Source organism: Peptoniphilus timonensis JC401, from assembly GCF_000312025.1.
GTDB lineage: Bacteria > Bacillota > Clostridia > Tissierellales > Peptoniphilaceae > Peptoniphilus_A > Peptoniphilus_A timonensis.
Genome location: NZ_HE978593.1, coordinates 537668 through 582150 on the forward strand (window position 1 = coordinate 537668; position 44483 = coordinate 582150).

Sequence of the window (44483 nt, forward strand, 5' to 3'; positions counted from 1 at the left end):
AAAGAAAATTGCTATGTCTCCTCTACTTGGATATTCTCTAGAATCAATATTAAAGAATCCTCGTTCATAAGCTTTTTTAAGAGCGCTTTCATCTAAGTAACCTCTATCAAGAGCTAGACAAACAGCATCTTCAGACCAAGATTTTACACCATTGGCTTTTGCAGTCTTTGCATATTTTTCTTTAGCATCTTTTAATTCCTTATCACTTGGATTTAAAACTTGTTTTATAAGTTGCAATAGTTCTTCAAGTGATACAGAATCTCCTGGTTTAAATTCTCCATCTGGATGTCCGCTTATTATATTTTTATCGCTTAATGTATCAATTGCATTGTAAGCCCAAGAATATTTATTATTCTTTTTTACATCTTTAAATTCTTTTGCAAAAGTTGCACTTGGAGCTAACATTAAAGTAGCAAGACCAAGAGCAGCTGCTCTTTTTAAATTATTAGATTTCATAATAAAACCTCCATTTTTTATAGCTTCTTTTACTTATTATAACACAAATAAAAATCTGTTGAGTTTTTAATTGTTAAAATATTATTAAATTAACATTGAAAAGTTTTAATAAAATGATTAATTTGAATATTTTACTCTTATATTTGGTATAATTAATTTAAAGGTTACATACATTAATGTAAAAATTTTATAAAGGAGTGATAATATGCGTTACTTGCCAGTGAGCCTTGACACTGAAGATAAAAAAATCCTCATTCTCGGCGGTGGTTACCTTGCTTTTTCTGCCTTAAAATCTGTAATAGATACTGAAGCTGAAATATACATGATAGCTGATTCTTTCACAAAAAATATTTTGCAAAAAGCTGAAGATTCACAGGGTAAAATTAAGATAAAGGAACATGAAATCGATAAAGATTTTATGTTTATGGGTTATGATTATGTCTTAATAGCAACTGAAGATTTCGAAATTAATGAAGCCTTAGAAAAAAGAGCAAACTCAAGAAATATGATTTATCAAAGGTTTGATATTCTATCAAAATCTTTAATGTCAATAAATAAATCAGTTGAACGTGGTCCTCTAACTTTTTCTCTAAACAGTTCCAGATTAAATCCAACTGTAACTGACATAATTTTTGAAGACTTAGAAAAATTTACAGAAAAATATAATCTTGAAAAATTAAATATTTTAAATGAGATTAGATCTGAATTGGTTCGCAAAAATTCTCAAAATATAGATGAAATTATCAGAAGGCTTTATGAAAGTGAAACAATTAATCTTTCTACTTTCTTAGAAGAGATGCCTGAATACAAAATTGAAGATTTAAAATCTTCAGAGGATTTAATTAAGCATATTGAAAATGGCGATGAAATTAAAGCTGAAAAAGAAAGTACAATGGAAGAAGATCAAATTATTAAAAAGAATTTGGATGAAGCAAAAGATATGTCAAGAGATAATGATTTAGACAAATCTAATTTAAATTTGGAAAGTTTTAACAATTTAGATAAATTTGAAAAGTGAAAGTTTTGACAGCATTTAGTTTTAGAAAGGAAGTATAAAATGATAGGTTATGTAGGAAGTATGCCCGGAAAAGTATTTAAAGAAAAAGAATTTACTCTTGTAAAGAAGGTTTTAGAATCAGGAGAAATTATTGAAAATCACAACCATCCTGGTTTTACTGTTCTAGTAACTATTGTTAAAGGTGAAATAAAAGTAATCTTAAATGATACTGAAGACAGAGATTTCAAACCTGGCAAAGTTTTAAAATTCGATGGAGACAATTATATTTCCATTGAAGCTGTAAAAGCGAGTGAATTTTTTGTTACATTAATAAAGAAGAGTGAGTAGTTTGAAGATAAACATTTCAAAAGATGCCTTAGATTTTTTAGAAAAGAAATCTGAAAAAGACATTTTTATAGATAAAGTAAGTAGTAAACAATGTTGTGCTAGTGGTCTTCCCGAATCAGAAGTTTATCTTGGATCTTCAAAAAGACGAGATAAAGATTACAATATTTTTGATTATTTAAATTATAAAATTTATATAGATAAAGAACTTATCTTTATTGACAATATTTGCAACATTGTACTTGAGAAATATGCTTTTACAAAAACTTTAAGAGCAGATTTTCTCGATTATAAGAAATTAATATAAAAAATAATAACTGAAGAAAGTCTAAAAAACTTTTTCATAAAAAAATCTCATGAAATTAATCATGAGATTTTTTATGTGCTTAAATATAAGTTTTACATTTGTCTAAGTTTTTTTAGAATAATTTTTTGTTCTACACTAGCAACTAATCTTCTTGTGTATTCAACAGTATCTGGATTAACTGACATTGATGTAATGCCACATTCAACTAAGAATTCAGCAAGTTCTGGATATTGACTTGGTCCTTGACCACAAATTGAGCAAGTTATTCCCTTTTTATTTGCTGCATCAATAATTGTCTTTAGAGCAATTTTTACTGCATCGTTTCTTTCATCAAAATATCCCATGTTATTTAGGATTCCAGAGTCTCTATCTGCACCCATTACAAGTTGAGTTAAGTCATTTGATCCAATAGAGAAACCATCAACTAATTCTGCAAATTCTTCAGCTTGAAGTACAACTGCTGGAACTTCTGCCATAATCCAAATCTTAAAGTTTTTAGATTGTACAAGACCTTCTTCAGCCATAATTCCCTTAACAACTTTAAGTTCTTCAGGAGTTCTAACAAATGGAAGCATTACAATTACATTTGTTAGGCCATACTCTTCTCTTACTTTTCTTATAGCTCTACATTCTAGTCTAAATCCTTCTTCATATTCAGGAGAAATATACCTTGAAACGCCTCTCCAACCAATCATTGGATTTGCTTCGATTGGTTCAACTTCATCTCCACCTTTTAAGCCTCTAAATTCATTTGTTCTAAAATCACTTGTTCTCACAACAAGGTTTTTAGGATAAATCGCTTGTGCAACTTTGGAGATACCTTCAGCAAGTTTTTCTATCATCATATCTCCTTGACCTGTTTTTACAAGATACATAGGGTGAGCACCAATCATATTTGTGAATATGAATTCAGTTCTCATAAGACCTATTCCATCCATTGGTAGGTTTTTATATTTTTCAATTAGTTCTGGCTCACCAAGATTCATATAAATCTTCGTAGCTGTTGTAGGCGCAAAAAGATTTCTAAGTTCGTCAAGATTAGCAATACTTGATACATTTCCTTGACTTTCAGTTTTCTTTTCTTCTTTTTCTTTAAGAACTTCACCTTCGTAAACAATACCTCTTACTGCATCAACTGTTACAGTATCACCAGTTTTAAGTGATGTTGTTGCATTTTTAGCCCCAACTATACATGGTATTTGTAATTCTCTAGATACAATAGCAGCGTGGCAAGTTCTTCCACCTTCGTCAGTTACAACACCAGCACATTTTCTCATAGCTGGAACCATGTCTGGGTTTGTCATTGCAGTTACTAGAACATCGCCTTCTTCAACAAGGTTTATTTCAGAAATATCCTTTATAAGTTTAACCTTACCTCTACCAATTCCTGGAGAAGCTGGAAGTCCCTTACAAATTGTTACTAGTTTTTCTTCTTTTTCTTCACTTCCACCAAGTGTTGTAATTGGTCTTGATTGTAGGAAATAAAATTCCTTTGTATCTGTGTCAAAACCCCATTCAGTATCTTGAACAGAGCCATAAAGTTTTTCAACTTTAAGTCCTCTTTCGATTAATGTATCAAGTTCCTTTGCTGAAAGAGCTTCTTCTGTAACTGCATCTGAACCTAAAATATCTTTTACACTTACAGTTCTAGTTCCAACACCATTTTCGTTTTTAATTACCATGTATTCTTTTTCAGCGATTATTTTTTTCTATAACTTTCTTAGTTTTTTATCAATAATATATTCATCAGGAGTAACAATTCCAGATACAACAGCTTCACCAAGTCCATAAGATGCATTTATCATCATTTCGTCTTGGCTGTTATTTATTGGATTTGCAGTAAACATTACACCAGATTTTTCAGAATTTACCATTTTTTGAATTACAACTGATAATGCAACATCAAAGTGATCATAATTTTGTTTTTCTCTGTAATAAATTGCTCTTGATGTCCAAAGTGATGCGAAACAATCTCTTATATGATTTAATAATTCTTCTTCACCACTAATGTGTAAGTAAGTATCTTGTTGTCCTGCAAATGATGCATCTGGTAAATCTTCAGCAGTGGCAGAGGATCTTACTGCAACTTCAGGATCTTTTACGCCAATATTTTCAGAAAATTCTCTATAAGCTCTTAAAATTTCTTCCTCAAGTTCTGGATCAAAATCTTTTTCCTTGATTTTCTTTTGGATTTCTTTTGAAGCATTAGTTAAGTCATCAACATTTTCTACGTCAACAGCTTCCATTAAAAATTTTACAACTTCATCTAATTCTGCGTATTTAATAAATTTAGTGTAAGCTTCTGCTGTTACGCAAAATCCTGGAGGCACTGGTAGACCAAAACTAGTTAGTTCTCCTAGATTTGCACCCTTTCCTCCAACTATTCCTACATCCTTTTTACCAATTTCATCAAACCATTTAATATAATTATACTTAGACATAAGTTCCTCCTTATTTGATAAAAATATTATAACACATTTATTATATATGTCACACTATTTTTTTAAAGATTTTCTAAGTTCATCAATTGACATTGTTGAAACATGTTCTCTATCCACGTGAAGTTTATCTACAAGATCATATATCTCTTCCATACTTTGTGCTTCTATTTCAACATAAGGCTTTGGATAAGTAAATTTATCCCAAGTATCAATATCAATTATAAAATTCTTATAAGAATATTTTCTTCTATTTTTATAACCAGTGTGATAAATATCATATCCCAAACACTTTAGAATATTAATTAAATCTTCTTCACTACTTATTTCAGTTGTGTGCTCTATATTGTCTCTAACTTTAAAATCAGAAATATTTTCCTTAAATGTAAAATATTTTTTCTCACCTTCAAGTGACTTAGTTATCCTAATTCTTAAATAACCTTTCTTTTTATATATTTTATGAGCAGTAGAATTTACTGTAATATTTGTCTGATCTTCTTCCTTAATAAAAACTCCACCAAGTTTTAATAATTTATTTTCAAAATCTTCTATATCAATATCAAGAAGCTTAACTTCAATTTCTCTTTCCATTAGTCCTCCTCAAGTTTCTTTAACTTAAAATTCAAAAAATCACTTGCTACAAAATGATAATCAACGCCCATCAAATCACCTTCAAAGGAATATTTGTGACCCTTACCGTGAAGATGGCCGTATACGCACTTTTCTACCTTGTAATCTGCAAGAGTTTGTGAAAATTCATTTACTCCCAAATCCTGATTAAAGGGTGGATAATGTATCATTGCTATTATTTTTTTATTAACACATGTATCTAAAGAATTTTTTAATCTTTGAACTTCTCTTAAATAAATTTTTTCATCGTCTTCTGAAAATTCAAAGGAATCTCGTGATGCCCAGCCTCTTGTACCACAAATTGAATAGTCTTTATATTCGAAAGAATTGTTGTGAAGAAAATGTATGCTCTTAAAATCTAAATTATTCATCTTGTTTAAAGAAGACCACCAATAATCGTGATTACCCTTGGAAATTATCTTTATTCCTGGGAGTTCATCTATCCTTTTTAAATCAAAAGCAGCAGTCCCAAGTTTAAGGGCCCAAGAAATATCTCCTGGCAATAGAACAAGATCATCTTCTTTAACTACTTCCCTCCAATTTTCAATTATTTTTTCTTCGTGATTTTCCCAATTATCACCAAAAATATTCATGGGTTTCTCTTCTGTATAATCGAAGTGAAGATCTCCAATTGCGAATATCATAAACACCTCAAAGTTTTATTAATTTATATGTCATATTATTTTTATCTAAAATATCTTTTTCTCTATTTGAACTTGCAAATATTAGAACTTGTTCTTCATCTTGCAAAATTTCCAATGTGTTTTTAAGTCTATCATCGTCATAAGAATCAAAATGACTATCAAGCACAATCGGAATTTTTTTATCGGTTATTATTTTTGAAACGGCCAATCTAAAAGCAAGATAAATTTGATCTAGTGTTCCAATACTTAAACTTTCCAAATCAATATAATCACTTATGCTTTTATCATAAACCCTAATAGCTAAACTGTCATCTATTAATATCTCACTGTACTTATTGTCTGTAATTAAGCTTAGATAATTTGAAATTTCATTTTTCAAAATAGGAAGGGTACTTCTTCTTTTGGATTTCATAAAATTTTCAATTTTTTCTATTGAAATCTCCAGTAATTTCTTTCTATAATCAAGTTCTTTTAGTTTTCTATTTAATTCAAAAGTTTTCTCTTCCAAAATTCTTAATTTTTCTAATGAACCTTCTAATGTTCTTAGACTTCCTTCTAGATTAGAAATTTCTCTTTTTGTTGTAGAAATATCTTTTGATATCTCTTCAATTGAACTCTTCTTATAAATCTCACCACTTAGGCTTTCTTTTTCAAGTTCATCTATTCTATATCTGTATTCACTTGATCTATCGTCACTCTTATTTCTTTTATCATGAAAAACTTCTTTTAAATCTTTTATATTTTTTACCTTATATTTTTCAAAGATTATTTCAAGTTCTCTCTCATAATCAATTATTTTCTTCTTAATTTCTTCTATTTCATAGAAATTTTTTTCTTTAAGCTGGTCATTGTACTCATTTTTGGATTTATTTTTTAAGTTTTCTTCTACCTTTAAATCCAAAATTTTTCCAAGCTCTCTTGAATCTTTTGCATTGTATTTTAATAGAATATCTTTGATCTCTTTATCAAACTCTTTTTTTATAAAAGTTTTATCTCTTGATTTCTTTTTAAAATCATTGAGCTTTCTATTTAATCTCTCTAATAGGTCCTTATTTTCCCTAAATTTTACAAACCTAAAATAAGAATAAGTAAAAAATAAGACAGAAAAAATGGAAATAAAATATTTTTTATAATGGATTGATGCAATTATAATTCCAATAGCTATAATAAAGCTTGAAATAAATTTTATGAGATACTTCATTATCTCTATATTAAGACTTTTTATATCCCTGGAAATAATTTCTATTTCTTTTGAAAAATTATTTTCATTTAATACAAAAAGTTCCCTGTTTATCTCCTTATATCTGTTATAATCATTTTCCAAATCTTTGTCTACTTCAAACTTTTCTCCTTCTAATGATATCAAATCATCAAGTTTACTAGAATAAATTCCCAAAGATTTATTTAACTCAATAGCTTCTTCAAGATCTGTTAAATTGTATTTATTTTCATTAGAATTATTATTTTCAATTTCATTTAATTCTTTTCTTAAATTCTCTAATTCGAAAATTTTTCTACCTCGAAGCTTATCTTCTAAGTCCTTTAACTTTTCCTTTGCTTTTTTATATTCATCAGTAGACTTATTATAAGAATCTTTTAGGCTTAAATAGTTTATTTTCTCAAGAGAAATTTTATCTAATTCTTCTGTGATTCTTCCAATTTCAGAAGTCTTTCTTCTTTTGTTTCCCAGTTTATAGAGATCATCATTCATTTTGTCGACGACTTTATTTAAATCAATATTTTCATCTTCCGAAACAGAAAAATTATCTATTCTATTTTTTAACTCTTCTCCAGCTTCATTTTCTATTTGGCTTAATCTTTGAGAAATAAAAAAAGAAGACTTATAAATTTTTCTATTTATATCAAAAAAAAGTATGCCAGGTTGAGGAATTCTAGAATTTAAATAATTTTTATCGTCAAAGGAAAAGTCTTCACCAGTTTCAATATTCACTATAGAAATTTCGTCTTTATCAAAATCTCGGCTTATTCTATATTCCTTATCTTCATCTTTAAGTATAATATAGCCCTTATATAAATTAGATCCCCAAGGTCTTGATTTCTCAAAAAGGTCATCTCTTATCTTTCTTGCCAAAGAGTCTTTGCTAAATCCATAAAAAATACCATCTATAAAATTAACAATAGTGGATTTTTCCCGTTTCATTTTCACCAAAAATTAAATTTATTCCTCTGTGGAGCTCAATTGTTTTATTTTCAAACTTAGCAAAATTTAAAAGTCCTAATTCTTTAAATATCATAATATTGCTCCAAAATATACTTTTTTGACAATTCTCTAGCATCACTTTCTATTTGGCTATTTGAAAAATTCCCTAAAAGATCTAATATAAATTCATCTTTGATCTTAATTTCAGAATCATCTTCACTAATATTATTTATAATTTCAAAATAGAAAGCAGATAAATTTTCTCTTAAAAAATTTTCTAAATCCAGTGAGTGCTTATTATTTCCAGATAAATTTATTCTGTATAAATTATTCTTTTCAATTTTCTCTTGTATTAGTGATAAAATTTCAGAAAATCTCATTTCATTAGTAACTTTTATCTCTAAACTAATAAATTCTCTCTTAGAAAAACTTTTAAATTCAATAATCTTTTTATTATCATCTAAAAATATGATTCCTCTTTTTCCTTTGTCTTTAAAAGATAGTGGAATTAAAGATCCTGAATAATAAGTGTTTTCTAATACTTTTTCTCTTTTATGAATATGACCAAGTGCCACATAATTAAATTTTTTAAGGAATTTTATATCTAAAGGCAAATATCTTTCGTCTTTCAAATCTGAATGAAATAATCCTATATTTATAAATTTTTCATCTAAATCTAATTCTTTAAAATCTCTTTTAAAAGAATAATTATCATAAGATATACCGTATATTCTTGTATTTAGTTCACTAAGTTCAAAATAGTCTAGTTCATTTTTGAAAATATATAAATTATCTGGTAAATCTACTTTTAAAAATAGATTATCTCCTGAAAGATAATCATGATTTCCAAAGGCAAGAAAAACTTTTGCTCTTACACATTTAATTAAGTCCAAAAATCTATTCAAATCTTTCAAATTAAAAAATTCTCTTTCGAATAAATCTCCAGCAATCAAAATAATATCTGCGTCAACTTCATTTGAAAAATCAAAAAGTTCGCCCAAGGCTCTCCATCCATCTTCCAACAGCTTATTTGAAATTTCAAGTGGAAGACTTCCCTTATAAAATTTTTTTAAATGCAAATCACCAGTGTGAATTATTTTCATCTTATCACCAAAATAATTATATCACAGTTTAAACTCAAAAAAAGAGTCTCCATATTTGGAAACTCTTTTATAAATATTAGATTATTAATTTTTGGATTTTCTTAAATTCGTCTGTTCCAGCTATTCCTGCTAGATCAAATAATATTGTTTCAGTATTGGAAATAACAGCTCCCACTTCTCTTAAAAGTTCAACGCCATTTTTAGAATTTTTTTCAGTTCTTGATCCCAATGCATCTTCAGCAACAAAAACATCATATCCCGCTTCAACAAGGGATCTAACAGTTTGAAAAACACAAATATGAGTTTCCATACCACAAAGTACAACTTGTTTCTTAGCTAATCTTTCGAATTCTTTTTTTATATCTTCATCTCCATAGGAATTAAAAGTAAGTTTAGGAAATTCTTCCTTATCCCTTAATGGAGCTTTTACTTCTTCATTTGTATAACCAAGACCCTTAGGATATTGGACCGTATAAATTGCTTCTGCATCAATTATGTTTGCTAAATTAGCTAGTACAGTAGAGTTTTTTATAATTTCATCTCTATTATACATAGCTTTTAACAATTTATCCTGAATATCTACAAATACAAAAACAACATCATCTCTATTTAAGTGAAAATTCTTCATTCTTCCTCCTAAATTTCTTCAACCTCTACGCTACTCATTAATTTCTTTATAGCACTCATTTCAATTTTATCTTTATCAACAAAATTTTCCCATACTCCACATGAGATTGCAAGTTTTATTGAAGTTATAAAATCATAGTCTCTATCTATTGCTATTGCTAGCCCTGCTAGAGATAAACTTGTATCAAATTTTTCAGTTAAGATCTTTTTTTCAAGCTTGTCCTTGTTTATATATGCTCTATAATTTTTATCTTCTGTTGAAATTATTGTAGCTCTTTTACTATTTACAAAAACTATTTTAGTTCCAGCTTCAATAAATTTCTTATTATATTCAATTACTTCACCAGTGTAGTTTATTTTTTTATTTTTTTCTATGTCCTTTTTATCAAACATCAAAATATATGGCTTAGTATTTTCTACCTCTTCAAGATTTGTTGGATTAACTGCAACTTTTATATTGTTTTTGTAACATATTTTTACAAGTTTCTCATAAATATTTTCATCAAGACCCTTTAAATCAATTTGGGGAATTACAGCAATCTTTTTATTAAATAAAGACCTTTCGAAGGAATTTAAAATATATGATCTGTCTTCCATAGTTATCCTTGGGTCTTCAGTCCTATAAATTGTATTCTGATTTTCAGATTTTATTAAAACTTCTTCGACATTTTCATCTTTTAAGCTAGTAAAATTAACATCAATAGCTAACTGACTCAAGGCAAGAGCAATTTCCTTTCCCCTATTATTCCCCTTCAACATAAAAACTTCAGAATCTACTCCAATTTTTTTTGAGAATAAAGACATATAAATTCCATGTCCGCTAGGATAAATTTGAGATTTTTCTATGATGTTCTCAGAATCACTTTTTAAATTAAATTCTCTTACAATCTTTGGGTTAAAGTCACAAAATAGTATCATTTTTTCACCTACTTGCTTGGATTTTATCCATAATCTCTTCTTTCATCAATTTAATTCTTTCTTCCGCATCTATTTTACTATCGGATACAGCATAGGCATATATTTTTAATTTTGGTTCTGTCCCTGAAGGTCTAAGTGCAAACCAATTCTGTTCATCAAAGTAGAATTTTAAAAGATCTTGAGGTTTTTCTGAGTTATTTATAAAATCTTCTTTTCTTATTAAATCTCCTATTTTTTCAAAAGAATCAATTTGTCTAAAATTATCCATAATTTTTTTCATTATTGATTTTCCGTCTTTACCTTCAAAGTAAACTGAATCAAGATATTCTTCATAATAACCATATTTTTATATATTTCTTCTAAATAATCTTTTAATTTTAAATTTCTTTTTTTAAGATATCCAGCTAGTTCAGCTATAATCATTGAAGTCCCAACAGCATCTTTATCCCTTATATTATTTCCAATAACATAGCCAATTGATTCTTCATAGCCAAAGACAAAGTCTTTTTCATGATTTTCATCCCAAATATTAGGCATATTACAAATATTTTTAAAACCTGTTAGTGTTTCAAAAACATCAACACCATAATCTTTTGCTATTTTTTTATTAAATCTGCAGTAACAACTGTTTTTACAATAGCTGGATTATCAAATTTTTTGTGAGCTTCTCTTTCTAAAATAAAATTCCCCAAAATAAATCCCATCTGATTTCCTGTAATTCTTAAAACTTCATCATTCATTTCAAGAACTGCAACTCTATCAGAATCAGGGTCTGTTGCAATAATTATATCCGCATCTTCTTTTTTTGCTAGTTTGATTGCTTTGTCAAAAGCCCTTATATCTTCTGGATTTGGATTTGTAACATTTTTAAAATCTCCATCAGGATTTTCTTGCTCAGCTACTACAAAAACATTTTTAAATCCACGCATATCTAATATATTTCTTACGTATTTATTTCCACAACCGCTCAAAGGTGTGTACACAATTTTTATGTCCTTATCTATATCATCAGTTAAAGAAATTTTTAAAATATCCTTGTAGAAAGACTTAATTACACCTTCTCCAAGAAATTTTATATTTTTATAATTAGATAATTTTTTTAATGTATTAAAATCAAAATCCAAGATATTAATTTCTTGAGATCTTCTTTCTATTTCATCTGCAATATCTGCTAAAATTTGAGAGCCTTTTTCCCAGTAAAGTTTAAAACCATTGTAATTTTTTGGATTATGCGAAGCTGTAATCATTATTCCTGAAATAGTTTTTAAATATCTAATTGAGTAAGCTAAAAGTGGAGTTGGACAAATTCCTGGAAATAAATAAACCTTAATTCCATTTTCAGCTAAAATTTTTGCAGTTAAAATGGAAAATTCGTAGGATTCATGTCTTATGTCACGACCAATAACTACACCCTTATTTGCCGCATCTTCTCCAAGATTTTTTATAAAATTAGCTAGAGCAAGAGCAGTCTTAGAAACAGTCAAATAATTCATTCTATTTGTGCCTGGTCCAAGAATACCACGAAGACCTGCTGTCCCAAATTCTAAATTTTTATAAAAACTATCTTCAATTTCTTCTTCATTGTCTTTCATTTTTTCAAGTTCTATTTTTAATTTTTCATTAACATTTTCGCTTTCCAGCCATTCATTATAGATATCTTTATACATACTTACTCCTTTTTTATATTTGAAAATTCTCCATCTATTAGGGAAACTAATTCTTTAGGATTTAATTTTATTTGCATACCAACTTTTCCGCCACTTATATAAAAAAAGTTAAGATCCTCTGCCGAAGAATCAATATATGTTTTGAATTCTTTCTTCATTCCAACAGGTGAACATCCTCCATGAACATATCCTGTCAAAGGTAAAAGTTTTTTTGAGGAATCATTTCAATTTTTTTTGAATTAGATGCCCTTGCAGCTTTTTTTAAATCTAATTCACTAGATACAGGTACAACAAAAACGAAATTTTCGCCCTCTTTAGATTCTGTCACTAAGGTCTTAAAAACTTTGTCTTTATTTTCGCCTAGCTTTTCTGCTACATCTGTTCCAGATATACCATCCTTAGTTGAATATTCGATAATTTCAAAATCTATATTTTCACTTTCAAGTATTCTCATTGCATTTGTCTTTTTCATAAAATCACCTTTTCATCTATATTAATTTTACAACAAAAAAATCTTTTCTTCATCTTTTTAAAAATATATTTTATTTTATTAATTTTTTAAAAATCACATAAAAAAAGGCTGGAAATTTCCAGCCTAATTATCTTAAAAACCAATATTTTTTAAATCTTTTTCAATATTCAATTTAATCCTTTGATTATTAAAAATATTATCATCTATTGCTAATACAGATCTTACGCCCATAAGAGAATTTGAAATAAATACTTCATCAAAATCCTTAATTTCAGTATTAGATATTACTTTTTCACATATCTTGTAATTATTTATTAAATAATCTCTCATAGTACCCTTTAATAATCCAGAAGAAAGTGTTGGAGTAAAAATCTCATCATCTTTAACAAAAAATATATTTGCAAAGGAAGTTTCTGCCACTTCCTCTCTCTCATTCAAAAATAAAGCAGAATCAAAACCCTTAGATATAGCCCACCTGTGTTCTAAAATATTTTCATAATAAGAAAGACTTTTGTGATATATCATTTTCGAAGTTGTATTTCTTCTGACAGGTGAAATTTTTAATTTAAAAAGCTTATCTTCATTTCTATAATTATCTTCTCTAGAAGATAGAATAAAATTTTTATCAGAAACTATTATTTTAAGAGCAAAATTATCTTCATCCGCATTTTTTATATAAGAAATAATTTTTTCTTCATCTATCTCTTTTGTAATTCCAAAAAAATCCAAACTATTCTTTAGTCTTTTTAAATGAGCGTCAAGAAAAAGTGCTTTTCTATCAACAACTTTAATTGTCTCAAAAGCTCCCTTCCCAAAAGAGAAACCATCATCAAATTCTATTTTCATTAAAATCCTCTACATATTTTGCTATCTTTTCATAAGTCTCATAAGAAATAGTTTGTGCAGCATCACTTTTTGCTTCATCTGGATTTGGATGGACTTCAATCATAATACCATCAAGTCCAAGAGCAAGAGTTGCTCTAACCATAGGTTCAATTAATTCTCTTTTACCAGTTCCATGACTTGGATCGACAATTACAGGATAGCCAGTTTTTTCTTTAATCATATAAGCTCCAGCTAGATCAAGAGTATTTCTCATTTCTGTTTCAAAAGTTCTTATGCCTCTTTCACAAAATATTATATTTTTATTACCTTCAACTTCAATATATTTTGCTGCCATTTCCCATTCTTTTAAAGTTGCAGAAAATCCTCTCTTTAAAATTACTGGTTTATTTGTTTTGCCAACTTTTTTTAGTAAGGCATAGTTATACATATTTCTTGATCCAATTTGAAAAACATCTATATAATCTTTAATTAATTCAACATGATCTTCACTTAAAACTTCAGTGACGATAGGTAGATTTGTTTCCTCTGATGCTTCCTTTAAATATTTAACTGCATCAAATCCTATACCTTGAAAATCGAAGGGACTCGTCCTAGGTTTAAAGGCACCACCCCTTAATATATCCAGGCCTATTTTTTTAAGATCCTTTGCTTCATTTACTATATGTTCTCTTGATTCAATTGAACATGGACCCGCAATTAAAATAGGATTACCATCACCAAGATTAATATTTCTAATTTTTACGATTTTATTCTTACTTAATTTTTCTATCATTTTAATTTTTGCTTCCTTCAATATATATTTCGTCGAAATTGTTATAGTAAGATTGAAGTGCAAGAAGTGAACCCTTTGCTTTTAAAACAATTTCATCAAATTCTTCCTCTTCATTCGATAAAAGTATAATTGCTCCTCCAACTCCTATACTAGCTTTATCTTTTTCAATTAAAGCTGTTCTTATAACAATGTTAAAATCCATAGTGGAATTATTTGATATATATCCAATAGTTCCTGAATAAACACCTCTAGGATAAGTTTCTAGCTCATCAATTATTTCAAGAGTTCTCTTCTTAGGGGCCCCTGTCATAGAACCACCAGGAAAAGTTTTTTCAAGAACATCTATTATATCGACATCATCTCTAATTTTACCTGAAACTGTAGTTACAAGTTGATGCAAAGTTTTATAAGTTTCTACATCCATTAATTTTGGAACATTAACTGAACCAATTTCACAAAATTTTCCAAGATCATTTCTTAAAAGGTCTACTATCATTAAGTTCTCTGATTTTGTTTTTTCTTCACTTCTAAGTTCTTAAATTAGCTTTCTATCCTCTTCTTCAGACTCTCCTCTTTTAATGGTACCCTTAATTGGTTTCGTTGAGACAATTTTATTTTTATCAACTTTTAAAAATCTTTCCATAGATGAAGATGCTATTTTTAAATCTTCAAAAGGTAGAAAGGCACTGTACTGTCCAGGACTTTTCTCTCTGAGTTCCATATAATACTTCTTTCCATCTAATTTGTCAAAGATATCTAATCTATTTGTAAGACAAACTTCATAAGTTTCTCCTGCACAAATTAATTCTTTTATCTTTTTTATATCATCTATATAAGTTTTTTGTCTTTTTCAAATTTTAATCTTGGAAAATCTTTTTTTGTTTTTTCTTTTATATTATCTTCAAAATCTTCATCTATAATTTTTTTATATTTTCTATCCAATCTATATCGTCTTTGTAAGATAAAATATAAACTTTCATTTCCATGTGATCATAAACTATTGCTCTATCACAATATTTTAAATAGGAGTCAGGATATGGATAAGAGTGTTTATTTTTCACTTTTTCTGTATCTTTTTTTAGTTCATATCCAAAATATCCAATGTAACCCAGCTGAAAATCAAAGGGTAATTCTTCATTATAAGTCCACTTTATTCTATTATTCTTTAAAAAATTAAAAATATCTTCATTATAAGTTTCTTTTTTATTTTGTGATAAATAAATTTTTTCAACAATTTTATCATCGACATTATATTTTAGAATATGCCCTCTTTTTTCACTTTGAAGTCCAAAAATTGAAAACCTAGATAGCCCTTCTTCAATTTTACTGCTATCAAGCCAAATAGTTTTATCATCATATGCGTATAATTTTTCATATAAGACTGATGTATCAAGATTTTTATCAATTATTTCAAAATAAAGTTTATTTTCCTCATAAAAATCCCTGGTAATATTTATAAAATTTTGAATTAATTTTTCTCCATATTCACTAGCTATAGATTCTGGATGAAATTGTAAGCCATATATTGGTTTCTTCTTATGAGAAATACCCATTACAATTCCATCCTTTGTTCTTGCATCAATAGAAATATTGGGAAGTTCCTTATTTTCACATGTTAAAGAATGATATCTTGTAACTTTAAAATTATTTTCAATTCCTAAAAAAAGATTTTTTCCATTGTGAACTACTTCACTTTGTCTTCCATGCATTGGTTCTTCAGCTCTAAGCACTTTTCCACCATTATAAAAATAAATTCCTTGATGACCGAGACAAATCCCAAGAATTGGTTTGTCCAGTTTTTCTATTACTTCCTTGCAAACACCAAAATCTTTTTCCTTATCTGGACTTCCAGGTCCCGGAGAAATAATAACATTATCAAATTCTAAGTCTAAAATTTCTTCAAAAGTCAACTCATCATTTTTTATTACAATAGGTTCTACTCCACTAACTTTTCCTATGAGTTGAAAAAGATTGTAAGTATAAGAATCGTAATTATCTATTAATAGTGATCTCATTTCTGCTCCTTTAAATAATTTTTTAAGTATATAATCGCCTTTTCGTATCCAGAAATTCCGTAACCTTCAAAGGACTTTATGGCAAATTTTCTAATAAAATTAACCTGTCTAAAATCTTCACGCTCTGAAAGTTTTGATATATGAACCTCTACCGTAGGTATATTAACGGCTTTTAAAGCATCAAGTATTGCAACACTTGTGTGTGTATAGGCTGCAGGATTTATAACTATACCATCAAAATTGCTATAAGCATTTTGAATTATATCAACAATATCTCCTTCATGATTTGATTGAAATTCTTCTAATTCTATATTTTCTTTACTTGCAAGTTTATCAATTCTTTCTAATAGAGTTTCATAATTTTCACTGCCATAAATATTAACTTCTCTAATTCCAAGCATATTTATATTTGGACCATTAATCACTAAAATTTTCATAATTTTCAACTTCCTTAAAAATTAACTCTAGATTTTTATCTTTACCTTCTATAACCTTTATTCTAATATTTGATAGATCTTCATAAATTTTATGTCTTTCACAATATAATCTTTTTAAATTGTCTAAATTTTTTGAAAGTGGTCTTCCTTCTGTTTCTAAATTTTTCAAATCTCTGTCAAGATAAACAACTATAGAATTTTGTAGAATTAAATCTCTATTTTCTTCTCTTAAAATTGTTCCTCCACCTGTAGCAATTACTAGACCTGTTTCTTTACTAATTTTAGAAAGGATTTTAGATTCTAAATCTCTAAAATATTTTTCATCATTTTTTTCAAATATTTCAGGAATTTTTTTATTTTCACATTCTTCTATAAGTTGATCTGTGTCCAAAAATTTTCTATTTAACTTTTCAGCCAAGGCTTTAGCCATTGTAGTTTTACCACTTGAAGGCATACCAATAAATACTATATTTGTCATGTCAAACTTTAATTTATTGTAAATTTTATCAATTAAATTTTCATCTAACTTTTCATCTAAGAAAAACTCTGCGGCATAAAAGGCTTGAGCAACTAACATCAAAAGACCTGACATAGTTTTAATCTTTAATTTTTTTGCATCTAAAATTAATTTTGTATTAAGAGGGTTGTAAATTAAATCTATTACTCCTTCAAGTTTATTAAAATTTTCTAAATTAATTTTTGATTCCATATTATTGGGATACATTCCTATAGGAGTTGCATTTATTATTAAATTATAATCATAAAATTTTTCGATATTATTGTAATTATTTTCTCCAGACCTACTAATAACTACAAAATCTTTTACATGCTTATCAAGAAGAAGTTTTTGTAGCATCTTACTGGCACCACCACTACCTAATATTAAAACCTTCTTACTTTTTAAATTTATGCCAAATTTATTTATACTATAGTTAAATCCAAGATAATCTGTATTGTAACCTATAAGCTTTCCATTCCTATTAACAACGGTATTTACAGCTCCAATTTCTTTTGCTAGATTATCTACTTCATCTAAATATTTCATTGAAATTTCTTTATAAGGAATAGTGACATTTATACCTTTAAAATTTCTATGCTTAAAAAAGCTCCCAAGTTCATTTTCATCTATATTGCGTAAATAATAGTCATATCTTGATAAAAAATCGTGTATTTCTTTAGATTTGCTGTGAGATAAACTTTTTCCAATTAAACCATATTTAAAATTTTCATCTTTTTATTTTTGAAGTTAGTTTTTTACTCTCTTTAAAAATTTCACTGTAAATAGGTTCAACTATGTTTTTAAATTCTGGATTAATTGCTTTTTCTAATTTCTCAATGATAAATTTTTCGCGATTCTTATCTTCTATATTTAAATTATTTTTTAACTTATAGCTACCTACTTCTTTTACAATTTCCATCCTATTCTCTAATAGAGATATAATCTTAGAATCTATTTCATCCAAAATTTTTCTATCTTCCCTAAGATCTCTCATCTTTCACCTTCCATTACTAAATCAAGGATAGCTATTGCTGTTATCATTTCAATAGCAACAAGGGCCCTTGGTACTATTGTAGGATCGTGTCTTCCTACAATTTTTAATTTTTCGTTTGTCCCTTTTTTAAGAGATACTGTGTCTTGAATTTTACCAATGGAACTTGTTGGCTTAATTGCCGTTCTAAATACAATTGGCATAGAAGTTGAAAGTCCTCCTATTATTCCCCCGTGATTATTTGACTTTGTTTTTATAAGACCATCTTCATAATAATATTCATCATTATGATCACTTCCTAGCATATTTGAAGATTCAAATCCGCTTCCAAATTCTATTCCTTTTATCCCTGGAACCGAAAAAACTGCATGAGAAATAACAGATTCAATTGAGTCAAAAAATGGTTCTCCAATTCCAACTGGCATATTTAAAATGTAGCTTTCTACAATTCCACCAATAGAATTTTCTTCCTTTTTAACTTTTAAGATTTCTTCTTTCATTTTTTCTCTTACATCTTCATCTATCACTGGAAAAAGTTGATTTTTAAAATTAGAAAAATTTTCTTCTTTTATATCTTCTAACTTTAAATCAAAATCCTCTATTCCACCTAGTTTTTTAATTCTAGAAAAAATTTTTATTCCTCTCTTATCAAGCAGGTCTTCTGCAATTGAGCCTGCTATTACAATAGGTGCAGTCATTCTTCCAGAAAACTGTCCACCGCCCCTTATATCGTTGTTGGAAGAAAATTTAACGTAAGCAGGATAATCAGCATGTGATGGTCTGGGAAGATCTCTTAAATTTTCATAATCCTCACTTTTTTGATCTTTATTTTCTATAATACATGTTAAGGGTGCTCCACAAGTAATATTGTTAACTTCCCCACTAACAATTTTAAAAGAATCTAATTCATTCCTTGATGTAGAAAACTCATTTTTCCCAGGTCTTCTTCTGTCTAAATTTTTTTCTATTAATTCTCTATTTATTTTATAACCAGCTTTTATTCCATCAATTACAATTCCAATTTCTTTAGAATGTGATTGACCAAATAAAGTTACTTTAAAATTTTTTCCAAAACTATAGGACATGACAAACACCTCCAAGAGATTCAAAATCTTCATAAAAATTTTTATAAGATTTTTTTACACACTCACTATCTAAAATTGTAATAGGGCCATCTGCAAAAGTAGCGGCAATAGCAGCTGACATGGCAATCCTGTGATCATTATAAGAATGAATTTCACAACTTTTAAAACTTCTAACTCCTTTGAAAGAAAAAGAATCTTCATAAACTTGGCTTTCTACTCCCAAATTTCTTAGCATATCAAGTGTAGATTTTACTCTGTCACTTTCTTTTAACTTTAATCTCTTAGTATTTATTATATTAATTTCTTTAGCATAAAGAGCTGATAATATTGCCAATATTGGAATTGAATCAGGAATATCTTTTGCATCAATCGTAATTTTATCCTTCGCATCTTTGGTCTTTACAAATTTATAATCTTCTTTTGAGATATTTTCTAAACCCAGTTCACAAAAATATTTCAGAGATTTTTTATCAGCTTGAATTGAATTTTTATTTAGTCCAAGCACTTCTACTCCTGCTGTCAAAAAGAATAAGGCATTACTCCAGTCTTTCACTACAATATAATTTTGACTATATAATTTTCCAGAACATTTAAAAGAATTATTTACTTTTTCTATTTTTGCTCCAAATTTTTCCATTACATCAATAGTCATTTGAATATATGATTTTGATTCAATGTCCGTAGTAAGTTCAATATTATAATCTGAATCAGAACTTGCTGAAGCCAGCATAAGACCAGATATAAATTGAGAACTTATATTTGCAGTAAGCTTAAAGTTAAAATCTCTTAATTTACCTTTTAAAAATATTTTTTCATTTTTTTCTTCTATAGAGACTCCATGTTTTGGAAATAAATCAAAATAAACTTCATTCGTTCTTGAAATCAAGCTTCCTCTTCTTATTATTTCAGCATTAATGCCCAAGCCTGCAACTATTGGCAAAATAAACCTCAAACTTGTTCCACTTTCACCTACATCTATAGAAACATTTTTATTAAACTTCTCTGGGGCTTTAATGTAAAATTTACTATCTTTTTTTTGACTGAAACACCTAAAGACTTTATACAATTTAAGGAACTTTCAATGTCTTTAGACAAATCCTCAATTTCTAAAATAGATTCTCCTTCTGACAAGGCAGCACAAAAAATTGCTCTATGAGCATAAGATTTTGAACTTATTCCTAAAATTTGACCACTTAATTTTTTATTTTCAATAACTCTATTCATCATCTTTCCCTAATTCAATTAATTTTCTGAGTTCATTAAAATCCATCTTTTTATTAATAACTTCACCAATTTTTACAGGAATTATAACATTTATAAGATTGTTTTTTATTTTCTTATCGTGCTTTAAAATTTCTAATATTTCCTCCGTGTCAAAGTCATAATGAGTAGGCAATTTGTGATTTTCATAAGCACTAATTAAATCTTTATAAAAATTATCTTTAGTAAGACCCAATTTATAAGAAGCTCTTGCCATATATATAGTTCCTATGCCAATACTTTCACCATGATTTAATTTATAATTTGAAAGAGATTCAATACCGTGACCAATGGTGTGACCTAAGTTTAACTTTTGCCTTTTTCCCTTATCTCTCTCATCATCTTTTACAAATTCAAGTTTTATATTTAGTGATTTATAAATAACTTTTTCGTAGTCTAAATCTTTTGAAGATTTTAAATAATCAAAAAAATCTTTATCTTTTAGAACCGAATATTTAAAAATTTCCGCAAGCCCATTATTTATATTTCTCTCATCAAGGCTTTCTAAAAAACTGTAATCTATATGAACAAATTTTGGAAAATAAAATGATCCTATTTGATTTTTTAAGTTCATAAAATTTATTCCATTTTTCCCACCAACAGATGAATCTATCATTGATAATAAAGTTGTTGGAACAGAAATAAAATCAATTCCTCTTAAATATGTTGATGCAACAAAGCCTGATATATCTCCAACAACTCCGCCTCCAAAGGCTACAATCAAGTCACCTCTATTAAAATTATTTTCCAGTAAAAATTTATTTATATTTATATAATTTTCCATAGACTTAGATTTTTCGCCAGCTGGAAATTTATAAATAAAATAATTTAAGCCATTCATAATCTTTTTTAATCTTTTTTCATAAAGATTATAGACATTTTCATCAGTTATGACTAAAAACTTTGCTTCCTCATTTTTAAATAAATAATCTCTTAACTTTTTATCTTCTTTATATTCAATATCTATTTTATAATTATTTTCTTTAACTAGAATTTCCATAAAACACCTCTTAGTACCTATCATCTATCATAAAGCAAAGATACTTATAAATAAAGAAGGACTTATATTTATTTCCCATTATAAAAATTTTTTAATCTTAAACAAATCAAAAATCAACATAAAAATAAGAGTAGGAAAAATCCTCACTCTTATTTTTTCTTTATTAAAAGTACAAATAATAAAAATATTACTCCTATTAATACAATGGCACCGCCAGGTTTTAATCCAAAATAAAAGGACATAATTAATCCAATCATTGTAAAAATAAATCCAAAAGAAGATGCTAAAATTGTAGTTTTTAGATATCCCAGTTTAAATTGCATTGCACATGCCACTGGCACAACCATTAATGATGATATTATTAAGATCCCAACAGTTCTTGCTGAAACAGAAATTGTAACAGCTATAAGAATCATAAAAATTAAATTTATCCTATCAACATTTACACCAGATAATCTTGCTGATGATTCATCAAAGGATATATACATGAGTTCTGTAAATAAATAAGAAAATAAAATAAATACAAGAACTGCAACAACAAGTATTAAATAAAAATCCAATTCCGGTATTGCTATAATAGATCCAAATAAATATTCTTCAAAATTTGCACTTGTTTTTACAAAACCAGAAAAAAGTGATGCCAGTCCAATTCCTGTGCTCATTAATATGGCAGAGGAAATTTCTTGATACCCTGGAAATTTAGTCCTGACATATTCAAGAAAAATCGACCCAATAACACATAGAATGAGTGCCCCAATAACTGGTGATGTGGAAGTAATAAGTCCAAGCATCACACCTGCAAGAGAGACGTGAGATAGGGCATCTCCAATTACTGATATTTTTTATTTACAACAACTACTCCCATGCAAGGAATTATTATGGACAAAAATGCTCCAACTATAAGGGCCTTAATCATATATGAATATTGAAAAATTTCCATTACTTCACTTCCCTTATTTTTTTATCTTTTATTTCATAAACTTTATTTACATTGTTTTCAATTTCTTCAAGATTATGAGTTATCATCAAAATTGTTATATTATGTTCATTATTTATGTGACCTAGAAGCTGGAATAAAGATTCCTTAGATTCCTTGTCAACTCCTGTCATTGGTTCATCAAGAATGAGAAATTCAGGTGTTGCAACTAGGGTTTTTGCAATTAAAATCCTCTGTCTCTGTCCTCCTGAAAGTTCTGTGTATAACCTATCTTTGTATTTACTCATGCCAACTAAATTTAGGGCATTGTCAATTTTCTCTATTTGATAATCTTTTAATTTTCTAAATCCTCTATTACTTGGATAAAGAGCAAGAGACAACAATTCCTTTACTGTTATTGGAAATTCTAGGCTTGATGGCATGGAAAGTTGTGGTACATAGCCAACATTTTTAATTCCATTTTCTGTATAAAAAGAAACAGTGCCATAAAGAGGCTTTAGTTGATTTAAAATAAGTTTAACTAAAGTCGACTTTCCAGCACCATTAGAGCCAATAAGGGCGATGTAGTCGCCCCTAAAGACATCAAAATTTATATCATCTAAGATTAATTCATCGCTGTATTTAAAACTTAGATTTTTAATTTCTAATAATTTTTCCTTCACTATTTTAAAGCACCTACTAAATTTTCTAGATTTTTTTCCATGATGCTAAAATAATCTTCATTATTTTTAATTTGCTCTTCGCTTAGACCTTCAATTGGTGATAGCACTTTTACATGGCATCCTGTTTCCTCTGCGATAATTTTTGAAACTTTTGGATCAATTAATTCTTCTGTAAAAATAGTTGTAATTTTATTCTCTTTGATATATTTAATTATTTCAGCCATTTTTTTTGCATCTGGTTCAGTTTCTGCATTTACGCCTTTAATACCAATTTGAGTTAAAGAATAATCGTTACATAAATATCCATAAGCTTCATGACTAACTACAATTGTCTTATTTGGCAAATTATTTAAGTTATCTATATATTTTGCATCAAGTTCATCTAACATTTTAGCATATTTTTGATAATTTGACTCATAATAATCTGCATTTTCTTTGTCAAGTTCTGCTAAAGCGTCCTTTATATTTTCCATTTCAATTTTTGCGTTCTTTGGTGAAATCCACACATGAGGATCCATTTGTCCATGATGGTGAGCTTCATGATCATGCTCTTCTTCATGATTGTGATTTTCTACTACTTCCTCGTGGTTTTGGTTGTGGTTTTCTACTGCTTCCTCGTGATTGTGGTTGTGATCATGTTCTTCATCTTCATGATTATGATTTGATTTTATAAGTTCCACTCCCTTAGATGCTTCAACAACTCTTAAGTCTTTGTTTGATAAAGAATCTATTACTTTATCAGTCCAGGATTCCAAACCTGCACCATTATATATAAATAAATCAGCATTTTCCAAATTCTTAATTGCATTTGAATCTGGTTCCCAACCATGAGGTTCTGTACCCTGTGGCATAATCATTTCTACGTCAATTTTATCTCCTGCGATTTTTTTTGTAAAATCATACATGGGATAAACAGAAGCGTAAACCTTTAAATCACTTTCAGTATTTATTTCCTCTTTAGCATCTTCTGTATCAACTCCCTTTGAACAAGCTGATAATAAAACAATTCCAACTAATAAAAATAAAATCTTTTTTATATTTTTCATATTTCCTCCTAAACAATAATGATTTCTATTTGTTATTATAACAGAAATTTATATTTATGAAAGTAATTTTTTAAATTAAATAAATTTTGATATAATTGTTTATTGAAAGCAGGTGAAAATTTGAAAAGTTATGAAGAAATTTTAAGAAATAATAATTTAAAAGTTACTAAAGGAAGAATTGCTCTATTAGAACTTTTAAATGAATCCAATGTTCCCATGAACACAGAAGAAATTTTTGATTTAACAGATAAGGATACTATACCCAGCTTTACTTCCCTATACAGGATGTTAAATGAGCTATGTGACAAGGGAATTATAAGAAAAAATTTATATTCTAATGGACTCTTTTATTATGAATACGCTCAAACTGAACACAGACATTACATTGTTTGTAGTAAATGTGGAAAAGTATCTCCAATTAAAGAATGTCCAATATCTGACTTTGAAAAAATTGCTGAAGATGAAACTGGCTACAAAGTTGTTGGACATATTGTAGAGTTGAGAGGAATTTGTCCTGAGTGTCAAAATAAATAATTCCACTTTATGGAATAGTCTTCGTATTGCAAAATAATTCTTTACTTTTTATTTTTTAGAGTTATAATTAAATTAGTGAAATAATATTCAAGTTATTTTACTATCCTTTACTTATATTTCAAAAATAAAAGAGACTTACTGTACACCCCGCAGTAAGTCTCTTTTATTTTTTATTTCTTTTTAATATTTTTATTAAATTAAAGTTGTAACAAAACCACCAATTAATATTAATGGTATTCCATAGAAAGTAAATTGTGGAATACAAGTATCTTTTATGTGGTCATGTTGACCGTCAACAGAAAGTCCAGATGTTGGTCCAAGAGTTGTATCAGATGCTGGTGATCCTGCATCTCCACATACTGCTGCAATTGTAACAAGTAAAATTGTAGCTGGAACTGAATATCCAAGGCTCACTGCAATAGGAACATAGATAGCTGAAATAATTGGAACTGTACCAAATGATGTACCTATACCGAGTGTAATCATTAGACCAAGAAGAATCATAACATAAGAAGCTACAAGTTTTGAACCTCCAAGTAAAGATGTTGCAAATTGTACTAAATCATCAACTGCTCCTGTTTTTATAAGCACATTGGCGTAACCAGCTGCAATTAACATTACAAAAGCTATGAATCCCATCATACTAATACCACCATCTAACATTTTTTGTATGTCTTCCCATTTTATAACTCTAGTAACTACAATGAAGATAAGACCTACCAATGCACCTAGTGGAAGTGAATCTGTAAATATTTGTACTAAAACGGTTATTAGTCCTGATGAAAGAACTAAAATGTGTTTCTTTTCCAATTTGTCTGGAATATCTTTTACTTTTGAATCTTCTACATCTTTTTGTGAATAGTCTCTGTCTCTTGAGAAGAAGATCATTCCTCCTACAAGACCAATAAACATTATTGCTGCAACCATCCAGTTTGTTGTTATAACATCTTTTCTAACAATTGAAAGTCCTGATCTGTTAAAAGAATCTACTATAAGACCTTGAAATATTGCACCATATCCAACAGGTATTGCTATATATGGCGCCTTTAGACCAAAACCAAAGGAAACAGAAAGCATTTTCCTGTTCATTTTCATTTTATTCATATGTGAAAGTAGTGGCGGTATCAAAATTGGTATAAAGGCAATGTGAATTGGAATTATAGTTTCCGCTGCCATTGCAATTAAAATTATAATAACACAAAGAAGAATCTTGTTTTCTTTTACAAGTGATCCAATCTTTTTTGCCATTATATCTGCTGCACCAGTTTCTTGCATACAAAAAGCTAATGAACCAAGAAGTATATAACTAAGGGCTGTTTCGGCATTATTACCCATTCCTCCAATTAACAGCTCCATAGTATCTGAAATTCCTGCTCCCGAAATCAGTCCTGCACATATTGCTGAAATCATCAGCGAAAAAAATACAGGTACTTTCGCTAAACATAAAGCTGCCAAAATAATTACTGACAGCACAACTGCGTTTGAAAATATCATTTTCTCTTCCTTTCTTTTTAATTAATTCTTTACTCTACTATTCTATTCTAATCTAAAATAAAAAATAAAAAAAGACTTTTCTAAAAATAGAAAAATCTTTTTCCTTATCTATTATTAATTCTTAATACTTGTATAAATAACAAATTGTTAATAATTACGCCATTTCATCATTGTTATCACTAGACTCTTCATTAGCATTATCTAATGAAATCCTTTCTTTTTCTTCATATTTTTTTAAGATATCCATAAATTCTTCGCCTGATATCGTCTCTTGACGCAGTAAATATTCAGAAATAGCATGAAGTGCTTTTATATTTTCACGTAATATTTTTCTAGCTTCATTGTGTGCTTCATCAATAATTTTTTGAACAGTCTCATCAATTTCATATTGTGTTTGAGGTGAACATTGTAAAGAAGTATCTCCTCCAAGATATGCATTAGTCATAGATTCAAGAGCAACAAAACCAAATTCATCTGTCATGCCAAATCTTGTAACCATAGCTTTTGCAATTTTTGTCGCCTTTTCAATATCGTTAGAAGCACCACTTGTTCTAATATTAAATATTAATTCTTCCGCAGATCTTCCACCTGTTAAAGTTACTATACTATTCAAAGCATCTTCCTTTGACATAAGGAATTCTTCTTCTTCATCTACTTGCATAGTATAACCTAAAGCTCCAGAAGTTCTTGGAATAATAGTGATTTTATGAACTGGTGCAGAATCTTTTTGCTTAGCGGCTACTAGAGCATGACCTACTTCGTGATAGGCTATAATTCTCTTTTCACGAGGAGATATAACTGCATTTTTCTTTTCATAGCCTGCAAGAACAACTTCAACAGACTCTTCTAAATCTCTCTCACTCATTTTATCTCTACCTTCACGAACTGCTCTCAAGGCACCTTCGTTAACCATATTAGCAAGGTCCGCTCCACTAGCTCCTGCAGTTGCTCTGGCAATTTTTTCATAATCAATATTTTCTTCTTTTTTGATATTTTTTACATGAACTTTTAATATTTCAACTCTTCCCTTTAAATCAGGAAGTTCTACAGGAATTCTTCTATCAAATCTTCCTGGTCTTAATAAAGCTGGATCAAGAGAATCAGGTCTATTAGTTGCAGCTAAAATTACCACTCCAACCTTTGCATCAAATCCATCCATTTCAGAAAGCAGTTGATTTAAAGTTTGTTCTCTTTCATCATTACCAGAAAAACCTGCTCCATCTCTTTTTTTACCAATTGTATCAATTTCATCAATAAATATAATACAAGGGGCTTTTTCAACTGCTTGTTTAAATAAATCTCTAACTTTAGCAGCACCAAGACCAACAAACATCTCTACAAAAGCTGAGCCAGAAATAGAAAAGAATGGGACCCCTGCTTCACTAGCTACAGCTTTTGCTAGCAATGTTTTACCTGTTCCTGGAGGTCCTACTAATAGAGCCCCTTTAGGAAGTTTTGCTCCTATCTCAGTGTATTTTTTTGGATTGTGTAAAAAATCCACTAATTCAGATAAAGCCTCTTTTGCTTCATCTTGACCAGCAACATTTTCAAATTTAATTCCATCAGTGGATTCAACATAAATTTTTGCTCCACTTTTACCAAAATTCATTGGACCTACATCGCCCATTTTTTTAAATATAAATTTTGATAGGAATAACCAAAATGCTATAAAAATTGCAAAAGTTGCAACAGTAGATATTATAAATGAAAGTACTGGATTCATCTCAGCTTTATAAACTTGTGCAGATTTTACATTATTATTAACAAGTCTATCAACTAAATTAGGGTCATACATCCTATTTGTTTCATATTTTATTTTCTTTCCATCTTTTTCAACTTCAAAGGCAATTGTTCTATCTCTAACTTCTGCCTTTTTTACTTCATTCCTCTTTACCATATTTACAAAGGAAACATAATCTATTTCTTTTATCTCTGAATCTTTATTTAATCTTGGTACAAGAAATATGGCAACTACATAAAATATTATTATCGCCAAGATTACATAAAGAATTGTGGGAATGAATTTATTAAAATTATTTTTTTATTCGACAAAAATTTTCCCCCTTAATAGATGAGTAAAGAAAAAATTTGGGACCAAGTCCCAAAAATTAATCTAATCTTCTTCTATTTTCCATAGCTGTTTGAATAGTTATTTCATCATAAAACTCTAAATCTCCACCCACTGGAAGACCGTAACCTATTCTCGAAACTAGGATATCATAATCCTCTAGAATATTTTTTATATATCTAGCAGTTGCATCTCCATCAACTGTTGGATTAGTTGCTATAATTACTTCTTTTATATTACCCTTTTCGATTCTTTTAATTAGTTCTTTAACTGTTACATCTTCTGGAGTTTTACCCTTTAGAGGAGAAATTACTCCATGAAGAACGTGGTACTTTCCACGAAAACTAAGAGATCTTTCCATTGCATCCACATCTTTTGGACTTTCAACAACGCAAATAATTGAATCATCTCTATTTTTGTTTGAACAAATTTCACAAGGATCACTGTCAGCGTAATTCATACAAATTGAACATTCAACAGTATTATTCTTTGCAGAAATAAGAGCTTCTGCTAAATCCTTAACTTCTTTATCCTCAAGACCAATAATATAATACGCAAGCCTTTGAGCAGTTTTAGAACCAATACCAGGTAGGCGATTTAATCTCTTGATTAAGTCTTCTATAGGTCCTATTTCTTTATTCATATTATAGCCCCGGTATATTAAGACCGCCCGTAAATTTACCCATTTGTGAACTCATTTTACTTTCAGCACTTCTCATAGCTTCATTAACTGCAGCAACAATTAGATCTTCAAGCATTTCCACATCATCAGGATCAACTGCATCTTTATCTAATTTAATAGAAATAAGTTCTTTATTTCCATTTACAGTAGCGCACACTGCTCCACCACCTGAAGTTGCAGAAATTTCCTCATTTGCTAAATTTTCTTGCATTTCTTCCATTTGTTTTTGAAGCTTTTCAATTTGCTTCATCATATTATTTCTTCCGCCTCCACCAGGGAAGCCATTAAATCCACCTCTAGCCATTTTTCCTCCTAAATATCTTCTATATTATTTTTCCCAAAAATTTCTTCTAACTTGTCTACTCCGTCTTTTTTTAATTTCATCCTTACGTCTATATTTGTATTATAAACATTATTAATTAAATCTCTTAATATATTTTTGTTATTAGGCATTACGCAGTAATCATAATACAAGCTATCTTTTTCATCAAATACTAGCTCTAAAATATTGTCATGGAATTTTTCAGGTCTAGCATGCTCAACAAAACCGGCATAACCTTTAGCCCCTCTAGATTCAAGTTCTCTTATTATCTTTGCCCAATCAGATTTAATTCTTTCAAGAGAAATATCTTTATTAGACTTATTTCTTTTTTCACTAGTATTATTTTCATCATTAATTATAGCAGATTGCCTTGATTTTTCAATTGAACTAGTTTTAGTATTTTTAGTATTAGATAGATTATTTTTTATTGACTCATAATTTAAATTATCTTGATTTAAGTTATCATTAGATGTGTTTAAATTTTCATTATTATTTCTATTTTTATTGTATCCCTCAAAATCCCTATTATCTTCATAAGAATTATTTAAATTATTGTCAATAGGATTATAATTAGAATTTTTTACAAGATTATTTCCAGAAAATCTTATATTATTTATTTTTTCTTCTAATAATTTAATTCTATTTTCTAAATTTTCTCCTGACCTTCTCTTGCAAATTTTTATTGCATTCATTTCAAATACAACTCTTTTATTATCTGAATACTTTATTTCAAGAGAAAGATCTTTTAATAGTTCAATTATAGACAATAAATCTTCAAGTTCTACTTTCCCAGCAAGTTCATTGAACTCCTTCATATAAGTTGTATAAACTATTTTTTTGGGATTTTTTAAAGTTTTAACCAAAAGAATATCTCTAAAGTGACTTAATATTTGAGAAGAAAGTGTATTAAAGTCCACTCCTTCTTTATAAATTTCATCTATTGTTAAAAGAGACTCGCTTATGTTTTTTTCTATAAGAGCTTTTGAAAATAAAAATAATAAATCCGAAGATGATATTCCCAGTACTTCCATGGCATCTTCTAATTTTATATGATCTTTATTTTTTGTTAAAAGCTGGTCAAGAACTGAAAGAGCATCTCTCATTGCACCATCTGCAGTTTTAGCAACTAATGTAAAAACTTCATCATCACAAGATTCTCCCTCTAATTCAGTAATTCTTTTTAAATTTTCTACTATATCATCTATGGAAATTCTCTTAAAATTAAATTTTTGAGATCTAGATAATATTGTAGCTGGTATTTTTTCAATCTCCGTCGTTGCTAAAATAAATATTAAATGTCTCGGTGGCTCTCCTAAAATCTTAAGAAGAGCGTTGAAGGCTCCTTTAGAAAGCATGTGAACTTCATCTATAATATAAACCTTGTATTTAAGAGACTGAGGAGGATATATTACTTTATCCTTCAATTCTCTAATATCGTCTACTCCATTGTTACTTGCTGCATCCATTTCAACAACATCTAAAACTGATTCACTTAAAATTTTTTTACAGTTTTCGCACTCGTTACATGGATTTCCATCTACTGGATTAAGACAATTTACCGCTCTTGATAAGATTTTTGCGGCAGAAGTCTTGCCAGTGCCCCTAGTTCCTTGAAATATATAAGCGTGACTAATTTCATTATTTCTAACTTGATTTTTTAAAGAAGCTACTACTGCTTCTTGTCCGTATAATTCATCAAAGGTCTTCGACCTGTATTTTCTATATAATGCTTTGTACATTCTCTCACCTTGTAATAATTATACATGAAATTTTACTATTATAAATTATTTTTAAATATTTATAATTGATTTTATTTTTATTCCAAAAATATTTAACAACATCTTCACATAGTTTTCACATGGCAAGTATAGTATATAGACAAATCAAAGAAACAAAATGTTTCAAATTAGGAGGATTTATTAAAATGAAAAATTTAAAGAAATTAGCAAGTGTTGGAATGATCTCTGTATTAATGTTAGGCATGGTAGCTTGCCAAGGCGCTAACAACAAAGCAGAAGAAGCTGCAAACGCTAAAAACAACGCTGTAGAAGAACAAGCTGAAGCTAACAAAGCTCAAGTAGAAGCTAACGCTAAAGAAGCTGAAGCTGAAGTAGAAGCTGAAGAAGAACAAGCTAAAGAAGAAATCAACGCTGAAAAAGAAGCAGCTACTACTAACGAAACTGCAACTGTAGAACAAGCAAAATAATTTAGCTTAACTTTTAAAGAAGCCTTTCGGGGCTTCTTTTTTTACATAAATTTAACTTATAAGTATTTTTTTTAATTATTAAAATTTTATATACTATAATTTGTTTTTAGTATATAAAAGATTAATCTAGATAAAAAAATATGTTATAATTAAAATTACAGAATTTTATGAAAGAAGGTGTTACATTGTTTTGTCCAAAATGCGGAAATCCAGTTTCTAAAGATGACAACTTTTGTGCTTCATGTGGCCACAACTTAAAAGACGTAAAAATAAATATTACACCAAATAAGAAAAGCTTTGAAGACACCAATAAGGTTAAAAAAGTTAGCGAGCACACTAGAGTTTTCAATCCAAGATCTCTAGATGCAATTGACACTACTGATGAACTTAAAAATATTATAGATGAAGTAGATAGAAAAATATCTAAAAATATTAAAGATTATGAAAATAATAATCTTCAATCAAAATCTACTATTAATGACGATAAAAAAATAAAAAATAAAAGCAAAGAAAGTTCAAATAATTCAAAAGTTGAAAAAAGAGGTCTTCTAAAAAAAGACACTTCTAAAACTTTAGATAAAAATGAAGAAAATAAAATAAACAACAATTTTTTTGATGACTTAGATGATAAATCTACTTCAAATCAAATGAGTCAAAAAGAACTTGTGAGAAGAGTCCAAGAAGAACTTAAAAAATCAAATTTTGATGAAGAAAATAAAAAGAAGACTTCATCAGATAAAAATAGAGATTCTAAGTCAACTTTAGATAATTCTTTTGAAAATTTTGACTATCAAAATAATGACAATAAATCTTCTAAAAAATTTTCCATTAAAGAAAAATGGAATAATTTTATAAGAGAAGATGACGATGAATTTTCGATTTTTGCTGATTTGAGAGATGATACAAAGAAAAAGGAAGATACTAGAAATCTAGAAATTAGTAAATCTGTTGAAGATACAGATAAAAGTTTCGAAAATACTCTTAGTACTCCAAAAATTGACATAGAAAATGCTATAAAAAAATCTGAAGAAGAAAAGAAAAAATCAAAAAAAGATTCTAAGATTTTTAATTCTAATTCCAAGTCAGATTTATCTAATCTTAATGATTTAAAAGTTTCTAATTCTGATAATAAGAACAAACTTAGCAAAAATAAAGAAGATTCTCTCAAAAAATCTTCAAAAACTGAAAATAAAATAGAATATGGCGAAAATAAAGAAAAAAATAAGCTTAAGGAGAAAGAAAATTTAAAGGAACTTTTCTCTTTTAATGATAAAGGTGAAAAACCTGTTAAAGATAAAGAAAAAGTTACTTCAAATGTTGAAAAATCTTTTGAAAAAAATATTTCACAAAAGGCAAATAAATTGGAGTCAAAAATATCAAATTCATCTCAAGGAATTGATAAGGCTTTAAATTTCATTGAAAAAATTACTGAAAAATTATCTGACTATATTGGATCTTTCGGTTCAAAAGAAAGTAAAATTGTGATAGCTACTGGAATCGTATTAAATGCAATAATGCTTTTTATTGGTAGCGGATCTTTTAAATTAATTTTAATACTATTTTTATTATTGAAATTAGTTTTTGATTATTTTGAATTTTATATTCCTCTTAATATAGCAACTGAAAGAGATAACATAGATACATCATATCCAGAAGTTAGAAAATACGCACTTATTAATTGGATAATTTGTAAATTAGTTCTATTTGTAGGATTTATAATTTCACCATTTGGCGGATTTTTTAAGTACAATATGTTACAAGCTCTAACTGCTATGCCTCTTGCTACTTTAATTCTCATTGGTCTTTCTCTTTTAATAGCAATTACTCTTTATAGAGATAGCTTTGTTGGAAGATCAAAAATTAATTTTATTGGTTGGTATGCAATAGCTTTTACACTTTTTGAACTTTTATTTAAAATGATTTGGTTCATTATTAATTTTATATTTGTAACACTATTCTGATAAATAATTAAACTTATTTTATATTTATACTCTAAAAGAGACCAGAAAAATATCTGGCCTCTTTTTCTTTTATATTAAATTAAATAAACTTTACTTCTTTAAATAAAATATATCCTTCGCCGTCTACAGAGATTCCGAAATAATTATCTTTAAAAGCTTTTCTTAAATCTTCTGTTTCGTCTGCATGTATCGTCCTTTCTCTACCAGTGAAGTTTATATTTAAGTCATCTGATTTTAATAAAATAAAACGATCGTAGCCTTCAGGAGAATATTCATCAGGATATTTTTTCTTAAAGACACAAGCATGTAACCAGAATCTAAAGTGTTTTTATAAGATCTATAATTCTTTGGTGATATAGTTGACATCTTATTTGTAAATTTAGAATCGCTATATTTTTTTTCAAGTTTTTCTCTAGTTAAATTTTGAAGATTTCTTCCCCTATATTCCTTTAAAACAACAACTGTATCATTTACAATTACAGACTTTGGGTCTATATAAAAATCTACATCATTAGCTAAATTATCTTCTAAGTCGGGTACTTTTAAACTTCTATATGCTACAAGTTTATCTTCATCATAAACCCCAACAAAAGCTCCCCCACCGTCAATTAAATGTTCCAAATCATCTTTTGTATCGTGAGAAAATATTTCTTTATTTTCAATACCTTCATAAACTTCAGATGTCAGCTCGTAAATTTCATCTATATCTTCTTTTCCTAAAAATTTAAAAATTAATTTTTCCATAATATACCTCAATTAAAATATTTTTCAAAATAATATCTTTTTATTAAATTACTACAATTATCATCATTCTATAATATTTTTAAAGATTAATCTACTTTAATTAGAAAATTAGTGTTCATAATTATCTTTATTTTATATGTCATTCAATATAAATTAAAGATATTTTTATTGTATATTTTTTCTTATTAATAATTATTTTAGCTCTATATAATACCGACAATTTAATATTATACTTCAAATATACCAACCAATAGTTTTGACATTTATAAAAACTTTTGTAAAATAGAATATTTGCATTTTATATAGTAAAAAATACCAGGTTAATTATTTTATTAGCCTGGTATTTTTTTGTCTTAATTATTTAATTTTTTATAAATTTTAAACCGTCCCATAATTTCTCAAGATATTTTTCATTTCAATAACCTTAACTTCGTCAAATTTTTTGAAAGCTTCTAAAGAACTTTTTTCATTATTAAAGCACTTCCAATATCCTGAGCATTTACAAAATCTTTTATCTTTTAATTGAAAATCAATAACATCTTTCAAGGGATAACCTAAAAATATACCTATTTCATGAGGGCATTTATTTATAAATCTAATTTTTAAAAAATTTAAATAATCTTTTACTGTTTTACATGAATTATAACCACATGAATTTAAATAATTAATTATTTTTTCTTGTGAAAGTTTCTTTATTAAGTTTTCAATTTTAAAAAAATAAACTAAGATGAAATCTTCTCCTTCTTTCAATTCAAAAAAATCTAGGCAAAGAGATTCTCTTATAAATAATCTATTTTTTATCCAATAATCTTTTAAAGGTCTTTTACCATTTCTAAAATTCATCATAGTTCCAAGTTTAAGATCTTTAAGCGTTGGAGCAACTGTAGATTTAATAAGAGCAAGTATATAATCAAAGTCTTTAAAATCGTCAATAAATTTTAAAAATTCAATTAAAACTTCTTTATACATTATGACCTCGCTAAGTCTCTTCCAAGAGCTTCACATTCCTCTATTGCTGCTTCATCAGGATTATCATAAGCGGCAAATCCATCTGCAATTAACCTAGCTCCAGTGCTTTCAATTTCTTCTTGCCAAAGCTTCATCCATTCACCCTCGGCCCACTCATAGGATCCAAATAGAATGATATTTTTCCCAGATAAAAATGAATTTACCTTATCCATAAATGGGCGCATTTCAGTTTCTTCTAATTCTTCAGCACCCATAGCAGGGCAACCAAAAGCTATCCTATCAACATTTTTTACATCCTCTTCTGTAGCACTTGAAACTTGCAATAATTTTACTTCTGCCCCTTCACTTTTAGCTCCTTTTACAATAGCTTCTGCCATTCTTTCAGTATTTCCAGTTCCAGACCAATAAATTACATTAATTTTTTTCATTTTTCTCTCCTTTTATTTTGATAATATTTATCTTTTATATTAAACTCTTTTTAATTTTTTAATTACAATAAATTATTGTAATTATTTAAATTAGCTATTAAAAATTGCAAACATTAATATCGATAAATAAATATTTTTAGTTTTTTATTTCTAAACGTAAGAAATTAGCCATTTTCTTGTAAGAAATAAAAATTCATGATACCATTTTATTAGATAAAATGTATACAAGGGAGGAAAAATGGAATTTATTAGAGAAAATGGAATTCTAACTATTAATCTAGATTCAATATTAACTCTTGCTCTTGCAGTAATAGTTTTATTGGTTGGATATGGAGTTAGAAATAAATTACAATTTTTAAGAAAATACTGTATACCTGCTCCAGTTATCGGTGGATTTTTATTTATGTTCATAAGTTTTATTGGCTACAAAACAAATACTTTCAATTTTACTTATGAAAATATATTTCAATCTACTTTTATGCTAGTCTTTTTTACATAAGTTGGACTTGGAGCAAATTTAAAAATATTAAAATCAGGTGGAGTTCTATTAATTATTTATTGGTTAGTTTGTGGAATTCTATCTCTTGGACAAAATACTATTGGTGTTTTAGTTTCAAAGGCTGTTGATCTTGAACCCGCTTATGGAATTCTAGCGTCCTCTATATCTATGATTGGTGGACACGGGGCTGCTTTAAGTTATGGAAATACATTTGCTGAAATGGGTTATGCACAAGCACCAGTTGTAGGTGCTGCTGCAGCTACTTTTGGACTTATTTCTGGTGTAATTATAGGTGGACCTCTTGGCAGAAGATTAATCGTAAAAAATGGTTTAAAAGCAAATAATGATGATGATTTTGACTCATCAAAATTAGATGATCTATTTAAAGAAGAAAAAGTTGAATTATCAAACCTTGATATCATCAAAAATGTAGCTGCAATTATTATTTCTATGGCACTTGGAACCTTGGTTTCAAAATTTATAGGTTCACTTATTAATATGCAGTTCCCTGACTACGTTGGTGCAATGTTTATTGCTGTTATTTTAAGAAACTTAAATGAAAAAATAAACATTTACAACTTTAATGGCAATTTAGTGGATGGTATTGGCGATGTTATGCTAAACTTATACCTTGCACTAGCACTTATGACTTTAAAATTGTGGGAGCTTCAAGATTTAATGGGTGGCGTTCTTATTGTTCTAATTTGCCAAGTAATCTTTATGCTTATATACAATTATTTTATAGTATTTAGAGTTTTGGGCAAAAATTATGATGCTGCAGTTATGTGTGCAGGACTTTGTGGACACGGCTTAGGTGCTACACCATCTGCAATTGTTAATATGACTGCTATAAATGAAGAGTATGGTTTGAGTAGAAAGGCCATGATGATTGTTCCTATAGTTGGAGCTTTCTTAGTTGATATAATTTACCAACCAATTGTGTTAACCTTTATAAAAATATTTGTAAAATAAATTTAACAACATTTTATCTAGTAAAAAGACCAAGCTTTTTTATGAGCTTGGTCTTTTCATATCTAATTATTTTTATTTAGTCTTCTTTCTAGCAGGAACTTTATTAAAAATTCCAGTAACCATTAGTGCAATTGCTCCATCAGTTGTTACATTACAAGCTGTTCCAAAACTATCTTGTAAAGCAAATATTGAAAGCATAAGAGCTGTCCCTGTGTCATTAAAGCCAAGCACTGATGTTATTAGTCCAAGAGAAGCTACTACTGTTCCTCCTGGCACTCCTGGAGCCGCAATAGCAAAGATTCCCAAGAGTGTAATAAAAACTATCATATTAGCAGTTTCAGGAAGTTTTCCAGTTAATATTTGTGAAACTGTCATTACAAAAAATACTTCTGTCAAAACTGACCCACAAAGATGGGTATTTGAACAAAGTGGAATTGCAAAGTCCCTGATCTTTGGATCAAGAGTTTCAGATTTTCTAGCACATTCAATAGCAACTGGTAAAGTTGCAGCTGATGACATTGTTCCAACTGCAGTAAGATAAGCTGGTACATAATGTCTATATACTTCTTTTGGATTAGTTTTTGAAATTAATCCTGCAAGAGAATACATCACAGTCATCCAAATAAAATGTCCAACAATTACAATTAGTATAATCTTTAAGAATACAGGTAATTCAGTAATAATTACTCCTTCATAAGATAAAACTGCAAAAGTTGTTGCAATATAAACTGGTAGAATCTTTATTACTACATTGTTTACAATAGATAAAACAATTTTATTTAATTCAATCAACATCTTTTCCCATGTTTCTGAATTAGTGACAATTACAGCTATACCAAATAAAATTGATGTTACAAGTGCGGTCATAACTGGCATTATTGGATCAATAGAAAGTTTAAAAATTGATTCTGGGATTGCATTTCCTGCTCCAACATTTGGTGCAATATTTAATTTTGGAATAATTGCTTTTCCTGCAAGAAATGACATTGTTGCTGCTCCTACTGTTGATATGTAACAAATTATGAGCGTAACACTTAAAATCTTTCCTGCACTTTCTTTTAGAGATACAATAGCTGGAGTTATAAAACCTAAAATTATTAATGGCACTATATATCCAATTAAGTCACCAATTACTCTTTTTATAGTATCAATTGCAACTATGGCGCTTTCATTAGATATGCTTCCAACAAAAATACCTATTATAATTCCTAGTATTAGTTTAAATACTAAAGAATTAAAAAATTATTTTTCTTCATCTCTCCTCCTATATAAAATTATTTGAAGTTTTACTTCTTCTAACATTTTACCATTCTAATAAAATAAGTGTACTAAAATTTTTAAAAAATTTATTCTTAAAATTTAATTTTTCCAAAACTTATCTTAATAATATTTTTATTTTTTTCTCATTTAAATATGATTCTAACAGTCTTTTAAAGATTTATTGTAATAACTAGATACTAAAATATAATAATAACTTTCAAAATTATGAATAAAATAATATTCTTTGGTTATATATAAATTAAGAGAGCTTCACTAGTTGATGATTTCTTAATAAAAAGGAGGAATTAGGTTTGAAGAGATGGCGCAAATGGCTTAATGCAATTTTTTCTATCGCCTTATTCTTATCTCTGTTTTGCACGTATTTCTTATTATATGATTATGGCAAAATAACGGCAGATTTAGGAAATTTTTATAAACAAGATTGGTTTTTCTATTTCCTAACTGTAGTATCAGCAATAGCAGCTCTATATGCTCTATTTAATTTTATTAGAGTATTAGTCCTCCCTACACTTAACTCATACGTTATAGACAAGGATGAGGACGGTGAGATGCTCATCACTTCAAGAGCAGTTGAAAATAATGTTTTATCAACATTAGAAAACTATAATGAAGTGAAAAGATCAGATGTTGATGTAAGAGTAAATAATGGTAGTAAGCACGAAATCAGTTCCAAAATTACTTGCGGAGTGCAAGAAGGCATTGATTTAAATTCATTAGGAAAAAGAATTAAAAATGATGTATCTTCTAACTTAGAAAAATTTACTGGATATTCAGTAAAAGAGGTTAATGTAGAATTTTATGACATCAAAGAAGAATCAGGTAAAAGAGTTGTTTAGGGGGCTCATATGAGAAATAATTATGGAAATTATCCGGATTATCAAAATTATTATGAGAACTCTAGAGAAAACCAAGAGAATCAAAAAATTGTTCTCCTAGATAAACAAAAGGAAAGAGAAAATTCTATTATAAAAGAAAGATTTAGAAATTTCACTCGACTTCATTGGAATGAGTTCAAGTACACTTTACTTGGAATCATAATTGCAATTTTGTTTTTAACAATAGGTTTTTTCAGAACACTTTTAATTGCGATTCTTTTCCTCATTGGCAATAGCTATGGGAAATTTAAAGATGGTGATCCGAGAATTTTATTTTGGTTAGAAAGATTGTTTAGAAAGTATTAATTTTATTTAGTTAGTAATTTTAAAGGAGAGAAAAATAATGGCAACAGAAGCAAAATATAACGAAATAGCAGGAATTAACAAAAAAGAACAAGAAAAAAGAGAAAAAAGCTCAAAAAAGAGAAGAATTTGTAGAAAACGCAAAAGATAACTTCAAAGAAAAACAAGAAGATATTAAAGACTCTGCTCAAGAAGAACAAAATAAACACGAATCTAAATTAACATTTGAAGATTCTGTTATTGAAAAAATAGCAGCAATTGCTTGTCACGAAGTTCCAGGAGTTCTTGACATGAAGGGCGGATTCTTCTCAGGTATCTCTGAACAATTTGGTGGATACAGCTTAACAAAAGGTATTTCTGCTGATGTTGGAGAAAAAGAAGCTGCAATTGACGCATCTATTATTCTTGAATATGGACATTCTGCTCCAAAGGTATTTGAAGAATTAAAGAGAAATATTTCTCAATCAGTTGGACAAATGACTGGACTTAAAGTTGTTGAAGTTAATGTTCGTGTTGATGATGTAATGACTAGAGAAGAATTCCAATTAAAAAACAGAGACGACAGAAATGATGCAGCTAACTACAATCAAGGACCATCTCTAAGATAATTTAGAAAATAAATTTTAAATCATAACCACTAGTTAATGCTAGTGGTTATTTTTTTATAAAAATTTCATATAAAATCATTTTTATTTTAGATTTGATGCTTTATTATCCTTTATGTCTTCATTTTTACATAAAAATAAAGACTCGAATTAACGAGTCTAGCTAATATTTGACATAAAGCCAAAAAAAGAGCCCTAAGGCTCTTAATTTTCTTAAAATTATAAAACACGAGTAGCGTTTACGTATCTTTCTTGGTAATAGCCTTCAGTAAGAGAAGATGTCATAACTTTTCCTTGACCTGAAGAAGCATGGATAAATTTTCCATCGCCAACATAAATACCAACATGACTAACTCCATTACCTGTTGTATTAAAGAATACTAAATCTCCTTCTTGTAAATCAGACTTAGAAACTTGTTTTCCATAAGTTGATTGAGTTCTAGAAGATCTTGGGATTGAAATTCCAAGTTCGTCATTATAAATTGAATAAACTAAACCTGAACAATCAAATCCAGCATTACCAGTATCTCCATATACATATGTAGATCCAAGTTTATTTTCTGCAGAAGATATAACTTTGGCAGCAATTGACGCATTTGGAGCTGCAGCTTTTTTATATTCAAAGCTTACTTTAATTTCTTCTTTATTTTTTATAGCTTCTTGAATGTTTTCTTCATCTGAAGATAAAATACTTTCATCTTTGTTTTCTTGAATCTTTTCAACTTTTTGTCCAGATACAATATTTAAATCTTTAGCTTCAACATTATAAGAAGTACCCTTTTCGTCAATTACAAAATTACCATTTTTGTAATCAATTACATCAACAACTTGTTTTTTATTTAAATTTATTTTTCTACCATTGTCACTTTTAGCAACAGTGTTGTTTTTCACTTCAACTTCTGTCACATTATTTCTCTTATCGGCAACTTTTTTAAGTGCTGTTCTGTTTACATTACCTATTGTACCGTCATTACACTTAATTTTTGCTGTAGTATTATCTACTGAAATTCCAACTGCATATTCATCAACAAATAAGCTTCTTATTATTTTTCCATTATCATCAAGAATTGGACTAGCTTTTACAATTTTATATGTTGGAACATTAACTTCTGTAAGTAAAATTTTATCTTGTGGAATAGTTACTTTAGCTTTTCCCTTTTGAACAAAAAAGTCATTACCTTTTTTTTCAAGGACTTCAACTTTTTCTCCAATTGAAAAGTCTATTTCATTACCACTATATGTTTTTTGTATGTGTTCGTTAATAAATACTCCTGTATCTTTCATGCCAACTATTGACACTGCACAAAGTGCAAATAAGCCAAGTGGCAATTTATTTTTAAAGGAAACCAATACTAACAACTCCTATGCTTTTATATTTTTAGATATTTTTTTATATATTTTTTTGCCTACATTTTTATTACTAATTAAGTATAACAAACTAATTACAAAAAAACAACAAAAAGTTACAAAATAGTTAAAACAATTTTAACTATTTTGTAACTTTTTCAAAAATATAAATTATATGTAGTAAGTAAATCTATAAGCCGCGTTCTGTTTTGTCAACTATCTATCTTGAATTATAGTTGCCTATAATTTCTAGCAACCTACCTACCGGCAGATGCGAGCAACATCTGTTATTCCTATTTGGTTTTGCTCCGAATGGGGTTTACATAGCATCATTATCACTAATGACCTGGTGAGCTCTTACCTCGCCTTTCCAACCTTACCCAAGGGGCGGTATATTTCTGTTGCACTAGCCTTGGGGTCACCCCCACTGGCCGTTAGCCAGCATCCCTGCTCTGTGGAGCGCGGACTTTCCTCACATTTGTGCAGTTGACCAATTTACTTACCAGATAATTTTACCACTGAATCTCTCAAATATCAAGTTCAAAGCTACTTTCTTCTTGTATATAAAAATCTAATTCCTTAAAGTTTTTTTCAAGTCTTTTTTTATTTTTGGAAGAATTATTCTTTCTGAATAAAAATGTCCAAGGTCTATTAAAATCAGATCTTCTTCATAAGCTCTTTGTCCGTCATGATATTTTATATCAGAAGTTATATAAGCATCTACACCATTACTTTTAGCTATATCAATAAAATCTGCTCCACTTCCGCCAAGAATTGCAACTTTTTTAATTTTTCTATTAGTTCTTCCGTAATATTTTATTTTTTTACTTGAAGCTTTTCTTTTAAAAATTTATCTAATTCTTCAAGACTATATGCACTTTCAAATTCTCCTACTAGGCCCATAGCTTTTTCTTCTTCATAAGTTAAAACAGATTTACCTTTAAGATTTAATTTTTCAAAAAGTGTGTCATTAACTCCATCATCTGCCACATCCATAGAAGTATGGTAAGAAAAAACTGAAATATTATTTTTAATTAATTTTATTATATTATCTCCCAAATAAGTCCCTTCAATAATATTTTTATTTCCACTAAAAAACATAGGATGATGGCTTATTATGAGCTTTGATTCTGTTTCTATAGCCTTATCTATGACTTTATCTGTAACATCCATAGCTAAAACTACAGATTTAGTGAAATCTTTAAACTCAACTTGGCTGCCAGAATTATCCCAGGAAAGTTGATAATCATTTTTTGCCCAACTTTCCATATAATTTTTTATATCTTCAATTGGATATTTCATCTATTGCCTCCTCTATTTTTAAAATCAAAGATTTAATTTCATCACTTCTTTTTTTTGTCCTAAGATTATTTGGATCAAAGTTTTGTAATATATTTTCTAAATAAGTTTTTTTATCTAATAAAAATTTTAAATATGTTTTATCTTTTTTCTCTATTAATTTTTTTGAAAAATAATAATCTTCATCTTTAAAAGTTTCAATTTTAACTTCCTTCAAAAACTTTGCAACAATAATTTCAAAATACCTATCATCTTCATAAATAATGTACTCATCTATAATTTTAAATCCAAGATTATTTAATTCACGCCGGAGAATCTGTGTTTTTTGCATTGGTTGCAATATTAATTTATTTGCACTTTTTGCGATTTCAATAGAATTATTAATAATCTCTGCAATTTGTATCCCGCCTAATCCTGCAATAATTATATTATCTCGTTTTTCATCAATAATTCCATTTGCTAATATATTTCTAATGTATTTTTCATTTCCCAATTCTTTTGTTAAATCAATAGACTTTTGTAAAGAATTTTTTGAGATATCTGTCGCAATAATATCACTTGAAATTTTATTTTCGCATAAAAAATTGGGCACATATCCATGATCTGTGCCCACATCAATTACCGAAGCCCCAAAATCTACAAGTTCTGCAATTTTATTAAGCCTCTTTGATAATTTTATCATTCTAAATAATCCTTTAATTTCTTTGATCTACTTGGATGACGTAACTTTCTCAAAGCTTTTGCTTCAATTTGTCTAATTCTTTCACGAGTTACATCAAATTCCTTACCAACTTCTTCTAGAGTTCTTGCTCTTCCATCATCAAGTCCAAATCTTAAAGTAAGAACTTTCTTTTCTCTTTCTGTCAAAGTTTCTAAAACTGTGTTTAATTGTTCTTTTAACAAAGTGAAAGTAGCTGCATCTTGCGGTGATAGAATTTCATCATCTGGTATAAAATCACCTAGATGTGAATCTTCTTCTTCACCAATTGGAGTTTCCAATGAAACTGGTTCTTGAGCAATTTTTTGAATTTCACGAACTCTATCTACGTCTAAATTCATTTCTGCTGCAATTTCTTCTGGTAGAGGATCACGTCCAAGATCCTGCACTAGTTGTCTTTGTACCCTGACAAGCTTATTAATTGTTTCAACCATATGAACTGGAATTCTTATAGTTCTAGCTTGGTCTGCAATAGCTCTTGTAATTGCTTGTCTAATCCACCAAGTAGCATAAGTTGAAAATTTAAAACCCTTAGTATAATCAAATTTATCCACTGCTTTCATGAGTCCAAGATTTCCTTCTTGAATTAAATCTAAAAAGCTCATTCCCCTGCCAACATATCTTTTAGCAATAGAAACTACGAGTCTTAAATTGGCTTCAGCAAGCTCTTTTTTTGCAAACTCATCGCCTGCTTCCATTCTCTTAGCTATTTCAACTTCTTCATCAGCTGTTAAAAGTGAAATCTTTCCAATTTCTTTTAAATACATTCTTACAGGATCATCTACTGTTACTCCCTTTGGGACTGATAAATCCTCTTTAGTAACATCTACTTCATCTTCATCATCTTTTGAATTTTTTTGT

Annotated in this window: 44 protein-coding genes, 1 other RNA gene and 7 pseudogenes; 10 read left to right on the forward strand and 42 right to left on the reverse strand. The window is 28.3% G+C overall.

Features of this window, described 5'->3' with window-relative positions; translation table 11 throughout:
• Positions 1-456 (reverse strand): S-layer homology domain-containing protein (locus HGPT_RS02600; protein ID WP_019138323.1); only part of this gene is annotated, 456 nt, incomplete at its 3' end.
• A gap of 205 nt (positions 457-661) precedes the next feature.
• Here HGPT_RS02600 and HGPT_RS02605 point away from each other — a divergent pair.
• The 3 genes from HGPT_RS02605 to HGPT_RS02615 are packed head-to-tail and all read left to right on the forward strand — an operon-like array spanning position 662 to position 2105.
• Positions 662-1474, forward strand: a complete 813-nt coding sequence (locus tag HGPT_RS02605; protein ID WP_019138324.1) for a precorrin-2 dehydrogenase/sirohydrochlorin ferrochelatase family protein — start codon at positions 662-664, stop codon at positions 1472-1474.
• 39 nt (positions 1475-1513) lie between these two features.
• A complete protein-coding gene (locus HGPT_RS02610; RefSeq protein WP_019138325.1) occupies positions 1514-1801 on the forward strand; it encodes a cupin domain-containing protein in 288 nt (95 codons plus the stop codon).
• 1 nt (position 1802) lies between these two features.
• Positions 1803-2105, forward strand: coding sequence for a hypothetical protein (locus HGPT_RS02615; RefSeq protein WP_019138326.1), 303 nt, complete (start codon positions 1803-1805; stop codon positions 2103-2105).
• A gap of 92 nt (positions 2106-2197) precedes the next feature.
• Here the strand turns inward: HGPT_RS02615 and ppsA are convergent.
• The 27 genes and pseudogenes from ppsA to HGPT_RS02725 form a co-directional block, all read right to left on the reverse strand.
• Positions 2198-4546 (reverse strand): annotated as a pseudogene (ppsA, locus tag HGPT_RS02620) (phosphoenolpyruvate synthase).
• A 54-nt stretch (positions 4547-4600) separates the two neighbouring features.
• Positions 4601-5134: a class IV adenylate cyclase gene (locus tag HGPT_RS02625; protein ID WP_019138329.1), complete on the reverse strand. Its 534-nt coding sequence runs from the start codon at positions 5132-5134 to the stop codon at positions 4601-4603.
• Positions 5134-5817, reverse strand: coding sequence for a metallophosphoesterase (locus HGPT_RS02630; protein WP_019138330.1), 684 nt, complete (start codon positions 5815-5817; stop codon positions 5134-5136). Before HGPT_RS02630 ends, HGPT_RS02625 begins: the two co-directional genes overlap by 1 nt.
• Positions 5818-5824: 7 nt before the next feature.
• A complete protein-coding gene (locus tag HGPT_RS02635) occupies positions 5825-7978 on the reverse strand; it encodes an ATP-binding protein (protein WP_020693789.1) in 2154 nt (717 codons plus the stop codon).
• Complete coding sequence (locus HGPT_RS09675; protein WP_020693790.1) at positions 7950-8072, reverse strand: AAA family ATPase; 123 nt, start codon at positions 8070-8072, stop codon at positions 7950-7952. The genes HGPT_RS02635 and HGPT_RS09675 overlap by 29 nt, the downstream gene beginning before the upstream one ends.
• Positions 8062-9081, reverse strand: coding sequence for a metallophosphoesterase family protein (locus tag HGPT_RS02640; RefSeq protein ID WP_019138331.1), 1020 nt, complete (start codon positions 9079-9081; stop codon positions 8062-8064). The genes HGPT_RS09675 and HGPT_RS02640 overlap by 11 nt, the downstream gene beginning before the upstream one ends.
• Positions 9082-9157: 76 nt before the next feature.
• Positions 9158-9709 (reverse strand): isochorismatase family protein, encoded by a 552-nt coding sequence (locus HGPT_RS02645; protein WP_019138332.1) that lies wholly within the window; start codon positions 9707-9709, stop codon positions 9158-9160.
• Between the two features lie 8 nt (positions 9710-9717).
• On the reverse strand, positions 9718-10626 hold the full coding sequence (locus tag HGPT_RS02650; protein ID WP_019138333.1) for a tagatose-6-phosphate kinase: 909 nt from the start codon (positions 10624-10626) through the stop codon (positions 9718-9720).
• Between the two features lie 4 nt (positions 10627-10630).
• Positions 10631-10906: a hypothetical protein gene (locus tag HGPT_RS10485; RefSeq protein WP_019138334.1), complete on the reverse strand. Its 276-nt coding sequence runs from the start codon at positions 10904-10906 to the stop codon at positions 10631-10633.
• The gene (locus tag HGPT_RS10490; RefSeq protein ID WP_342626052.1) at positions 10906-11226 is read right to left on the reverse strand and encodes a hypothetical protein; all 321 of its coding nucleotides are present in this window, start codon (positions 11224-11226) and stop codon (positions 10906-10908) included. Before HGPT_RS10490 ends, HGPT_RS10485 begins: the two co-directional genes overlap by 1 nt.
• Positions 11223-12293 carry a phosphohexomutase domain-containing protein gene (locus HGPT_RS10495; RefSeq protein WP_019138335.1) on the reverse strand — a complete coding sequence of 357 codons (1071 nt, stop codon included), beginning with the start codon at positions 12291-12293 and terminating at the stop codon, positions 11223-11225. The genes HGPT_RS10490 and HGPT_RS10495 overlap by 4 nt, the downstream gene beginning before the upstream one ends.
• Positions 12294-12295: 2 nt before the next feature.
• A pseudogene (ybaK, locus tag HGPT_RS02660) lies at positions 12296-12765 on the reverse strand (Cys-tRNA(Pro) deacylase).
• Between the two features lie 132 nt (positions 12766-12897).
• Entirely contained in the window at positions 12898-13611 is a 714-nt protein-coding gene (locus tag HGPT_RS02665; RefSeq protein WP_019138336.1) for an aminotransferase class IV, read from the reverse strand.
• A complete protein-coding gene (gene aroF, locus HGPT_RS02670; protein WP_040542405.1) occupies positions 13595-14383 on the reverse strand; it encodes a 3-deoxy-7-phosphoheptulonate synthase in 789 nt (262 codons plus the stop codon). The genes HGPT_RS02665 and aroF overlap by 17 nt, the downstream gene beginning before the upstream one ends.
• Before the next feature lies 1 nt (position 14384).
• Positions 14385-15215: pseudogene (locus tag HGPT_RS09680) on the reverse strand (anthranilate synthase component I family protein).
• 82 nt (positions 15216-15297) lie between these two features.
• Positions 15298-16398 (reverse strand): glutamine amidotransferase-related protein, encoded by a 1101-nt coding sequence (locus tag HGPT_RS09685; RefSeq protein WP_040542278.1) that lies wholly within the window; start codon positions 16396-16398, stop codon positions 15298-15300.
• Positions 16395-16835, reverse strand: a complete 441-nt coding sequence (gene aroQ / locus HGPT_RS02685; protein WP_019138338.1) for a type II 3-dehydroquinate dehydratase — start codon at positions 16833-16835, stop codon at positions 16395-16397. The genes HGPT_RS09685 and aroQ overlap by 4 nt, the downstream gene beginning before the upstream one ends.
• Positions 16816-17880, reverse strand: coding sequence for a shikimate kinase (locus HGPT_RS02690; protein WP_019138339.1), 1065 nt, complete (start codon positions 17878-17880; stop codon positions 16816-16818). The genes aroQ and HGPT_RS02690 overlap by 20 nt, the downstream gene beginning before the upstream one ends.
• A pseudogene (locus HGPT_RS09690) lies at positions 17881-18042 on the reverse strand (shikimate kinase); the annotation flags it as partial.
• Positions 18043-18061: 19 nt separating this feature from the next.
• Complete coding sequence (locus HGPT_RS09695; protein ID WP_019138340.1) at positions 18062-18328, reverse strand: chorismate mutase; 267 nt, start codon at positions 18326-18328, stop codon at positions 18062-18064.
• Positions 18325-19410 carry a chorismate synthase gene (gene aroC, locus HGPT_RS02700; RefSeq protein ID WP_019138341.1) on the reverse strand — a complete coding sequence of 362 codons (1086 nt, stop codon included), beginning with the start codon at positions 19408-19410 and terminating at the stop codon, positions 18325-18327. Before aroC ends, HGPT_RS09695 begins: the two co-directional genes overlap by 4 nt.
• Positions 19400-20476: a 3-phosphoshikimate 1-carboxyvinyltransferase gene (locus tag HGPT_RS02705; protein WP_342626042.1), complete on the reverse strand. Its 1077-nt coding sequence runs from the start codon at positions 20474-20476 to the stop codon at positions 19400-19402. Before HGPT_RS02705 ends, aroC begins: the two co-directional genes overlap by 11 nt.
• Positions 20386-20634, reverse strand: a complete 249-nt coding sequence (locus HGPT_RS10325; protein ID WP_281032357.1) for a hypothetical protein — start codon at positions 20632-20634, stop codon at positions 20386-20388. The genes HGPT_RS02705 and HGPT_RS10325 overlap by 91 nt, the downstream gene beginning before the upstream one ends.
• Complete coding sequence (aroB, locus tag HGPT_RS02710; protein WP_019138342.1) at positions 20627-21670, reverse strand: 3-dehydroquinate synthase; 1044 nt, start codon at positions 21668-21670, stop codon at positions 20627-20629. Before aroB ends, HGPT_RS10325 begins: the two co-directional genes overlap by 8 nt.
• Positions 21671-21819: 149 nt before the next feature.
• Positions 21820-22610 (reverse strand): annotated as a pseudogene (locus HGPT_RS02715) (metal ABC transporter permease).
• Positions 22610-23269, reverse strand: coding sequence for a metal ABC transporter ATP-binding protein (locus HGPT_RS02720; protein WP_019138343.1), 660 nt, complete (start codon positions 23267-23269; stop codon positions 22610-22612). Before HGPT_RS02720 ends, HGPT_RS02715 begins: the two are co-directional and overlap by 1 nt.
• Positions 23269-24315, reverse strand: coding sequence for a metal ABC transporter substrate-binding protein (locus tag HGPT_RS02725; protein WP_019138344.1), 1047 nt, complete (start codon positions 24313-24315; stop codon positions 23269-23271). The genes HGPT_RS02720 and HGPT_RS02725 overlap by 1 nt, the downstream gene beginning before the upstream one ends.
• A gap of 120 nt (positions 24316-24435) precedes the next feature.
• Between HGPT_RS02725 and HGPT_RS02730 the strand changes: the two genes are divergently transcribed.
• Positions 24436-24849, forward strand: a complete 414-nt coding sequence (locus HGPT_RS02730) for a Fur family transcriptional regulator (protein ID WP_019138345.1) — start codon at positions 24436-24438, stop codon at positions 24847-24849.
• Between the two features lie 192 nt (positions 24850-25041).
• Here the strand turns inward: HGPT_RS02730 and HGPT_RS02735 are convergent, their stop codons facing one another.
• From HGPT_RS02735 to dnaX, 5 genes are all read right to left on the reverse strand, one after another.
• Positions 25042-26343, reverse strand: coding sequence for a Na+/H+ antiporter NhaC family protein (locus HGPT_RS02735; RefSeq protein WP_019138346.1), 1302 nt, complete (start codon positions 26341-26343; stop codon positions 25042-25044).
• A 154-nt stretch (positions 26344-26497) separates the two neighbouring features.
• Complete coding sequence (ftsH, locus tag HGPT_RS02740) at positions 26498-28363, reverse strand: ATP-dependent zinc metalloprotease FtsH (RefSeq protein WP_040542282.1); 1866 nt, start codon at positions 28361-28363, stop codon at positions 26498-26500.
• Positions 28364-28451: 88 nt separating this feature from the next.
• A complete protein-coding gene (gene recR, locus HGPT_RS02745) occupies positions 28452-29054 on the reverse strand; it encodes a recombination mediator RecR (RefSeq protein WP_019138348.1) in 603 nt (200 codons plus the stop codon).
• 1 nt (position 29055) lies between these two features.
• The gene (locus HGPT_RS02750; protein WP_019138349.1) at positions 29056-29397 is read right to left on the reverse strand and encodes a YbaB/EbfC family nucleoid-associated protein; all 342 of its coding nucleotides are present in this window, start codon (positions 29395-29397) and stop codon (positions 29056-29058) included.
• An 8-nt stretch (positions 29398-29405) separates the two neighbouring features.
• Positions 29406-31154 (reverse strand): DNA polymerase III subunit gamma/tau, encoded by a 1749-nt coding sequence (gene dnaX, locus HGPT_RS02755; RefSeq protein ID WP_019138350.1) that lies wholly within the window; start codon positions 31152-31154, stop codon positions 29406-29408.
• A gap of 185 nt (positions 31155-31339) precedes the next feature.
• Here dnaX and HGPT_RS02760 point away from each other — a divergent pair, with 185 nt between their 5' ends.
• Positions 31340-31621: a hypothetical protein gene (locus HGPT_RS02760; RefSeq protein WP_019138351.1), complete on the forward strand. Its 282-nt coding sequence runs from the start codon at positions 31340-31342 to the stop codon at positions 31619-31621.
• A 185-nt stretch (positions 31622-31806) separates the two neighbouring features.
• Positions 31807-33582, forward strand: a complete 1776-nt coding sequence (locus tag HGPT_RS02765; protein ID WP_019138352.1) for a zinc ribbon domain-containing protein — start codon at positions 31807-31809, stop codon at positions 33580-33582.
• A gap of 234 nt (positions 33583-33816) precedes the next feature.
• Here the strand turns inward: HGPT_RS02765 and HGPT_RS02770 are convergent, their stop codons facing one another.
• From HGPT_RS02770 to HGPT_RS02780, 3 genes are all read right to left on the reverse strand, one after another.
• Positions 33817-34326 (reverse strand): hypothetical protein, encoded by a 510-nt coding sequence (locus tag HGPT_RS02770; RefSeq protein WP_019138353.1) that lies wholly within the window; start codon positions 34324-34326, stop codon positions 33817-33819.
• A gap of 378 nt (positions 34327-34704) precedes the next feature.
• Positions 34705-35295, reverse strand: a complete 591-nt coding sequence (locus HGPT_RS02775; RefSeq protein ID WP_019138354.1) for a DUF3793 family protein — start codon at positions 35293-35295, stop codon at positions 34705-34707.
• Complete coding sequence (locus tag HGPT_RS02780) at positions 35295-35723, reverse strand: flavodoxin (RefSeq protein WP_019138355.1); 429 nt, start codon at positions 35721-35723, stop codon at positions 35295-35297. Before HGPT_RS02780 ends, HGPT_RS02775 begins: the two co-directional genes overlap by 1 nt.
• Positions 35724-35961: 238 nt before the next feature.
• On the opposite strand from HGPT_RS02780, the pseudogene gltS reads away from it, so the two are divergent.
• Positions 35962-37194, forward strand: a pseudogene (gene gltS / locus HGPT_RS02785) (sodium/glutamate symporter).
• Between the two features lie 72 nt (positions 37195-37266).
• On the opposite strand, the gene HGPT_RS02790 reads toward gltS, so the two are convergent.
• Positions 37267-38409, reverse strand: a complete 1143-nt coding sequence (locus HGPT_RS02790) for a dicarboxylate/amino acid:cation symporter (protein ID WP_245544110.1) — start codon at positions 38407-38409, stop codon at positions 37267-37269.
• Between the two features lie 356 nt (positions 38410-38765).
• Between HGPT_RS02790 and amaP the strand changes: the two genes are divergently transcribed.
• From amaP to HGPT_RS02805, 3 genes are all read left to right on the forward strand, one after another.
• The gene (gene amaP / locus HGPT_RS02795; protein WP_019138360.1) at positions 38766-39311 is read left to right on the forward strand and encodes an alkaline shock response membrane anchor protein AmaP; all 546 of its coding nucleotides are present in this window, start codon (positions 38766-38768) and stop codon (positions 39309-39311) included.
• A gap of 9 nt (positions 39312-39320) precedes the next feature.
• Positions 39321-39656, forward strand: coding sequence for a DUF2273 domain-containing protein (locus HGPT_RS02800; protein ID WP_019138361.1), 336 nt, complete (start codon positions 39321-39323; stop codon positions 39654-39656).
• 254 nt (positions 39657-39910) lie between these two features.
• On the forward strand, positions 39911-40261 hold the full coding sequence (locus HGPT_RS02805) for an Asp23/Gls24 family envelope stress response protein (RefSeq protein WP_281032364.1): 351 nt from the start codon (positions 39911-39913) through the stop codon (positions 40259-40261).
• A 216-nt stretch (positions 40262-40477) separates the two neighbouring features.
• Here HGPT_RS02805 and HGPT_RS02810 read toward each other — a convergent pair whose 3' ends face one another.
• The 5 genes and pseudogenes from HGPT_RS02810 to rpoD form a co-directional block, all read right to left on the reverse strand.
• The gene (locus HGPT_RS02810; RefSeq protein ID WP_019138364.1) at positions 40478-41608 is read right to left on the reverse strand and encodes a C40 family peptidase; all 1131 of its coding nucleotides are present in this window, start codon (positions 41606-41608) and stop codon (positions 40478-40480) included.
• Positions 41609-41782: 174 nt separating this feature from the next.
• Positions 41783-42107, reverse strand: an RNA gene (gene rnpB, locus HGPT_RS08655) — RNase P RNA component class A.
• A gap of 69 nt (positions 42108-42176) precedes the next feature.
• Positions 42177-42907, reverse strand: a pseudogene (locus tag HGPT_RS09705) (Nif3-like dinuclear metal center hexameric protein).
• The gene (locus HGPT_RS02820) at positions 42891-43586 is read right to left on the reverse strand and encodes a tRNA (adenine(22)-N(1))-methyltransferase (RefSeq protein ID WP_019138366.1); all 696 of its coding nucleotides are present in this window, start codon (positions 43584-43586) and stop codon (positions 42891-42893) included. The pseudogene HGPT_RS09705 and the gene HGPT_RS02820 overlap by 17 nt, the downstream one beginning before the upstream one ends.
• Positions 43583-44483, reverse strand: a 901-nt coding sequence (rpoD, locus tag HGPT_RS02825; RefSeq protein ID WP_040542413.1) for an RNA polymerase sigma factor RpoD, incomplete at its 5' end; no start/stop codon positions are given. The genes rpoD and HGPT_RS02820, both read right to left, overlap by 4 nt.

Bases quoted from the DNA above. Each gene is read 5' to 3' on its own strand.
- HGPT_RS02605 (WP_019138324.1), top strand. From the start codon at position 662: ATGCGTTACTTGCCAGTGAGCCTTGACACTGAAGATAAAAAAATCCTC.
- HGPT_RS02610 (WP_019138325.1), top strand. From the start codon at position 1,514: ATGATAGGTTATGTAGGAAGTATGCCCGGAAAAGTATTTAAAGAAAAA.
- HGPT_RS02625 (WP_019138329.1), bottom strand. From the start codon at position 5,134: ATGGAAAGAGAAATTGAAGTTAAGCTTCTTGATATTGATATAGAAGAT.
- HGPT_RS02630 (WP_019138330.1), bottom strand. From the start codon at position 5,817: ATGATATTCGCAATTGGAGATCTTCACTTCGATTATACAGAAGAGAAA.
- HGPT_RS02635 (WP_020693789.1), bottom strand. From the start codon at position 7,978: ATGAAACGGGAAAAATCCACTATTGTTAATTTTATAGATGGTATTTTT.
- HGPT_RS09675 (WP_020693790.1), bottom strand. From the start codon at position 8,072: ATGATATTTAAAGAATTAGGACTTTTAAATTTTGCTAAGTTTGAAAAT.
- HGPT_RS02640 (WP_019138331.1), bottom strand. From the start codon at position 9,081: ATGAAAATAATTCACACTGGTGATTTGCATTTAAAAAAATTTTATAAG.
- HGPT_RS02645 (WP_019138332.1), bottom strand. From the start codon at position 9,709: ATGAAGAATTTTCACTTAAATAGAGATGATGTTGTTTTTGTATTTGTA.
- HGPT_RS02650 (WP_019138333.1), bottom strand. From the start codon at position 10,626: ATGATACTATTTTGTGACTTTAACCCAAAGATTGTAAGAGAATTTAAT.
- HGPT_RS10485 (WP_019138334.1), bottom strand. From the start codon at position 10,906: ATGAAAAAAATTATGGATAATTTTAGACAAATTGATTCTTTTGAAAAA.
- HGPT_RS10495 (WP_019138335.1), bottom strand. From the start codon at position 12,293: ATGTATAAAGATATCTATAATGAATGGCTGGAAAGCGAAAATGTTAAT.
- HGPT_RS02665 (WP_019138336.1), bottom strand. From the start codon at position 13,611: ATGAAAATAGAATTTGATGATGGTTTCTCTTTTGGGAAGGGAGCTTTT.
- aroF (WP_040542405.1), bottom strand. From the start codon at position 14,383: ATGATAGAAAAATTAAGTAAGAATAAAATCGTAAAAATTAGAAATATT.
- HGPT_RS09685 (WP_040542278.1), bottom strand. From the start codon at position 16,398: ATGAGATCACTATTAATAGATAATTACGATTCTTATACTTACAATCTT.
- aroQ (WP_019138338.1), bottom strand. From the start codon at position 16,835: ATGAAAATTTTAGTGATTAATGGTCCAAATATAAATATGCTTGGAATT.
- HGPT_RS02690 (WP_019138339.1), bottom strand. From the start codon at position 17,880: ATGAAATATTTAGATGAAGTAGATAATCTAGCAAAAGAAATTGGAGCT.
- HGPT_RS09695 (WP_019138340.1), bottom strand. From the start codon at position 18,328: ATGAGAGATCTTAGGGAAGATAGAAAAATTTTGGATGAAATAGATTCT.
- aroC (WP_019138341.1), bottom strand. From the start codon at position 19,410: ATGTCCTATAGTTTTGGAAAAAATTTTAAAGTAACTTTATTTGGTCAA.
- HGPT_RS10325 (WP_281032357.1), bottom strand. From the start codon at position 20,634: ATGAATAGAGTTATTGAAAATAAAAAATTAAGTGGTCAAATTTTAGGA.
- aroB (WP_019138342.1), bottom strand. From the start codon at position 21,670: ATGGAAATTCTAGTTAAAGAAAATAATTATAAAATAGATATTGAATAT.
- HGPT_RS02725 (WP_019138344.1), bottom strand. From the start codon at position 24,315: ATGAAAAATATAAAAAAGATTTTATTTTTATTAGTTGGAATTGTTTTA.
- HGPT_RS02735 (WP_019138346.1), bottom strand. From the start codon at position 26,343: ATGATATTTTCAAACGCAGTTGTGCTGTCAGTAATTATTTTGGCAGCT.
- recR (WP_019138348.1), bottom strand. From the start codon at position 29,054: ATGAATAAAGAAATAGGACCTATAGAAGACTTAATCAAGAGATTAAAT.
- HGPT_RS02750 (WP_019138349.1), bottom strand. From the start codon at position 29,397: ATGGCTAGAGGTGGATTTAATGGCTTCCCTGGTGGAGGCGGAAGAAAT.
- dnaX (WP_019138350.1), bottom strand. From the start codon at position 31,154: ATGTACAAAGCATTATATAGAAAATACAGGTCGAAGACCTTTGATGAA.
- HGPT_RS02760 (WP_019138351.1), top strand. From the start codon at position 31,340: ATGAAAAATTTAAAGAAATTAGCAAGTGTTGGAATGATCTCTGTATTA.
- HGPT_RS02770 (WP_019138353.1), bottom strand. From the start codon at position 34,326: ATGGAAAAATTAATTTTTAAATTTTTAGGAAAAGAAGATATAGATGAA.
- HGPT_RS02775 (WP_019138354.1), bottom strand. From the start codon at position 35,295: ATGTATAAAGAAGTTTTAATTGAATTTTTAAAATTTATTGACGATTTT.
- HGPT_RS02780 (WP_019138355.1), bottom strand. From the start codon at position 35,723: ATGAAAAAAATTAATGTAATTTATTGGTCTGGAACTGGAAATACTGAA.
- HGPT_RS02800 (WP_019138361.1), top strand. From the start codon at position 39,321: ATGAGAAATAATTATGGAAATTATCCGGATTATCAAAATTATTATGAG.
- HGPT_RS02820 (WP_019138366.1), bottom strand. From the start codon at position 43,586: ATGATAAAATTATCAAAGAGGCTTAATAAAATTGCAGAACTTGTAGAT.